This is a genomic window from Streptomyces sp. NPDC040610, assembly GCF_055594065.1.
The window spans coordinates 1322974-1374346 of sequence record NZ_JBVIXA010000002.1; the positions used below are offsets into that span (position 1 = coordinate 1322974).

48 protein-coding genes, 1 rRNA gene, 3 pseudogenes and 1 riboswitch (1 of these 53 cut by a window edge) are annotated in these 51373 nt (G+C 71.7%); of the genes and pseudogenes, 18 read left to right on the plus strand and 34 right to left on the minus strand.

Translation table 11 applies throughout. The features are described from left to right. Window positions 1-1121, plus strand: partial view of an apolipoprotein N-acyltransferase gene (lnt, locus tag ACZ6AA_RS12365; RefSeq protein ID WP_471457884.1) — the 3' portion only. 487 nt of this gene lie to the left of the window's left edge; 1121 of the gene's 1608 nt are visible here — the last part of the coding sequence; the start codon falls outside the window, past its left edge; it ends in the stop codon at window positions 1119-1121. On the opposite strand, the gene ACZ6AA_RS12370 is transcribed toward lnt, so the two are convergent. Continuing rightward, window positions 1045-1950, minus strand: coding sequence for a Gfo/Idh/MocA family protein (locus ACZ6AA_RS12370; RefSeq protein ID WP_471457790.1), 906 nt, complete (start codon window positions 1948-1950; stop codon window positions 1045-1047). The two genes, lnt and ACZ6AA_RS12370, sit on opposite strands and share 77 nt — an antisense overlap. Before the next feature lie 10 nt (window positions 1951-1960). Beyond that, entirely contained in the window at window positions 1961-3199 is a 1239-nt protein-coding gene (locus tag ACZ6AA_RS12375; RefSeq protein WP_471457792.1) for an FAD-dependent monooxygenase, read from the minus strand. A 114-nt stretch (window positions 3200-3313) separates the two neighbouring features. On the opposite strand from ACZ6AA_RS12375, the gene ACZ6AA_RS12380 reads away from it, so the two are divergent. Then, on the plus strand, window positions 3314-3928 hold the full coding sequence (locus ACZ6AA_RS12380) for a TetR/AcrR family transcriptional regulator (RefSeq protein WP_471457794.1): 615 nt from the start codon (window positions 3314-3316) through the stop codon (window positions 3926-3928). 102 nt (window positions 3929-4030) lie between these two features. Next, window positions 4031-4567, plus strand: a complete 537-nt coding sequence (locus ACZ6AA_RS12385) for a hypothetical protein (protein ID WP_471457796.1) — start codon at window positions 4031-4033, stop codon at window positions 4565-4567. Between the two features lie 185 nt (window positions 4568-4752). Here ACZ6AA_RS12385 and ACZ6AA_RS12390 read toward each other — a convergent pair whose 3' ends face one another. The 7 genes from ACZ6AA_RS12390 to ACZ6AA_RS12420 form a co-directional block, all read right to left on the minus strand. Continuing rightward, window positions 4753-5247 carry a hypothetical protein gene (locus tag ACZ6AA_RS12390; protein WP_468459667.1) on the minus strand — a complete coding sequence of 165 codons (495 nt, stop codon included), beginning with the start codon at window positions 5245-5247 and terminating at the stop codon, window positions 4753-4755. A gap of 225 nt (window positions 5248-5472) precedes the next feature. After that, entirely contained in the window at window positions 5473-6156 is a 684-nt protein-coding gene (gene ung, locus ACZ6AA_RS12395; protein WP_468459668.1) for a uracil-DNA glycosylase, read from the minus strand. Window positions 6157-6271: 115 nt separating this feature from the next. After that, on the minus strand, window positions 6272-7858 hold the full coding sequence (locus ACZ6AA_RS12400) for an ABC transporter substrate-binding protein (RefSeq protein WP_468482191.1): 1587 nt from the start codon (window positions 7856-7858) through the stop codon (window positions 6272-6274). Window positions 7859-8030: 172 nt separating this feature from the next. Further along, a complete protein-coding gene (locus tag ACZ6AA_RS12405) occupies window positions 8031-8786 on the minus strand; it encodes an SDR family oxidoreductase (RefSeq protein WP_468462283.1) in 756 nt (251 codons plus the stop codon). Window positions 8787-8832: 46 nt separating this feature from the next. After that, window positions 8833-9594 (minus strand): 3-oxoacyl-ACP reductase FabG, encoded by a 762-nt coding sequence (gene fabG, locus ACZ6AA_RS12410; RefSeq protein ID WP_468462281.1) that lies wholly within the window; start codon window positions 9592-9594, stop codon window positions 8833-8835. A gap of 232 nt (window positions 9595-9826) precedes the next feature. After that, window positions 9827-10180: a DUF3037 domain-containing protein gene (locus tag ACZ6AA_RS12415; RefSeq protein ID WP_468462289.1), complete on the minus strand. Its 354-nt coding sequence runs from the start codon at window positions 10178-10180 to the stop codon at window positions 9827-9829. A gap of 107 nt (window positions 10181-10287) precedes the next feature. After that, entirely contained in the window at window positions 10288-11064 is a 777-nt protein-coding gene (locus tag ACZ6AA_RS12420; protein ID WP_471457799.1) for a HipA family kinase, read from the minus strand. 98 nt (window positions 11065-11162) lie between these two features. Between ACZ6AA_RS12420 and ACZ6AA_RS12425 the strand changes: the two genes are divergently transcribed. Together ACZ6AA_RS12425 and ACZ6AA_RS12430 are read left to right on the plus strand one after the other, a co-directional pair. Next, entirely contained in the window at window positions 11163-13469 is a 2307-nt protein-coding gene (locus ACZ6AA_RS12425) for a S9 family peptidase (protein ID WP_471457800.1), read from the plus strand. Between the two features lie 32 nt (window positions 13470-13501). Further along, the gene (locus ACZ6AA_RS12430) at window positions 13502-14068 is read left to right on the plus strand and encodes a Rieske (2Fe-2S) protein (RefSeq protein WP_468462275.1); all 567 of its coding nucleotides are present in this window, start codon (window positions 13502-13504) and stop codon (window positions 14066-14068) included. Window positions 14069-14114: 46 nt separating this feature from the next. On the opposite strand, the gene ACZ6AA_RS12435 is transcribed toward ACZ6AA_RS12430, so the two are convergent. After that, window positions 14115-14759: a cysteine hydrolase family protein gene (locus ACZ6AA_RS12435; RefSeq protein WP_468482188.1), complete on the minus strand. Its 645-nt coding sequence runs from the start codon at window positions 14757-14759 to the stop codon at window positions 14115-14117. 308 nt (window positions 14760-15067) lie between these two features. On the opposite strand from ACZ6AA_RS12435, the gene ACZ6AA_RS12440 reads away from it, so the two are divergent. After that, a complete protein-coding gene (locus ACZ6AA_RS12440) occupies window positions 15068-15535 on the plus strand; it encodes a pyridoxamine 5'-phosphate oxidase family protein (protein ID WP_468462271.1) in 468 nt (155 codons plus the stop codon). A 116-nt stretch (window positions 15536-15651) separates the two neighbouring features. On the opposite strand, the gene ACZ6AA_RS12445 is transcribed toward ACZ6AA_RS12440, so the two are convergent. Then, on the minus strand, window positions 15652-16554 hold the full coding sequence (locus ACZ6AA_RS12445; RefSeq protein ID WP_468462269.1) for a LysR family transcriptional regulator: 903 nt from the start codon (window positions 16552-16554) through the stop codon (window positions 15652-15654). A 74-nt stretch (window positions 16555-16628) separates the two neighbouring features. On the opposite strand from ACZ6AA_RS12445, the gene ACZ6AA_RS12450 reads away from it, so the two are divergent. After that, entirely contained in the window at window positions 16629-17663 is a 1035-nt protein-coding gene (locus ACZ6AA_RS12450; protein WP_468462267.1) for a DMT family transporter, read from the plus strand. Between the two features lie 127 nt (window positions 17664-17790). Here ACZ6AA_RS12450 and ACZ6AA_RS12455 read toward each other — a convergent pair whose 3' ends face one another. Further along, window positions 17791-19122: an aminotransferase class I/II-fold pyridoxal phosphate-dependent enzyme gene (locus ACZ6AA_RS12455; protein WP_468462265.1), complete on the minus strand. Its 1332-nt coding sequence runs from the start codon at window positions 19120-19122 to the stop codon at window positions 17791-17793. 90 nt (window positions 19123-19212) lie between these two features. On the opposite strand from ACZ6AA_RS12455, the gene ACZ6AA_RS12460 reads away from it, so the two are divergent. Next, window positions 19213-19914, plus strand: coding sequence for a pyridoxamine 5'-phosphate oxidase family protein (locus ACZ6AA_RS12460; protein WP_468462263.1), 702 nt, complete (start codon window positions 19213-19215; stop codon window positions 19912-19914). A 9-nt stretch (window positions 19915-19923) separates the two neighbouring features. Here ACZ6AA_RS12460 and ACZ6AA_RS12465 read toward each other — a convergent pair. The 3 genes and pseudogenes from ACZ6AA_RS12465 to ACZ6AA_RS12475 form a co-directional block, all read right to left on the minus strand. Continuing rightward, a pseudogene (locus ACZ6AA_RS12465) lies at window positions 19924-20298 on the minus strand (NF041680 family putative transposase); the annotation flags it as partial. Between the two features lie 160 nt (window positions 20299-20458). Then, window positions 20459-20803: pseudogene (locus ACZ6AA_RS12470) on the minus strand (hydrolase); the annotation flags it as partial. Window positions 20804-21001: 198 nt separating this feature from the next. Next, window positions 21002-21208 (minus strand): hypothetical protein, encoded by a 207-nt coding sequence (locus ACZ6AA_RS12475; RefSeq protein ID WP_468462261.1) that lies wholly within the window; start codon window positions 21206-21208, stop codon window positions 21002-21004. 515 nt (window positions 21209-21723) lie between these two features. Here ACZ6AA_RS12475 and ACZ6AA_RS12480 point away from each other — a divergent pair. Next, window positions 21724-22122: pseudogene (locus tag ACZ6AA_RS12480) on the plus strand (FMN-binding negative transcriptional regulator); the annotation flags it as partial. Between the two features lie 110 nt (window positions 22123-22232). Here ACZ6AA_RS12480 and ACZ6AA_RS12485 read toward each other — a convergent pair. The 3 genes from ACZ6AA_RS12485 to ACZ6AA_RS12495 all read right to left on the minus strand — a co-directional run bounded on the left by ACZ6AA_RS12485 (window position 22233) and on the right by ACZ6AA_RS12495 (window position 25182). Further along, on the minus strand, window positions 22233-23213 hold the full coding sequence (locus ACZ6AA_RS12485; protein WP_471457804.1) for a DMT family transporter: 981 nt from the start codon (window positions 23211-23213) through the stop codon (window positions 22233-22235). A gap of 263 nt (window positions 23214-23476) precedes the next feature. Further along, window positions 23477-24496 carry an EamA family transporter gene (locus tag ACZ6AA_RS12490; protein WP_468462257.1) on the minus strand — a complete coding sequence of 340 codons (1020 nt, stop codon included), beginning with the start codon at window positions 24494-24496 and terminating at the stop codon, window positions 23477-23479. 143 nt (window positions 24497-24639) lie between these two features. Beyond that, on the minus strand, window positions 24640-25182 hold the full coding sequence (locus ACZ6AA_RS12495) for a peptidase (protein ID WP_468462255.1): 543 nt from the start codon (window positions 25180-25182) through the stop codon (window positions 24640-24642). A gap of 197 nt (window positions 25183-25379) precedes the next feature. On the opposite strand from ACZ6AA_RS12495, the gene ACZ6AA_RS12500 reads away from it, so the two are divergent. Continuing rightward, on the plus strand, window positions 25380-25568 hold the full coding sequence (locus ACZ6AA_RS12500; protein WP_468462253.1) for a hypothetical protein: 189 nt from the start codon (window positions 25380-25382) through the stop codon (window positions 25566-25568). Window positions 25569-25691: 123 nt separating this feature from the next. Here ACZ6AA_RS12500 and ACZ6AA_RS12505 read toward each other — a convergent pair whose 3' ends face one another. Next, window positions 25692-26474: a putative protein N(5)-glutamine methyltransferase gene (locus ACZ6AA_RS12505; protein ID WP_471457807.1), complete on the minus strand. Its 783-nt coding sequence runs from the start codon at window positions 26472-26474 to the stop codon at window positions 25692-25694. Window positions 26475-26629: 155 nt separating this feature from the next. Here ACZ6AA_RS12505 and ACZ6AA_RS12510 point away from each other — a divergent pair, with 155 nt between their 5' ends. Further along, on the plus strand, window positions 26630-27058 hold the full coding sequence (locus tag ACZ6AA_RS12510) for a type II toxin-antitoxin system Rv0910 family toxin (protein WP_468462249.1): 429 nt from the start codon (window positions 26630-26632) through the stop codon (window positions 27056-27058). Between the two features lie 94 nt (window positions 27059-27152). On the opposite strand, the gene ACZ6AA_RS12515 is transcribed toward ACZ6AA_RS12510, so the two are convergent. After that, complete coding sequence (locus tag ACZ6AA_RS12515; protein ID WP_468462248.1) at window positions 27153-27773, minus strand: PadR family transcriptional regulator; 621 nt, start codon at window positions 27771-27773, stop codon at window positions 27153-27155. Window positions 27774-28010: 237 nt separating this feature from the next. Between ACZ6AA_RS12515 and ACZ6AA_RS12520 the strand changes: the two genes are divergently transcribed. The 3 genes from ACZ6AA_RS12520 (at window position 28011) to ACZ6AA_RS12530 (ending at window position 30425) form a co-directional block, all read left to right on the plus strand. Beyond that, window positions 28011-28589 carry a carboxymuconolactone decarboxylase family protein gene (locus ACZ6AA_RS12520; RefSeq protein ID WP_468462246.1) on the plus strand — a complete coding sequence of 193 codons (579 nt, stop codon included), beginning with the start codon at window positions 28011-28013 and terminating at the stop codon, window positions 28587-28589. After that, window positions 28589-29455: an RNA polymerase sigma factor SigJ gene (gene sigJ, locus ACZ6AA_RS12525; RefSeq protein WP_471457811.1), complete on the plus strand. Its 867-nt coding sequence runs from the start codon at window positions 28589-28591 to the stop codon at window positions 29453-29455. The genes ACZ6AA_RS12520 and sigJ overlap by 1 nt, the downstream gene beginning before the upstream one ends. A gap of 142 nt (window positions 29456-29597) precedes the next feature. After that, window positions 29598-30425 (plus strand): PhzF family phenazine biosynthesis protein, encoded by an 828-nt coding sequence (locus ACZ6AA_RS12530; protein ID WP_471457813.1) that lies wholly within the window; start codon window positions 29598-29600, stop codon window positions 30423-30425. A 59-nt stretch (window positions 30426-30484) separates the two neighbouring features. On the opposite strand, the gene ACZ6AA_RS12535 is transcribed toward ACZ6AA_RS12530, so the two are convergent. After that, a complete protein-coding gene (locus ACZ6AA_RS12535; protein WP_468462240.1) occupies window positions 30485-31285 on the minus strand; it encodes a CPBP family intramembrane glutamic endopeptidase in 801 nt (266 codons plus the stop codon). A gap of 203 nt (window positions 31286-31488) precedes the next feature. Here ACZ6AA_RS12535 and ACZ6AA_RS12540 point away from each other — a divergent pair, with 203 nt between their 5' ends. Beyond that, window positions 31489-33261: a substrate-binding domain-containing protein gene (locus ACZ6AA_RS12540; protein ID WP_468482184.1), complete on the plus strand. Its 1773-nt coding sequence runs from the start codon at window positions 31489-31491 to the stop codon at window positions 33259-33261. 64 nt (window positions 33262-33325) lie between these two features. On the opposite strand, the gene ACZ6AA_RS12545 is transcribed toward ACZ6AA_RS12540, so the two are convergent. Beyond that, window positions 33326-34846, minus strand: coding sequence for a glutamate-cysteine ligase family protein (locus tag ACZ6AA_RS12545; RefSeq protein ID WP_468462236.1), 1521 nt, complete (start codon window positions 34844-34846; stop codon window positions 33326-33328). 483 nt (window positions 34847-35329) lie between these two features. On the opposite strand from ACZ6AA_RS12545, the gene ACZ6AA_RS12550 reads away from it, so the two are divergent. Further along, a complete protein-coding gene (locus ACZ6AA_RS12550) occupies window positions 35330-35914 on the plus strand; it encodes a hypothetical protein (RefSeq protein WP_471457817.1) in 585 nt (194 codons plus the stop codon). Window positions 35915-36271: 357 nt separating this feature from the next. After that, complete coding sequence (locus tag ACZ6AA_RS12555; RefSeq protein ID WP_190120131.1) at window positions 36272-36478, plus strand: DUF5999 family protein; 207 nt, start codon at window positions 36272-36274, stop codon at window positions 36476-36478. A 95-nt stretch (window positions 36479-36573) separates the two neighbouring features. On the opposite strand, the gene gcvP is transcribed toward ACZ6AA_RS12555, so the two are convergent. Then, window positions 36574-39462: an aminomethyl-transferring glycine dehydrogenase gene (gcvP, locus tag ACZ6AA_RS12560; RefSeq protein ID WP_468462232.1), complete on the minus strand. Its 2889-nt coding sequence runs from the start codon at window positions 39460-39462 to the stop codon at window positions 36574-36576. A 188-nt stretch (window positions 39463-39650) separates the two neighbouring features. Beyond that, window positions 39651-39748: riboswitch (glycine riboswitch) on the minus strand. Between the two features lie 185 nt (window positions 39749-39933). Here gcvP and ACZ6AA_RS12565 point away from each other — a divergent pair. Then, complete coding sequence (locus ACZ6AA_RS12565; RefSeq protein ID WP_030358584.1) at window positions 39934-40296, plus strand: PRC-barrel domain-containing protein; 363 nt, start codon at window positions 39934-39936, stop codon at window positions 40294-40296. 318 nt (window positions 40297-40614) lie between these two features. Here ACZ6AA_RS12565 and ACZ6AA_RS12570 read toward each other — a convergent pair whose 3' ends face one another. From ACZ6AA_RS12570 to rrf, 11 genes are all read right to left on the minus strand, one after another. Continuing rightward, a complete protein-coding gene (locus tag ACZ6AA_RS12570) occupies window positions 40615-42360 on the minus strand; it encodes a DNA polymerase IV (RefSeq protein WP_471457820.1) in 1746 nt (581 codons plus the stop codon). Window positions 42361-42452: 92 nt separating this feature from the next. Continuing rightward, complete coding sequence (locus tag ACZ6AA_RS12575) at window positions 42453-43085, minus strand: MerR family transcriptional regulator (RefSeq protein ID WP_468462228.1); 633 nt, start codon at window positions 43083-43085, stop codon at window positions 42453-42455. Window positions 43086-43332: 247 nt separating this feature from the next. Next, window positions 43333-43806, minus strand: coding sequence for a bifunctional nuclease family protein (locus ACZ6AA_RS12580; RefSeq protein ID WP_005475662.1), 474 nt, complete (start codon window positions 43804-43806; stop codon window positions 43333-43335). Window positions 43807-43859: 53 nt separating this feature from the next. Beyond that, window positions 43860-44603: a transcriptional regulator FtsR gene (gene ftsR / locus ACZ6AA_RS12585; RefSeq protein ID WP_468462226.1), complete on the minus strand. Its 744-nt coding sequence runs from the start codon at window positions 44601-44603 to the stop codon at window positions 43860-43862. 43 nt (window positions 44604-44646) lie between these two features. Then, on the minus strand, window positions 44647-45531 hold the full coding sequence (locus ACZ6AA_RS12590) for an FHA domain-containing protein (protein WP_468462224.1): 885 nt from the start codon (window positions 45529-45531) through the stop codon (window positions 44647-44649). Window positions 45532-45670: 139 nt separating this feature from the next. Continuing rightward, on the minus strand, window positions 45671-46504 hold the full coding sequence (locus ACZ6AA_RS12595; protein ID WP_471457887.1) for a DUF881 domain-containing protein: 834 nt from the start codon (window positions 46502-46504) through the stop codon (window positions 45671-45673). A 65-nt stretch (window positions 46505-46569) separates the two neighbouring features. Further along, window positions 46570-46902, minus strand: coding sequence for a small basic family protein (locus tag ACZ6AA_RS12600; protein WP_003988855.1), 333 nt, complete (start codon window positions 46900-46902; stop codon window positions 46570-46572). Continuing rightward, on the minus strand, window positions 46899-47798 hold the full coding sequence (locus ACZ6AA_RS12605) for a DUF881 domain-containing protein (protein ID WP_468462222.1): 900 nt from the start codon (window positions 47796-47798) through the stop codon (window positions 46899-46901). Before ACZ6AA_RS12605 ends, ACZ6AA_RS12600 begins: the two co-directional genes overlap by 4 nt. 89 nt (window positions 47799-47887) lie before the next feature. Continuing rightward, complete coding sequence (locus ACZ6AA_RS12610; RefSeq protein ID WP_468462220.1) at window positions 47888-50383, minus strand: sugar phosphate nucleotidyltransferase; 2496 nt, start codon at window positions 50381-50383, stop codon at window positions 47888-47890. A 112-nt stretch (window positions 50384-50495) separates the two neighbouring features. Further along, window positions 50496-51104 (minus strand): CDP-alcohol phosphatidyltransferase family protein, encoded by a 609-nt coding sequence (locus ACZ6AA_RS12615; RefSeq protein WP_087883245.1) that lies wholly within the window; start codon window positions 51102-51104, stop codon window positions 50496-50498. A gap of 175 nt (window positions 51105-51279) precedes the next feature. Next, window positions 51280-51373: ribosomal RNA gene (gene rrf, locus ACZ6AA_RS12620) — 5S ribosomal RNA — on the minus strand; the annotation flags it as partial.

Below are 51373 nucleotides of genomic sequence, written 5' to 3' on the forward strand. Positions count from 1 at the left end.
GACTCGCGTCGGTCGGCGGGGTCTGGCTGGTCAGCGCCCTGGTCGTGGCCGTGAACACCGGGGTCGCCGTGCTCGTCGCCCATCGCGGCGCCCGCGTCCCCGCCGTCGCCGGTCTCGTCGCCGTCGGCGCGGCCACCACGGCGGCCTGGACCTGGTCCCCGCGCCCCGAGCCCGCGGGCCACATCCGCGTCGCCGTCGTCCAGCCCGGCGTCATGAACGGCATCGACAGCGGCGACCAGCGGTTCGCCCGCGAGGAGCACCTGACCCGCTCCCTGGCGGGCCGCGATCTGGACCTCGTGGTGTGGGGCGAGAGCAGCGTGGGCCACGACCTGACCGAGCGGCCCGATCTGGCCGGGCGGATCACCGCACTGTCCCGGCAGGTCGGCGCCGACATCCTGGTGAACGTCGACGCGCGCCGCTCGGACCGGCCGGGCATCTTCAAGAGCTCGGTGCTCGTCGGCCCCCAGGGGCCGACGGGTGATCGCTACGACAAGATGCGTCTGGTCCCCTTCGGCGAGTACGTGCCCGCCCGCTCCCTGCTCGGCTGGGCGACCTCCGTCGGCAAGGCCGCGGGCGAGGACCGCAGGCGCGGGGACCGGCCCGTCGTCATGACCATCGGCCAAGGTCGAGGTCAAGGCCAGGGACAGGGGCTGCGGATCGGGCCGCTGGTGTGCTTCGAGTCGGCGTTCCCCGACATGAGCCGCCACCTCACGCGCGAGGGCGCGCAGGTGCTGCTCGCCCAGTCCGCCACGTCGTCGTTCCAGCACAGCTGGGCGCCCGAGCAGCACGCGTCGCTCGCGGCGGTGCGGGCCGCCGAGACCGGCCGCCCCATGGTGCACGCCACCCTCACCGGCGTCTCGGCCGTCTACGGCCCGAGCGGCGAACGCGTCGGCGCGCCGCTCGGCACATCGGCGTCGAGCACCGCGGAGTACGAAGTTCCGCTGGCCACCGGCACCACCCCGTACGTGCGGTTCGGCGACTGGCCGGTGCACGCGGCCCTCGTCGTGCTCGCGCTGCTGTGCGCGGCGGAGGGCGCGCGGGCGCTCAGGAGGCCTGATCCTGAACGGCCCGCACCACCCGCTCGCACAGCTCATGGCTCGCCAGCGCGTCCCGCGCGCTGAGCACCTTGCCCGCGCGCACGGAGTCCAGGAAGGCGAGCACGACCTGCTCGATGCCGCGCTGCCGCGCCACCGGCACCCAGTCGCCGCGCCGCCGCACGGTGGGCTGGCCCTTGTGGTCGACGACATCGGCGAGGTTCAGGACCTGCCGCTTGGTGTCCTGGCCCGAGACCTCCAGGATTTCCTCCGTGGACCCGCTCAGCCGGTTCATCACGCCGATCGCGGTGAACCCGGCGCCCCCGAGCTGCAGCACGACGTGTTCGAGCAGGCCGTTCTCGACCCGGCCGCGCACGCTCACGTCGTCGATCTGGCCGGGCGCGAGGAAGCGCAGGGTGTCGACGACGTGGATGAAGTCGTCGAGGACCATGGTGCGCGGGTCCTCCGGCAGTCCCACGCGGTTCTTCTGCATCAGGATGAGCTCGCGCGGGTGCTCGACGCACTGGGCGTAGCCGGGGGCGTAGCGGCGGTTGAAGCCGACAGCGAGGCTCACGTTCCGCTCCTCGGCCAGGTCCACGAGGCGCTCGGACTCGGCGAGTTCGTACGCGATGGGCTTGTCCACGTACGTCGCCACCCCGGCTTCGAGGAGGCGGCCGACGATCTCGGGGTGGACGGCGGTGGGCGCGTGCACGAAGGCCGCGTCCAGGCCCTGGGCGAGCAGGGAGTCCAGGTCGGTGTGGCGGCGCTCCCCCGGCACGTGGTGGACGGCGGCGACGCGCTCCAGGGTGGCGGGGGTGCGGGTCTGGAGGTGCAGTTCGACGCCGGGCCGGGCGGCGAGCACCGGGAGGTACGCCTTCTGCGCGATGTCGCCGAGTCCGATGCAGCCGACCTTCACCACTGTCTCCCTATCGTCGTGCCGGTTCACGCTCCTGCGCCCCCGAGCCTGTTCCCGCAGCATACGGGGGCTGGGGCGGCCGCCAGTCGGCGATGGAGGCGAAGCCCCGCATGACCATGTCCGGGCCGAGCCCGGCCGCCGTCCGCACCAGGGCGTCGCGCACCGCCCGCAAGGGGCCACTGGTGACGTGGTTGAGGCGGGCGGTGCGGGCTGCCCGGCGCACGATCGCCGTGGTCCGTGGCACGCGCACCGCGCTGTACGCAGCGAGGCCCGCGAAGAGGTCGGCGTGCGGTGCCGCGTGGTGGGCGAGCACGACGGCGTCCTCGATGGCCTGGTTGCCGCCCTGGCCGAGGGTGGGCGCCATGGCGTGCGCGGCGTCGCCGAGGAGGACGGCCCGGCCGCGGTGGTGAGCGGGCAGCGGGTCGATCAGGTGGCGCACGTCGTTGCGCAGGACGTCCTCGGGGCGGGCGGCGGCGATGATCCCGGGGATCGGGTCGTGCCAGTGCGCGAAGCGCCGCTCCAGTTCGGCCTTCTCGTTGTCGGGGGCGCGCCCGCCCTCGGGGACGAGCGCGGTGGCGTACGCGTACACCCGCCCGTCCTTGAGCGGCTGGGTGCCCCAGACTCCGCCGCGCCCCCAGGTCTCGTGCGGCGCGAAGGGGCGTTCGGGCGCGGGCACGATGAGCCGCCAGGCCGTGAAGCCGGTGTACGCGGGCGCGGGGTGCGCGGGGAACAGGGCCCCGCGGACGGCGGAGTTGATGCCGTCGGCGCCGACGACGAGGTCGGCCTCGATGTCGCCGTCGGGGGTCGTGACGACGGCCCTGCGGCCGGGGCCCCCGCGGTCGGTGAGGCGGGCGTCGACGTCGGTGCGCAGGCAGTGCGCAGGCAGTACGGCGACGAGCAGGTCGACCAGTGTCGCGCGGTGCAGCAGCACCAGCGTGCCACCGAACTCCCGCGTCGTCGCGGCCGCGCTGGTCCGCACGATCCAACGCCCGTCCTGCGCGCGCACCCCGCCCACGCCTTGCCACGCCGCCAGGTCGCGCACCCGGTCGCCGAGGCCGAGCACGTCCAGGGCGCGCTGGGCGTTGGGCGCGAGGCCGATGCCGGAACCGACGGGCTCCAGGGACACGGCGCGCTCCAGGACCGTGACCCGCCAACCGGCCTTGTCCAGGCCGATGGCGGCGGTCAGACCGCCGATCCCACCGCCTATGACGACGGCGTGGGGCTGGGGAGATTTCGCTGTTCCGGGCATGATCTCTCCTTGTCGCGCGCATACTTGGCAAAGGCAGCACCGCTGGCAACTACAGATGTAGTGCCGACACTCAGACGCTACTACATCTGTAGTGAGAACGGTAGGCTGGGCCACATGCCTGTACGTGCCACGGGGACAGCCCGCACCGAACTCATCGCCGACACCGCCCTCTCCCTGCTCGCCGAGCGCGGCATGCGCGGCCTCACCCACCGGGCCGTCGACGAGGCGGCGGGGCTCCCTCCGGGGTCGACGTCGAACCACGCCCGCACCCGGCTCGCCCTCCTGGAGGCCGCGGTCCGCCGACAGGCCGAGCGCGAGAACGACGTCCTCACCCCGAGCGAGCTGCCGGACCCGGCGGGCGACCGCGACACCCTGATCTCCGGCCTGGCCGTGGCCCTGCACCGCTTCCTCACCGGCGACGCCCACCGCGGCCTGCTCCTGTCCCGCTACGAACTCGCCCTGGAGGCGACCCGGCGCCCCGAACTGCGGTCGTACTACGACTCGGCGGGCGCCCAGTTCCGGGAGCCGCTGCGCGAACTGATGGTCGCCGCGGGCTCCAAGGAGCCGGAGCGGCACACGCTGTCCCTGGTGGCGTGGTGCGACGGCATGATGTTCTCGTGCGTCGCGGGTTCGTACCACGCGACGGCTCCGACGGTGGACGAACTGCGGGACGGCTTCGGGGAGTTGCTGCGGGGGCTGCTTGACGGGAAGGGGCGTGGAGGGGCGTAGGGCGGGAGCCGTCGCCCGGCGGCGCGCGCCGGTGTCACCCGTGCGGGGCATGCGGACGCGTTCGGCGCCCGGGGACACGCCGGGGGCAGCAGAGTGGCGCGGGTGCAGCGATCGACGACCGCCTCGGTGACCACTTCGGTGCTCCTTGTGTCCACGTCCGTGGCCGTGCTGGCGCTCTCCGGGTGCATGGGGGTGGAGCGGGCGGGCGGCCGGGGCGCGGTGTCGGCGGGCCCGGCGACGCCCCCGCGGGCTCCGTCGAGTCGGCTGCCGCGGGCGGTGCAGGACCCGGCGCGAGACGCGCTGGAGCGCGGCGGCCCGGCGGACTTGCCGTCGCGCACCGCGCCCCCGCGCACGAAGGCCACGCCGTCCGACCGACCCTCGACCACGTCGCCCTCGCCCACCGAAGGCACCGCCGCTCGCGAGCGTGACGAGCACCGCGGACGCCTGGACCCGCCCCCGCGCCGCCATGACAGCCGCCCTCAGGGCCCCGATCGCGACGGCGAGGAGACACCCCGCCGCTCCGACGCGCCGCCGGGCATCCGCGCCGAGGTCGACCTGTGCGCGCTCGGCCGCACGCACGGGGGCTGGGAGCCGGACAGTCCGCAGGCAGCCATCTGCCGGGCGGCGTACGGGCGTTGACCGGGGTCGACCCTCGGCGGAGCGGGCCCGATCCTCCGTGCTGCCCGGCCTGGGCCTCGGGCGACCCGGCCGCCTCGGCTGGCCCGGCTGGCCCGGCTGGCCCGGCTGGCCCGGCTGGCCCGGCTGGCCCGGCTGGCCCGGCTGGCCCGGCTGGCCCCAGGGAGCCAACCACCCCGGCGGAGCCCCTACTCCTCCACCGCCCCCTCCCCCACCTGCGCCTCAAGGCGGTCCAGTGCCGCCCTGATGCCGTCCCCGTAACCGTCGTCGCCGAGCGCGCCCACCGCGCCGCGGGCCAGGCGCAGATGGCTGCGGGCCGCCTCGGGGCGGGCGAGCTTCACATAGTCCGCGGCCAGGTTGAGGTGCAGCGAGGGGTAGAACCCGCGCACCGCGAGGGACTGGTGGTGGGCGCCGACGCGTTCGTCCGTCAGCTCCTGGGCCGCCGACAACGCCCTGAGGTCCCAGGCGAGTTCGTCCGCCGGGTCGTCCTGGGTGTCGGCCATGTAGTGCGCGAGGGTGCAGCGGTGCAGGGCGTCGCCCTCCTCGCCGATCTCCGACCAGAGCACGAGGAAGCGTGTCCGCGCCTCCTCGCGGTCGCCCGCGTGCTGGAGCATGACCGCCTGCCCGATCCGGGTCATCATGGCGTCTTCGTCGTCCGTCGTCTGTTCCTGCCGCTCCGCCACCGCGTCGCCCTCCGCGTCCGCCGGACGTGCCGCGGGCCGGGCGGGGCCCCGCGGCAGGTCCGACGTCAGTCCGTCGTCAGCTGTCAGTCGATCCGTCGGTCGTTCGTCAGCCGTGGGGCCGTCGGCCGGTGTCCGGCCACCGGCCCCACGAGTCGGTTCCGACGCTAGCGGCCACCACTGACAATCGCGGTCAGGCGCGGTGCGACGCGGGGCGCTCCCGCCTGCTCAGCCCAGGTCGGGGATGCGCCAGTCGATGGACTCGTGCCCCTGGGCCGCCACCGCCTCGTCGATCTGCGTGAAGGGCCGGGAGCCGAAGAACTTCTTCGCGGACAGCGGCGAGGGGTGCGCGCCCTTGACGACGACGTGCCGCTCGGTGTCGATGAGGGGCAGCTTCTTCTGGGCGTAGTTGCCCCACAGGACGAAGACCGCCGGGTCCGGCCGCTCGGCCACCGCGCGGATCACCGCGTCGGTGAACTTCTCCCAGCCCTTGCCCTTGTGGGAGTTGGCCTCGCCGGAGCGGACCGTCAGGACCGCGTTCAGGAGCAGCACGCCCTGCTGGGCCCACGGCATCAGATAGCCGTTGTCCGGCACGGGGAGGCCGATGTCCTCCTTCATCTCCTTGTAGATGTTCCGGAGCGAGGGCGGGGTCCTCACTCCGGGGCGGACCGAGAAGCACAGGCCGTGGCCCTGGCCCTCGCCGTGGTACGGGTCCTGGCCGAGGACGAGGACCTTCACCCCGTCGAAGGGCGTCGCGTCCAGCGCGGCGAACACCTCGTCGCGCGGCGGGAAGACCGGGCCCTTCGCACGCTCCTCCTCGACGAACTCGGTGAGCTCCTTGAAGTAGGGCTTCTGCAGTTCCTCGCCGAGGACTCCGCGCCAGGACGCGGGCAGCATGGCGATGTCGGTCACGTCAACAACCTCCGGGGTGCGTTCACTTCTGCACCACAGAACCTACCGGCGGCCACTGACAATCCACCGCCCCCGGCCCCGCCGCGCGGCCCCGTGCCCGCGGGGAAACCGCCGCCTACCAGCTCGTCTTCCGCCCGAGTTCCCACATCATCATGATCGCCGAGGGATCGAGGGCCCGCTCGGCGCCCGAGATCTCCTCGCTCGCCATGACGTACTGCTTGCCCTGCCACACCGGCAGCAGCCGCACATCGTCGACGAGGATCCGCTGGGCGCGCTCGAACTGGTCCACGACATTGCTCCGGTCGGCCTCGCGGCGCGAGCGCGGCAGCAGTTCCTCGGTGAGTTCCCGCGACGGGTAGGGCATGTTGTGGACGTTGCGCTCGCCCACGAAGGGCGCGATGAAGTTGTCCGCGTCCGGGAAGTCCGGGAACCAGCCGCGCCCGAAGACCGGGTACTCACCGCGCTTGTAGGCCGCGTCGAACTCCTTCCACGGCCGCCCCTTGACCGTGATCTCGAACAGGCCCGAGGCCTCCAGCTGCCGCTTGATCTCGGCAAACTCCGGCTCGGTCGCCGAGCCGTAGCGGTCGGTGGTGTACCAGAGCGTGAGCGGTACGCGCTCGGTGATGCCCGCCGCCGCCAGGATCCGCCGTGCCTTGGCCACGCTCGGGTCGCCGTAGGCGTCGAAGAAGCTCGTGCCGTGCCCGGTGACACCGCGCGGGACCATCGAGTACAGCGGCTCCACGGTGTCCTTGTAGATCTTGTGGGCGATCGCGCCGCGGTCGATCACCTGGGCGAACGCCTTGCGCACGGCGGGCTTGCGCGCCCATCGGTCCTTCGGGTTGAACACCAGGTAGCGGATCTCGGTGCCGGCGCCCTCGACGAGCCGGATGTCGCTGGACTTGTCCGGGCCCTGCTGCGCCACGATGTCCCGCGCCGCGAGACCGCGGAAGGTGACGTCGACGTCCTTGTCACGCAGTGCCTCGACCATGGAGTCGGAGTCGCGGAAGTAGCGGATGGTCACGGCGTCGTTCTTGCGGTCGGCGGCGCCTTCGTAGTGGCTGTTCTTGGTGAGTTCGGCCCGGTCACCAGTCTGGTAGGACTCGAGAGTGTATGGCCCGGAGCCGTTGATCTCGTCGCCCTCGCGTATTTTGTCGGCCGGGTACTCGCGGGGGTCGACGATCGACATGGCGGGGGTGGCGAGGACGAAGGGGAACGTGGCGTCGGGCTTGCGCAGCCGGAAGACCACGGTCCGGTCCCCCTTGGTCTGCACGGTCCGCAGCGCGCCCAGAAGTCCGGCCGGACCGCCCTTGACGTCGATGCGCCGCATCCGGTCGATGGAGAACTTCACGGCCCGCGCGTCCAGCTCGTGGCCGTCGGAGAACTTCAGCCCCGCGCGCAACGTACACGTGTAGACCATGCTGCTGCCGTCGGTGAACCGGCAGCGCTCCGCCGCGTCGGGCTGGGGCTCGGTGGCGCCGGAGGGGAAGCTCAGGAGCGTCTGGAAGATGTTCCGGTACAGCTCCCACGAGCCGTCGTAGGCCGCGGCCGGATCGAGGGTGCTCGGCGCGCTCGTCGTACCGACGGTGATCGTGTCGCCGCCGTCCGAGCCCTCGGAGGACAGCACACCGCAGCCGGCGACGAGGGACAGGGACGCGAGCAGGGTGACCGGCCGCCGACAACGCGGGGGAACTCTTCTGAACACGTGCACGCTCCTCGGTCTGCCGTGCCATGGATCGGCAGACCATACCGCAGTGCCCCGCCGTGCCAACCAGGCTCACCGACGGGGCACTTCATGCGGGAGAACATCACGTACGCACGGAAATCCAGGCCTTCTTCACGGTTCCTCCGGTTCCGGCGGCCGATGTCCGGTTCCGTCAGCCGACGCCCGCGTTGAGGAACATGCCGCCGTCGACCTGGAGCGTCTGACCGGTGATCCAGTCGGACTGCTCGGAGGTCAGGAACGCCGCCGCGCCGCCGATGTCGGACGGCACTCCGAGCCGGCCGAGCGGGTAGGCCGCCGCGGCCTCCTCCTCGCGGCCCTCGTACAGCGCCTGCGCGAACTTGGTCTTGACCACGGCCGGGGCGATGGCGTTGACCCGCACCTTCGGCGCGAACTCGTGCGCCAGCTGCAGGGTCAGATTGACCATGGCGGCCTTGCTGATGCCGTACGCCCCGATGAACGGGGAGGGCGCGACACCCGCGATGGAGGCGATGTTGACAATCGCGCCGCCGTGCTCGCTCTGCCAGGCCTTCCAGGTGAGCTGGGCGAAGCCGAGCGCGGAGATCACGTTGGTCTCGAAGACCTTGCGGGCCACGTTCAGGTCCATGTCGGCCATCGCCCCGAACACCGGGTTCGTACCGGCGTTGTTGATGAGGAAGTCGACGCGACCGAACGCCTCCATGGCGCGCTCGACAGCGACCGCCTGGTGTGCCTCGTCGTGGGCCTTGCCCGGGACGCCGATGACGCGGTCGGCGCCGAGCTTCTCCACGGCCTCCTTGAGCGCGTCCTCGTTGCGCCCGGTGATGCACACCCGGTCGCCGCGCGCGACCAGCGCCTCCGCGATGCCGTAGCCGATGCCGCGGCTCGCTCCGGTGACGAGCGCCGCCTTGCCGCTGTCCTGCACTGCCATCTGTCCTGTTCCTTTGCGCTTGGTCCGGTGCTTGTCGGGCGTGCCGCTAGTCGAGCGGTCCACCGGCCACATACATGACCTGCCCGGACACAAATCCAGCCGCGTCACCGGTGAAGAAGGCGATGGCGTTGGCGATGTCCTCCGGCCTGCCGACGCGCTGCACCGGGATCTGGGTGGCGGCCGCGGCCTGGAAGTCCTCGAAGCCCATGCCGACGCGCTCGGCGGTGGCCTTGGTCATCTCGGTGACGATGAAGCCGGGCGCCACGGAGTTGGCGGTGACGCCGAACTTGCCGAGCTCCTTGGCGAGCGTCTTGGTGAGGCCCTGCATGCCCGCCTTGGCGGCCGCGTAGTTGGCCTGGCCGCGGTTGCCGAGCGCGGAGGAGCTGGAGAGGTTGACGATCCGGCCGAAGCCTGCGTCCACCATGTGCGCCTGACAGGCGCGGGACATCAGGAACGCGCCGCGCAGATGCACGTTCATGACCGTGTCCCAGTCGCTCGCGCTCATCTTGAACAGCAGGTTGTCGCGCAGCACGCCCGCGTTGTTGACCAGGATCGTGGGCGCGCCGAGCTCCGCCGCGATCCGGGTGACGGCGGCCTCGACCTGGGCCTCGTCGGCCACGTCGCAGCCCACGGCGATCGCCTTGCCACCGGCGGCGGTGATCTGCTCGACGGTGTCCTTGCAGGCGGCCTCGTCGAGGTCGATCACGGCGACGGCGCGGCCCTCGGCGGCGAGCCGGACGGCGGTCGCCGCGCCGATGCCTCGCGCTGCTCCGGTCACGACCGCGACGCGCTGCTCAGTGGTGGACATGCTGGCTCTCCTCGCCCTTGGGGTGCGGCTCTCATGCCGTGCGGATCTTCTGGAGGTGCGGTGCCGCGGCACTCCCAAGTGAGCGACCGCTTAGTACCTTCAGCAGACGAGACGCTAGAAGCCCTGACACCCGGTGTCAACGGCCCCCCGGCCACTGTGACTCATTACGTCTCCCGCGGGCCCGGAACCGGCCGGACGGCCCCAGGGCCTGTCCGACGGGCCGAACGGGCCCCTAGCGCACCAGCAGCTCCACCAGGCGCTCCACCTCGGCCTCGGGGTCCGCGGTCAGGCCCGTGTGCACCGGCCCCGGCTGGACGACGGTGGAGCGCGGCGCGATCAGCCAGCGGAAGCGCCGCCCGGCGTCGTCGCCAGCCGCCTGCCCGGCCGCGGCGCCGCCCGCGCAGACGCCCTCGACGGCCGACAGCGCCGCGCGCACGCCCGCCGCGTCGGCCCCGGGGTCCAGGGCGCGCAGCTTCGCCTCGTCCAGATGCGTGCGGGCGGCCACGTAGGACTTGGCACGGCAGTAGAGCACGACGCCCGCGTTGAACTGCTCGCCGCGCTCCACGCGGGGCACGACGCGCAGCAGCGCGTACTCGAAGACGTCCCGCGCGGGGGCGCTGTTCGGCTCGGCCGTGCCGGTCGGCTCAGTCGTGCCGGTCGGCTCAGTCGTGTCGGTCGGCTCAGTCGGTTCGCTCACTTCGCGGCGCCTTCCAGGGTGATGCGTTCGTGGATGCTCTGCGCGCGCGGGAGCAGCGTCTCGGCGTACGCGCGCCGCACCTCGTCCGGTGTGTCGAAGCCCGGCTCGTCGGCCAGCCACGCGTCGGGCACGTCGGCGGTCACCTCGGCGAGCAGGTCCGCGGTGACCCGGGGGGCCAGGTCGGCGGCGGCCGCGGCGAGGTCGGGGGCGTACCGGGCGAGGACGTGGTCCGCGGCGTCGTACGGCTTGGCGGCCGCGGTCGGGGCCGTCGGCCAGTTGTGGTGCCAGATCATGCTCGCGCCGTGGTCGATGAGCCAGACGTCGCCGTGCCACACCAGCAGGTTCGGGTTGCGCCAGGAGCGGTCCACGTTGTTGATCAGTGCGTCGAACCAGATGACGCGCCCGGCCTCCAGCGGGTCCACCTCGAAGGCCAGCGGGTCGAAGCCGAGGGCACCCGGCAGGTAGTCCATGCCCAGGTTCAGCCCGCCGCTCGACTTCAGGAGCTGCTGCACCTCCTGGTCCGGTTCGCCGAGGCCGAGGACCGGGTCGAGCCGGATCGCCGCGAGTCCCGGCACGCGCAGCCCGAGGTGGTGGGCGAGGCGCCCGCAGATCACCTCGGCGACGAGCGTCTTGCGGCCCTGGCCCGCGCCCGTGAACTTCATGACGTACGTCTCGTAGGCGCCGCGGCCGTCGTCGGTCTCGACGAGTCCGGGCAGCGATCCGCCCTCACGCAGCGGCGTGACGTACCGGACGGCGGTGACTTCGGTGAGCATCGCCCCAGGTTACTGCCGAGGTCCGACACTCCGGCCGCTCCCCTGGAGCCCTCGCCCGCCCCCTGCCGAAACGCCTCCATGGTGCCTACAGTCACCCCATGAACTCCCCTGGCCTCCCGTCCCAGTTCGCCCGCACGCACCGCTTCGCGTTCGGGGTGCCGCGCGGCTTCACCGTGTCGCGGGACGGCGCCCGTGTGCTGTTCGTGCGCTCGACGGCGGGCGACGACCCGGTCAGCAGGCTGTGGCTGTACGAAGTCGGGGCCGATGCGGGGAAAAAGGCAGGGGCAGGGGCAGGGGCAGGGGCCTCGGCGGGCGAACGCGCCGAGGGCGGGCCCGGTGGCGAGCGGATGCTCGCGGATCCGCTCGCGCTGGGCGCCGCCGGGCCGGTGCCCGAGGCCGAACGCGTGCGCAGGGAACGCGCGCGGGAGGCCTCCCAAGGAGTGGTGTCCTTCGCCACCGACGACTACGCGCGCGTGGTCGCCTTCGCGGTGTCGGGCGCCCTGTGGACGGTCCGCACGGACGGCGGCGCGCCGCGCCGGATCGGTACCCCGGGCCCCGTCGTCGACCCGCGCCCCTCGCCCGACGGCTCGCTCATCGCGTACGTCACCGGGGGCGCCCTGCGCGTGGTCGGCGCCGACGGCACCGGCGACCGGGCCCTGGCCGAGCCCGAGGGCGACGAGGTGACGTACGGGCTCGCCGATCACGTCGCCGCCGAATCCATGGACAGGCACCGGGCGTTCTGGTGGTCGCCGGACAGCGATGCCCTGCTGGTCGCGCGCGTGAACACCGCGCGCGTGCAGCGCTGGTGGCTCTCCGACCCGGCGCACCCGGAGCGGCCGCCACGCTCGGTGCCGTACCCGGCGGCGGGCACCGACAACGCGGAGACGACCCTGCACGTCCTGCGGACGGACGGCTCGCGCGTCGCCGTCCGCACGCCGTCGGAGGCGTCGGAGGCGTCGGAGGCGTCGGAGGCAGCGAACGCGTCAGAGGCCGCGGATCGAACCTCGGTGCACTCGCACGGCTCCGAGCACGCCTCGGAGCGCTCAGGGGACGACAACGCGCCCGCCTGGACGGACACCGCCTTCGACTACGTCCTGCGGGCCTCCTGGGACGCGCACGGCCCCCTCGTCACCCTCCAGACCCGCGACCAGCGCACGGCGTGCGTCCTGGAGGTCGACCCGGAGAGCGGCGCGTGCCGCCAGGTCGACCAGCGGCACGAGAGCCCGTGGCTGGACCTCGTCCCGGGCACCCCGGCCCGCCTCGCGAACGGCACGCCCGTGCTGCACCGGCTCGTCGACCCCGACACGGCGGGCCTGCGCGTGGGCAGCGTGGAGACGCCGCCGGGACTGCATGTGCGCGCCGTGCTCGCCATCGTGGGCGAGCGGGTGTGGCTGACGGCGTCGGACGAGCCCACGGAGGCGCACGTCTGGTCGTGGTCGGTGGCCGGTGCGGCGGACGGTCCGGTCCGCACCACCGCCCCGGTGTGCCTCAGCCGGGGCCCGGGCGTGCACACGGCGGCGGTCGGCGGGGACACCGTCGTCCTCGACAGCCGGACACCGGACGGACACACGGTGACCGTGCTGCGCGACGGGCGGCCCGCGGGGCGGATAGCCGTGCTCTCCGAAGAGCCCGTCGTGAAGCCGAACCCCCGTCATCTCGCCCTCGGGGAACGTGCGGTGCGCGGCATGCTGTTCCTGCCGTCGTGGCACGAGGAGGGCTCCGGGAAACTGCCGGTCCTGCTGTGTCCGTACTCGGGCCCCTCCGTCCAACTCGTGACGCACGCGCGCGCGTGGTGGACGGTCGTCGCCCAGTGGTTCGCCGAGCAGGGCTTCGCGGTGCTGACCGCGGACGGGCGGGGCACGCCGGGGCGCGGGCGGGGCTGGGAACACGAGGTGTACGGCGATCAGTTGACGCCCGTCCTCGACGACCAGGTGGACGCGGTGCGGGCCGCGGCCGAGCTGTTCCCCGACCTCGACCTGGAGCGGGTGGGCATCCGGGGCTGGTCCTTCGGCGGCTATCTCGCGGCGGGCGCCGTGCTGCACCGGCCGGACGTCTTCCACGCGGCGGTGGCCGGAGCCGCGCCCTCGGACCTGCGGCTGTACGACACGCACTGGAAGGAGCGCTTCCTGGGGCACCCGGACGTACAACCCGCGCACTACGAACGTTGCTCCCTGGTGGCGCACGCGCACCGCCTGTCGCGTCCGCTGATGCTGGTCCACGGCCTGTCCGACGACAACGTCCTGCCGGTGCACACGCTGCGCCTGTCGTCGGCGCTGCTCGCGGCGGGGCGGCCGCACACGGTCCTGCCGCTGCCCGGGGCGAGCCATCTGGTGGCCCAGGAGGACGCTGCGGCCAATCTGCTGAATCTGGAGCTCGACTTCCTGAAAAAGTCCTTGAACGTCTGAACAACCCGGCGCCGCCGTCCGTACCATCCGGCATGACTGCTTCCAGGGAAGACAGGGCCGACACCGCCGAGCCGCTCCTGCCGACGGCGGACAGCCCCACCACCCCCCTCTCCGCACGCCCCTCGGGCCTCTGCCTGAGCACCTCCTCGCACTCCGCCGGATCCCCGAGCCCCACCCGTCGCGCCGTCGTCGCCGCGGCGGGTGCCGCGGGCCTGGCCGCCGCGCTCGCCGCCTGCGGCTCGGACGACGGCAAGGACTCGTCGGAGCCCGCCGGTGAGGCCTCCGAGAAGGACGAGGGCGGCGGTGGCGGCGGTGCCGTGCTCGCCAAGACGGCGGACATCCCCGTGGGCGGCGGCAAGATCTTCAAGGACGAGAACGTCGTGGTCACCCAGCCGAAGAAGGGCGAGTTCAAGGCCTTCTCGAACCGCTGCACGCACAAGGGGTGCCCGGTGACGAGCGTCGAGGGCGGCACCATCAACTGCCCCTGTCACGGCAGCAAGTTCGACATCACCGACGGCAGCGTGAAGCAGAACCCGGCGCCGAAGCCGCTGCCCGCGACGAAGATCACCGTCGAGGGCGACTCGATCAAGCTGGCCTGACGCGGAAGCTCTCCGAGGTCGGCGAGGGCCGCGTCGCGCCGGGTGCTCACCCGGAGCGGCGCGGCCCCTGCCATGCGCCGAGGATCTCCTCCGTCGTGGTGACGGTGGCGACCAGGGCGAGGGTGTTCTTGACGACGGCGGGGGTGTACTCGGCGGGGACGCCCGCGATGGCGTCGGCGGGCACCACGGCGGTGTAGCCGAGGTTCACCGCGTCGAAGACGGCGTTCGGTATCGCCACGTTGGCCGAGACGCCGGTCACGACCAGGGTGCGGCAGCCCAGATTGCGCAGGAGCGCGTCGACGTCGGTGCCCGCGATCGGCGACAGGCCGTGCAGGCGGCGTACGACGAAGTCCTCCTCGGCGACCTCGATCGGCGGCGCGATCCGCACGGCCGTAGTGCCGGACAGCTGCTGCACGGGAAGCCGTTCGGCGGCGCGGAAGAGCCGCGCGTTGCGGTTGGCGCCGCGTCCGTCGGGGCGGCGCTCGGCGACGGCGTGCAGGACCTGGACGCCGCCGAGGTGCGCGGCGTGCACCAGGCGGGCGACGTTGCCGAGCGCGCCGGACGAGCGGGCCTCCTTGGCGAGTTCGGGCAGCGCGCTGTCGGTGCCGACGACGCCCTGTTGGCACTCGACGGTCATCAGGACGGTGCTCGCGGGGTCGACGATCTCCTTGAGCTGTGCGTACGACGGCATGCTTCCCCCTGTCGCGGACCACGGGCCGACCGGTGCCGCGCGCCTGCCGGGCAGCGGTGCCCCGCGGGCGGAGATCGCGGTGCGCGGGAGGCTAACCGGCATTGCGTCACGAAGGAAGACGCCCCATGCTTCTCTGACGCTCAGTCAGTCATGCGGTCGGCGCCCGGTCCGGCGGTCGCGCGGTGTGCGGTCTGCCCACCCGGTCGGGCGGTCGCGCGGTGTGCGGTCTGCTGCCCGGTCCGGCAGTCGCGCCGTCCGCTGTCGGTCTGAGCGACGAGACGGGCTCTTCGGCAACGGGAGGACGACGCATGGCCACCACACAGCGGCGCGGTCGCCGGATCATGATGACGCCGGGCGAGGTGGACGCCTTCCTCGCCGCCGAACGCACCTGCCGGGTCGCGACGGTGTCCGCCGACGGCGCCCCGCACGTCAGCGCGCTGTGGTTCGCGTGGGACGGCACATCCCTGTGGCTGTACTCGATCACGCGCAGCAAGCGCTGGGCCGAGCTGCGCCGCGACCCGCGCGTCGCCGTCGTGGTCGACGCCGGTGAGCAGTACGGGGAGTTGCGCGGCGTGGAGTTGACCGGCACCGCGGAGTTCGTCGGCGAGGTGCCGCGCACCGGGGAGCCGTGCCCGGAACTCGACCTGCCGGAGCGGCTGTTCGCCCGGAAGAACTTCGGCCTGGAGGAGATGGTGCACGACGGCCGGCACGCGTGGCTGCGGCTCAGGCCGGACGCGATCGCCTCCTGGGACTTCCGGAAGCTGGCGCAGCTCTAGGACCTGTGCGGTGGGTCGGCCTCAGTCCGACCCCAGGCCACCCCGGCCGCCCCTCGCCCAGCCCCACCACCCCTGGTTCAGCCCAACCACCCCTCGCCCAAGGGGCCGACACCCCCTCACCCCAGCCCCGCCCCCGCCACCCGCAGCGCCTCCACGGCCGCCCGGATCGAGGGCCGCCGGTCGGCGTCCGCGCGCCACACCACGTACACATGCCTCCGCACCCGGTGCCGCACCGGGACCGTGCGCACGCCCGCGGGCATCGGGTCGCGGCCGAGCCGCGGCGCCACGCAGACCCCGAGCCCCGCCGCGACCAGCGCGAGCTGGGTGTGGTGCTCCTCCGCGCGGTGCCCGATGCGCGGCTCGAAGCCCTTCGCGCGCAGCGTGAACATCAGCCACTCGTGGCAGAACTCGCCCTCCGCCCACGTGATCCACTCGTCGTCCGCGAAGTCCTCCAGGTCCACCTCGGGGCGGTCGGCCATCGGGTGGGCGACCGGCATCGCGACGTCCGCCGGGTCGTCGATGAGCGGTGCCTTCATCAGGCCATCGGGCACCGGAAGCGGCTTGTTGTACCAGTCGAGGACCACCGCCAGGTCCAGGTCGCCGCGCACCACGCCGTTCACCCCCTGCTGCGGCTCCAGCTCCTGGGCGCTGACGCGCAGCCCGGGGTGGCGCACGCGCAGGGACGAAAGGGCGGCCGGCAGGAGCCCGCGCATCGCCGTCGGGAACGCGGAGATCCGCAGCTCGCCGACCGCCTGGCCGCGCTGCCGCTCCAGGTCGGACTGGGCCAGCTCGACCTGGGAGAGGATGCGCGCGGCGTGCTCGGCGAGCAGCCGTCCGGCGTCGGTGAGGCGCACGCCCCGGCCGTTCTTGGCGAGCAGTTGCTGGCCCACCTCCCGCTCCAGCTTGGTCATCTGCTGGGACACGGCGGACGTGGTGACATGCAGGCCCGCCGCGGCGCCGCTCACCGATCCGTGCCGGGCGAGGGCGTCGAGGGTCCGCAGGCGCTCCAGGTTCAACATGTAAGCGATGCTACGCGATACAGGGCAATAAATCTCGCTTGTACTAAGACGTCGGATGCCCCATGGTGGCGTGCATGAGCACCTCCGCGGCCCCTTCCGCGCCGATGTCCGTCCCCGAGCCGACCCTCGCGTCGGACCCACGCACCACTCCCGGCACACACGCCGCGTCCACCACACCCGGGGAGCCCGCCAGGCCCACGGAGCCCGTCGGGCGCCGCACCCTGGACTGGCGCGTCCGCTTCGCCTTCCTGTCCCTGATCTGGGGCTTCAGCTTCCTCCTGATCAAGGTCGGCACGGAGGGGTACGCGCCGTTCCAGGTCACCTTCGGGCGGCTGTTCTTCGGCACGGCGGTGGTCGCCGCCGTCCTGGTCGTCAAGCGCGAGCGGCTGCCGCGCTCCCCGCGCACCTGGGCCCATCTGTCGGTGGCGGCCCTGCTGCTCAACGCCCTGCCGTTCTCCCTCTTCGCCTACGCCGAGCTGACGATCCCCTCGACGCTCGCGGGCATCTGCAACGCGACGTCACCGCTGTGGGGCATGGTCCTCTCGCTCGCCGCGCTCTCCGAGGACCGCCCGACGCGGCGCCGGGTCGCGGGGCTCGCGCTCGGCTTCGTCGGCGTGCTCACGGTGCTCGGCGCCTGGCAGGGCTTCAGCGACCTGGAGCCGCGCGGCACGGCGATGGCACTGCTCGCCTCGCTGAGCTATCCGATCGGCTGGATCTACGTCCGTCGCACACTGGCGGGCTCCGGCCACTCGAACCTCGCCCTGACGGGCACGCAGTTGCTCCTGGCCACCCTCGAACTGGCCGTCGTGACGCCCCTGTTCACGTCCATGCCGAACCACCTCCCGGTGGTGCCGCTGCTCGCGATCGTCGCCCTGGGCGCGCTCGGCACGGGCATCGCGCTGCTGATCCAGTACGGCATCGTCGCCGAGGTCGGCCCGACGATGGCCCAGATGGTCACGTACTTCATCCCCGTCATCGCGACGGCGGCGGGCGTCGCGGTGCTCGGCGAGTCGCTGACCTGGACGACGCCCGTCGGAGCCGTTGTCATCCTGGCGGGCGCGGCACTCACCCAGTCGAGACCGCGGGCCCGCGCAGCCCAGGGGACGTAAGGCGCACCGGGGGACGCGGAGCACCCACGGGGCACGGCGGGCCCAGCACCGCCCGAGCCGCCCCCAAGGGCATGGCGCGCCCTCCACTCGCCCATCGCCCCCAGCCACGCCTCCGCCCCCTTCTCCCTCAGCCATACCTCCACGCAGGCACCGGCCCGACAGCCGCCGCGACCGCGTCCGCCACCGCGACGATGTCGTCGCCGGACAGCGGGGACACGGTGATCCGCACCCCGGGGGGCGAATCGAGGCGGTACCGCGCGCCGGGCGAGACCGCCCAGCCCGCGTGCAGCAGGCTCGCGACCACGCCGGTCTCGTCCGGGACCGGCACCCACACGTTCATCCCGCTGCGGCCGCGGGCCGCGACCCCGCGCGCGGCGAGCGCGTCGATCAGCGCGTCGCGTCTGCGCCCGTACGCCGCCGACACCTCCCGCGCGTCCACCGCCCCGCCGTCCCAGAGGCACAGGACGGCCCGCTGGAGCACCTTGCTGACCCACCCGGGGCCCAGGCTGATCCGCCCCTGCACCCGGTCGACCGTCTCCGCGTCCCCGGTGAGCACGGCGAGCCGCAGGTCCGGGCCGTAGGCCTTGGCGGTGGAGCGGACGAAGGCCCACGCGCGCGTGGCTCCCGACAGCGTGTGCAGCGGCAGGTCGACGATGCCGTGGCCGTGGTCGTCCTCGACGACGAGCGTGTCCGGGTGCGCGGCGAGGACCGCACGCACGGCACGCGCGCGTGCCGCGCTGATGGCCGCCCCCGTCGGGTTCTGGGCGCGGCCGGTGACCAACAGGGCCCGGGCACCGGACCGGAGCGCCCGCTCCACGTCGTCGGACAGCGGCCCGTCGTCGTCCACCCGGACCGGGACCGGCCGGAGCCCGAGCCCCGACACGAGGTCGAGCACGCTCCCCCAGCCCGGGTCCTCGACGGCCACCGCGTCGCCCATCCTGAGGCGCACGGCGAGCACCCGCTCGATGGCGTCCAGCGCCCCGGACGTGAGGGCGACCGGCCCGTCCGGCACCCCGTCCGCGTCGAGGTCCGCTCGCGCGCGGCGCTGGAACTCCGGCAGCACCGGCGCCTCCCCGTACAACGCGGGGGCCCGGTCCGACTGCGCCGCGGCCGCCGCGAACGCCCCGGCGAGGGGCGGCAGCAGGGCCGCGTCGGGGTTTCCGCTGGACACGTCGCGCACGCCGGGCGGCACGTCGAGGCGGACGTAGTCGCGGGCCGTCGTGGCGGGCTTGCTGCGGACGCGGCTGCCGCGCCGACCGGCCGTCTCGATCACGCCGCGCTCGCGCAGCGTGCGGTACGCGGCCGCGACCGTATTGGGATTGACGCCCAGCTGAACCGCCAACTCCCGCATCGGGGGCAGCGATTGCCCCGGCTCCAGCACACCGCCGCTCACCGCGCGCTCGACGCTCGACGCGATCTCAGCTGCGCCGCGCCCCTCGATCGGATACTCTCCTAGCACAAAGAACATTATGCACTAGTACAAAAACGTCGGCAAGGCGCGCCAAGACGACCCCGAACCGCAGGACCCCGCGAAGTGATGGAGAAGGCCATGGAGACGACGACGCAGCCGGCCACGCCGGACAGCGCCCCCTACACCCCGACCGACCGCACCGTCCCCACGCGGTCCCGCGATCGCGCGGCGTACGACCGCGAGCTGGTGCACGCGATACTCGACGAGGCGTACGTCTGCCACCTCGGCTTCGTGCGCGACGGCGCCCCCGTGGTGCTTCCGACGCTGTACGGCCGGGTCGGAGAGCGTCTCTACGTGCACGGCTCGACGGGGTCGCGGCCCCTGCGGATGGCGGGCGCCACGCCGGACAGCGAGGCGGACCCGGGCCTTCCGGTGTGCCTGACGGTCACCCATGTCGACGGTCTCGTCCTGGCCCGCTCGGCCTTCCACCACTCCATCAACTACCGCTCCGTGGTGGTGCACGGCATCGCGCGGCAGGTCACGGACCCCGAGGAGAAGCGCACCGCCCTGGACTCCCTCGTCGACCACGTGGTGCCGGGCCGCGCCGCCGACTCCCGCCCCGCCAACGCCAAGGAGCTGGCCGCGACCGCCGTGCTGTACCTGGACCTGGACGAGGTGTCGGCGAAGATGCGCACGGGCGCCCCGAGCGACGAGCCGGAGGACATGGACCTGCCCTACTGGTCCGGTGTCGTCCCGCTGCGCAAGGGCTACGACCCCCTCATCCCGTCGGACGACCTCGCCCCCGGCATCGCCGTGCCCGACTACCTGCTCAAGTTCTGACCTTGATCCTTAAGGTCTCGTCCGGTCGCGTTCGTAGAGGATGCCGGGGCGCTTGACGGCTTTGCCCACGTCTTGGTGAGCGGCGGGGTGGCGGCCCTTGGAGCCGGGTGGGCGTCCGGGGCCCGCCCGGCTGGGTTTGGGCACCGTGGCGGGGCAGGGCAAGTGCGGGCGCAGGTACCGGAACCCGCGCCGGACGCGGGTCGGCGTGAGGACCGTGCCAGGACGGGTGGTCTTCTCCCAGGGCTTGCGCACGTCGGTGGTCAGTGGGACTGCGAGGCGGAGTCGGGCGTGCGCGACGATGACGATCCACGTCCAACGGTCCGCAGCCTGCGGGTCGCGCAGGCGGGGCCGAACCCACCCAAGGGACTGCCTGAACAGGCGGAACGCCCGAAAGAAACGGTGCACTCGTCCAGACGGCCACACCACCTCACCCGCCCCGCCTCCCGCTCCGGGATGCACGCCATGAGCATGGTCAAGAGTCCTGAGAACCACTTCCGACCTGGTCCTGAACCTGGCGGCAATCATCGCCGTGCAGGCGGCCCGGTCAGCCGCACATCGCCACGCGATACAGGATCGCCAGCGCGTCGTCGATGGGATGGGGTTGCGGCGTGCCGGAGGAACCAAGTCGGTTCCACCACTGCAGGTTCACCGCGACCGCCATCTGTCGCTTGCCGTCGGCCCGGGTCATGGCCAGCGTCCCACCGCCCCAGACTGTGCCGCCACGGCCCCAGAAGGTGCCCTGACCGGGACCTTCCATCGGGTGCAGGCCGAGGCCGTAGTCGATCACCTTTCCCTCTTGGGAGACGACCGGGACCGTTCGCCGCATCTGCGCCAGCGACGATGGGCTGACGATCTCCCCGGCCAGCAGCCTGCGGTAGAAGCGGTTGAGGCCCTCCTGGATCTCACGCTGGAGGTCGCGCCCGCACAGGTAGCGGGCGACGAAGGCCGGGAGGGGGTACGGGTACGGCTGCGGGCGCGTCGTGCGGGCGCCGGCCGGTGAGCAGGCGGGGTAGCCCGTGCCGATGTGGCGTGCGTGGGTGAGGCCCGGTGCCCGGGGTTGCCGGGCAGTGACACCGGGCCGCCCTGCCTACTTCTTCTCGTCGTCCATGTCGTCCATCCAGCTGCCAGGGTCGCCCTGGGGCAGATGATTGATGCCGATCGGCCCGTAGGTGCCCTTCTTCGGCTTGCCCTCGCTCTCTCTGGCGATCCTGGCTGCTTCCTCGCGGGCCTTGAGTTCCGCGGCGGAGGGCAACCGGTCGAGCTCTTCGCGCATCTTTTCGTAGGCGTCACCCATGATCGGTTCTCCTGAGCGGTGGGGGGTGTGGGGATTCCCACCCGGCCAGTGTCACCCCGCACCCTGGCTTGCGCACGGCAGCTCGCACAGGGGCGGAGCCTGACGTGGTGAAGTGGCGTTTGCCGCGGTCGGTAAAGATCTCCAGCGCGATGTCCCCCAGCGCGAACTGGCGCCCTGACATCACTCGGACCCAGTTCCACCGACCGGTCCACCAGAGCCTCGAACCGCTCGCACGGCACACTGCCGATCATCTCGGACACGGCGCCCTCCCCAGCAGGCGGGCCGGAGAGCCGACGCTCCACCGGCCGGCTGAAGGAACTCCGGCCCGCGCCTACTCGCAGAGTCCGCCGACCACCCCAAGGTCACCACGAACAACCGGAAAACCATCACTTCGCACACGAACCACCCCAATCACGCCCGAACACGAGTCCACGCCTGACGCACCCCTGACCGACTCCGACAATCGCTACCGAGCGTCACAGATCAGGGGATCAAGCACAGCCAGTGACATGGTGCTGCTCGTCCACCCCTGGGACGCACCGGCCTCCGACACCGAGTGGCAACGCTGGCTGGCCCAGCACGACTTCGGGCAGCTCGCCGTGAACGGCCTGCCCGGCGAACCGCCGCACATCCAGCCGACGCACTTCGTGTACGACGCCGACTCCGGCCCGCGCGGCCGCGTCCTGCTCCACCTGGCGCGCCCGAACCCGCTGCGGGCCGCCCTGGAGGCGAACCCGGACGTCGTCCTGAGCGTCGTCGACGACTACGTCTTCGTGCCGGGCCCCTGGCGCGCCGCCCCGGACGCCCCGGCCGAACACGGCGTGCCGACCAGCTTCTGCTCCGCCGTCCGGCTGCACTGCACGGCCCGGATCGTGGACGACCCCGCCGAGAAGGCCGAGCTCCTGAACCGCCAGGCGGCCCGCGCGACGCGGCCGCGCCGGCCCACCAGTTGGGCGGCGCACGGCGCAGTAGTCGGCGGGCGGGCGCGGGCCGACAGGCGGCGCGCCCCGCCCCCGCTACGCCGTCACGCCCCTTCCTCGCGCCCTCGCACGGCCCCCCGTGCCTCCGCACCCGCGAGCCCCGTGACCGCCGCGAGCATCAGCAGCGTGCCCGCGACGGTCGCCGTGTTGAGTTCCTCGCCGAGCAGCGCGACGGCGATGGCGGCCGCGCTCACCGGCTCCAGGAGCATGATCACGGAGACGGTCGCGGAGCGGACGACAGCGGCCCCGGCAAAGTACAGCGCGTACGCGAGGGCCGTCGGCACGGCGGCGATGTAGAGCAAGCAGGCGACTACGCGCGCGGGTTCGGCCGTGTGCGGCACGAGTCCCTCGGCGGCGGCGAGCGGCAGCAGACACACCGACACGACGGCGAAGGCCCACAACGTCGTGTCCCCGGAGGAGTCGGCCCCGCCGTCGCGCCCCCACCACCGGGTCAGCAGCGTCATCACGGCGTACCCGGCCGCCGACACCAACGCGAAGGCGACACCCCAGGGGCGTACGGCCGCGTCCCCGCCACCGACGAACAGCACGGCGAGTCCGGCAAGCGCGCCGCCCACCGCGCAGCTGCCGCCGAGCCCGAGCCGCTCCCCCAGGGTGAGACGGGCGCCGAGTGCGATGAGGACGGGCCCCGCGCCGAGCGTGACGACCGTGCCGACGGCGAGCCCGGTGGCCTCCACGGCGGCGAAGTAGGCGGTCTGGAAGACGGCGAGGGCCACACCGATGGCGGTGACCCGCAGCGCCCGGCGGCGGCGCGGCAGACCGACCACGGAGCGCGCGGCCCGGCGCGGCCGCGCGAGCCGTGCGCCGAGCAGCAGCAGGAACCCTCCGGCGCAGCGCCAGAAGGAGAGGGCGACGGGCCCCATGTCGCTGTCCGAGAAGATCAGCGACGCGGCGGCTCCGGCGGTGCCCCAGGCGGCACCTGCGATGCCCAGATACAGGAGGCCGCGCCGGACGGAAAGACCGGACGCGGCAGTTGACTCGGTCGACGCGCTGGACGCGTTCGACATGCTTGACACGCTCGACACGTGGAATTCTCCGCAGAGGTTCAGGAGGAAGACCGCGTCACGGGCGCACCGGAGCGCAGGCACCCGTACAGAGCTGTGGGTGCGTGGACACGCTCGGGAGAAAGGCCCGGCGACGCAGGTCCTGGACTGGCGTCTGCGGGCAGCACCGTCCACCCGGCCGACGGCCGGGCGTGATCCGTGAAAGGCCCGCGCGCTAGGCGGCGGGAGGCGGAAGGACGAGCGCTCGTGCGTGCATGATCGCCACCCTAGGCGGCGCTGCCGCTCGTCGACAACTCCTCTTCGGAGTCCGAGACGCGGACCACGGAACTCACCGGTTTCGCGGGGGTCGCCGACTGGGCGATGAACGCGCCCACCAGGACGATGGCGCCCCCGGTGAGCTGCGGCGCCGAGAGCTGCTCGCCGAGCATGACCCAGGCGAGCACGGTCGCTATGACCGCCTCCAGGCACGCCACGACGCCCGCGACCTGCGGCGAGAGCCTGCGTACGGACACGACCCCGGTGACGTACGCGACGACGGTGGCGATCAGCACGATCCAGCCGATGAGGGCCCAGGCGGGCACCGCCGAGCCGTCCATGTCGGCGCTCCCGGCGAGCACCTGCCAGTCCATGCCCCAGGGGCGCGCGATGACGGTGAGCACGGCCGTGCCGACGAGCAGCCCGTACGCGATGACGCCGAGCGGGTCCGGTGCCTTGTCGCCCGCGTCGCTGCCCTGGTCGGACAGGACGAAGTAGCCGACCTGGCAGCAGGCGGCGCCGAGCGCGAGCAGCAGTCCGACGGTGTCGAAGCTCAGGCCCGACCACACCTCGACGACGCAGGCGAGTCCGCCCACGGCAAGGATCACGCCGAACGCGGCAGCCTTGGTGACGGGCCTGCGCTGCACGAACCGCACCCAGCCGAGGACGAGGGCGGGCGCCAGGTATTCGACGAGCAGGGCCACGCCGACGGGGATGCGGGAGATCGAGGCGAAGTAGCAGGCCTGCACGCCGGCGACGGCGAGTAGCCCGAAGCCCGCGAGCAGCGCGGGCCGTTGCCGCACCAGCGCGCGGTGGCGCCAGGCGATCGGCAGCATCACCAGGGCGGCGCCCGCCACCCGCAGCCACACCACGTGCAGCGGGTCGAGGCCCGCCTCGATCAGCGGCTTGGCCGCGACACCCGAGCCGCCGAACGCGAACGCCGAGAGGAGCGCGAGGCCGAGACCGAGCCCCCGCCCGTGTTCGGCACGCCCCTGCGGGTTCCCCTGCGACTTCTCCTCAGACCCAAGCACCGGCACATGATGACAGGCGACGTCATGACCGTCACCCTCTTTGACCACTGTCTCAACGGGCGGACAGCGGACGCCCGCAGGGGCTACGAGCGCCTCGGGTGTCCGGGCGCTCCAGCCCCGTCCGGCGCTTGGCGGCCATCAGCTCACCAGCCGGACTCGCACCCCGTCTCGCACCCGTTCTCGATCCGCAGCAGCAGCGCGTCCGCGTCCACGCCCGCGCGGCGCAGCACCTCCACGGCCCGGCACTCGGTGTCGGCGGCGAGGGCGGCGAGCAGGTCGACGCCCTCGGCCTGTGGTTCGCCGCGCAGGGTGGCGCGGTCGGACGCGGCCTCCATGGCGCCTGCGGCCGCGGGCGAGAGAACCGTTTCTTTGGCGGCTGCCACCAACGGCACGGCTCCGGAGTCCTCGACGGTGCCCTGCCACTGCAATCCGTAGCCGATGCTGCGCTGGACGAGATAGCCGAGCAGCCGGGCGACCTGCGGCCCGCCGTCGAAGACGGACCGTACCCGCGGCTCCTGCTCCAGGAGCGAGTGCAGCAGATGCGCGGTGTCGACCTGCCGGTCCCCGTCGCGCACGGCCCGTCGGCGCGCACCGGCCATCACCGAGGCCAGCGCCACGCTCAGGCCGGATTCGATGTCTGCACGGTTCGGGCCGGGTTCGGCGCCCTGGGGAGTACGGCTTTGCACACCCCCACCCCATCAGTCTCCGGGAGCCACGGCATCGGCGGCGGGAAGCATTTCCCCGTCCGACACAGGTTGGGGATGGCCGAATGGGTTGTCCTCCTTACGGATGACATCTGGCCGTTTTCCCAGGTGGGGCGCGCGCCGCCTTGCTTCACGCCGGGTGCGCAACCGACGCGCACCGGCGCTCGTCTGTCAGAGGCATGGAGAGCAGGTGCTGGATGGTCGCCCTCCTGGCCATCGACGGCAGACAGTACGTGTACCGGGTGTACGCCCCCGCGGACGCGGTGCCCGCCGACTTGTTCTGGGACGCCTGGCACTGCCACGACGAGGGCCCCTTCCCGCGGGCCCTGGACCTCTTCGACGCGGCGGTGATACGGCGCGTGGGCTGAGAGGGGCGCGGCGGCCGAGAGGGGCGCAGCGGTGGCAACCCGTGCGGGGCGAGAGCGGCTACGGGCGCCCGCCCGGCCACCCCCGCGCCCCACCATGCACGCCCACGCCCTCACCACCCACGCCTACACCCGCTCCCCCACCACCACCGTCGCGTACAGCTCCTCGTCCGTGACCACCCGCGGCACCAGCCCCGCCGCCCCGACGGCCTCGACCGCCGACGGCACCTGGCGCTCGCTCGTCTCGAACAGCAGCCGTCCGCCCGGCGCCAGCCACCGCCGCGCGTCCGCGGTCACCCGCCGCAGCACGTCGAGCCCGTCCACGCCCCCGTCGAGGGCCACCCGCGCCTCGTGCTCGCGCGCCTCGGCGGGCAGCAGGGCGACCTCGTCCGTCGGGACGTACGGGACGTTCGCGAGCAGGACGTCGACCCGGCCCCGGAGCCGGCCGGGCAGCGCTTCGTAGAGGTCGCCCTCATGGACGTGCCCTTGGGCGGCGGCGACGTTGCGGCGGGCGCAGGCCACGGCGGCCGGGTCGATGTCGGCGGCGTGCAGTTCGACGTGTCCGAGGGCGGCGGCGAGCGCGGCGCCGAGCGCGCCCGATCCGCAGCACAGGTCGACGACCACGGCGCCGGGCCCTGCGAGCGAGGCCGCCTCGCGGACCAGGAACTCGGTGCGGCGGCGCGGCACGAAGACGCCCGGGTCGACGGCGACCCGCAGCCCGGCGAACTCGGCCCACCCGACGACGTGTTCCAGCGGAAGGCCGCTCACCCGCCGCGCCACCATGGCGTCCAGCCGGCCCGGGCCGTCGTCGGCGGCGGCGGCGAGCAGCAGGTCCGCCTCGTCCTCGGCGAACACACAGCCCGCGGCACGCAGCCGCGCCACTACGGCGGAGTGGGCTGACCAGGGCATTGAGGTCCTTCCTACGGTCCGGGCAAAGAACCCAACCCTACCCGGACGGCCAGATCTGACGACCCATCAGTATTGAATGTTCCGGGGCCTGGGGATACGTTCCGCGACACCGTGGCTGCGCCCGGCGCAGCACCCGACGAGAAGGGGTGGTCGCATTGGCCGAAGTCAGCGCGGAGGCACGCATCGAGGCACCGGCGGAGAAGGTCTGGGCGCAGCTCACGGACTTCACGTCGTACGCGCAGTGGAACTCCACGCACACCAGCTTTCCGAAGGGCGGCCCCGAGACCCTCGAAAAGGGCGGCACCTTCACGGAGAACATGAAGCTGATGGGTTTTCCGGCCGAGGTCGCCTGGACGATCGTGGAGGTGGAGCCGGCCCGCGTCTTCGCGATCAAGGGCAAGGGCCCGATGGGCGTCGACGTCAGCACCCGCTACACGCTCGAAGCCGACGGCGAGGCGACGACGATCCGCGCCAACGGCGAGTTCTCGGGCGCCGCGGTGAGCCTGATGGCGGGCAAGCTCAAGGACTCGGCGACGGCGGCCATGAACGAGTCGCTCCGCAAGCTGGGCGCACTGGTGACCTGACCTTCGCGCGCCGGGGGCACGACGAAGGCAAGGCGCCCCGCGCATGCCGCGCGGGGCGCCTCACCAGCGGTGCGGGCGGCGAGCCCGCTCCGCGTCAGTCCTCATCGGCGAGGATCAGGTACAGCTTCTTGCGGGCGTCGGTGATGACCGTGAGCGCCTTCTCGCGCTGCTCCTTGGAGCCGGTCTTCCAGACCTGGCCGAACGCCTCCATCAGGCCGAAACCGGCCTGCCGGATCTCGGTGAGCGCCTCGAAGTCGACCCCGCGCCCGGCCTCTTCCCAGGGGGCGTCCGGGCCCTCGTCCGCCGCTTCGCGGCCGGAGTCGGTGAGCGCGAACAGCTTCTTGCCGCCCTCGCTCTCGCTGGCGATCAGGCCCTCGTCCTCCAGGAGCTGGAGGGTCGGGTAGACCGAGCCGGGGCTGGGCTTCCACGCCCCGCCGCTGCGCTCGGCGATCTCCTGGATCATCTCGTAACCGTGCATCGGCCGGTCCTTCAGGAGGGCCAGGATCGAGGCGCGCACATCACCGCGCCGCGCCCTGCCCCGGGGCCCGCCCCTGCCCCCGCGTCCGCCGCCCCAAGGGCCGCCGAACCCGGGACCGAAAGGCCCGAAGGCGGCACGCCGCCCCTCAAAACCGCCCCGGTCCTCACGACCGGGTCCGTACGGGCCGCGCCCGCGCCCATGGCCGCCGTGCATGTGCTCAAAACCGTGGGATCGCATATCGATCATCCCTTTCGTCTCATCGTCGCCCGCCTCATGACGAGCCTTCCGCGACATCGTGATCAGTGACATCGCTGATCAGTCGCGATGCTTCAACGATATATCGGAACTGTTCGGTCGGCAACCCCTTGTCACATCCGTGGGTCCGGTTGTCACATCCGTGGGTCCGGCGGTGTCTTCATGTCGAGCAGGCCACGAGGCCAACAGGCCAGCAGGCCACCGGACAGGGAGAACCTCATGACACCGCGCATTCCGAAGGCAGAGCTCCCCGCCGAGCTGAGCGAAAGCATGATCAAGCAGCTCGGGGCCGTGGCCGAGCCCGTCGAGGTGGTGTGGCACAACCCCCAGGTCGCCACGTCCAACTTGGAGTTCTCGGCCAGGCTGGCCGAGTGGGACGCCGCCGACGCGAGCCTCAAGTCGTTCGCGCACATGGCGGTCGCGGCACAGGTCGGCTGCAACTGGTGCCTCGACGTCGGCTACTTCCAGGCACAGAACCAGAACCTGGACCTCACCAAGGCCAGCCAGGTGCCGCGCTGGCGGGAGTCGGAGGTGTTCACGCCGCTGGAGCGGGACGTCCTGGAGTACGCCGAGGCCATGTCGAGCACGCCGCCGACCGTCACCGACGAGCTCTACGCGGGCCTCCTCGACCGACTCGGCGCGGCGGCGATGGTCGAGCTGACCGCGTACATCGCCTTCGTGAACATGGCGACCAGGAACAACAACGCGAACGGGATCTCGTCGCAGGGCTTCTCCGACGCCTGCGGGATTCCGCTGGCCGCGCGCGCCCAGAGCTCCGGCGCGGCGCTGTCGTCGTGATGGCCGAGGATCCGTTCGTCGCCCATCGCAGCCTGCTGTTCACCGTCGCCTACGAGATGCTCGGGTCGGCGGCCGACGCGGAGGACGTGCTCCAGGAGTCCTGGCTGCGCTGGGCCGACGTCGACCACGCGCAGGTGCGCGACCCGCGGGGCTACCTCGTCAGAACCGTCACGCGGCAAGCGCTCAACCGCCTGCGGACCCTGTCGCGCAGCCGCGAGGACTACGTGGGCGAGTGGCTGCCGGAACCGCTGCTCACCAGCCCCGATGTCGCCGACGACGTCGAACTCGCCGAGAGCGTCTCGATCGCGATGCTGACGGTGCTCGAAACGCTCGGACCCACCGAGCGTGCGGTGTTCGTGCTCCGCGAGGTCTTCGAGATGCCGTACGACGAGATCGCCGGGGCCATCGGCAAGTCCGCGGTCGCGGTGCGTCAGATCGGACGGCGGGCCCGCGCGCACGTGGCTGCCCGGCGCCCGCGGGCGCGGGTGAGCCGGTCGGAGCAGCAGGCCGTGATGGATCGGTTCCTGCTCGCCCTGCGCACCGGGCGGTTGCAGGAGCTGATGGAGGTCATGGCGCCGGATGTGGTCATGATCGCCGACGGCGGCGGGCTCGCGGCGGCCGCGCTGGCTCCGCTCCACGGGGCCGAGCTGGTGGCGACGGTGCTCGCGCGCGCGAACGAGCTGTCGGCCGCGTTCGAAACGACCACCGTGTGGCTCAACGGCGCACCCGCGGGCCGGTTCGAGATCGACGGCGGGCCGACCGCGGTGAGCCTCGTGGTGGAGAACGGCCGAATCACCCGGGTCTACCTGATGCGCAATCCGCAGAAGCTGACGCGCCTCGACGAACTGGCCGAACTCACGCGGTAGGCCCGATGCCACAGTGGCATCGCGGGGGTTCCGGGTGGTGCACCGCCCGGAACACTCGCCCTCGCACAGCGGCCCGAGTTCAGGTCCAGTCAAGGCGAATTGGCCTTGGCAGTCCGTGCGATTGGCCTTCTAACGTCGTCCCATGACGACAGCACCGAGCACGCGGATCCGTATCGTCGACGCCTTCGCCGACCGCCCGTTCACCGGCAACCCCGCCGGGGTCGTACTCCTCGACGCGTTCAAGGACGACACCTGGCACCAGCACGTGGCCATGGAGGTCAATCACGCGGAGACGGCCTTCGCCCACCCCCTGCCCCCGGGCGGCGAGGCGGACTGGGCGCTGCGCTGGTTCACACCCGCGACCGAAGTCGACCTGTGCGGCCATGCCACGCTGGCCACGGCCCACGTCCTGCACACCACGGGCGCCGCCACCGGCCCCGTGCGCTTCGCCACCCGCGCCGGCGTGCTCCGCGCCACCGTCCATGCCGACGGCACCCTCACCCTCGACTTCCCGACGGCCCCGCTCACCCCGGCCGAGCTGCCGGAGGCCGCGGTCGAGGCCCTGGGCGCGCGCCCGCTCGCCGCGTACGACACGGGCCCGCACCTCGGCGACCTGCTGGTCGAGCTGGCCGACGAGAAGGCGGTCCGCGCGCTCGCTCCGGACCACCGGAGCCTCGCCCGGCACTCCGAGCGCGGCGTGATCGCGACCGCGCCCGCCGAGGATCCCGGCCGGGGGTACGACTACGTCTCGCGCGGCTTCTTCCCGCGCGTCGGCATCGACGAGGACCCGGTGACGGGCAGCGCGCACACCGCGCTCGCCCCGTTCTGGAGCGAGCGCCTGGGCCGCACCGACCTGACCGGCCTGCAGGCCTCCCCCCGCTCCGGCCTCGTCCGCACCGCGGTGCGCGGCGATCGCACCCTCCTGACCGGCCGCGCGGTGACGGTCATCGAGGGCGATCTGCTGGCGTGACGGCGGCTCATGGGCGCGACGGCGGCGGCTCGCGGGCGTGGCGCGCGCCGCCGCCCGTCTCACGCCGTCGGCAGCCACCCCACCTTCCCCGCGAGCAGCGCGTAGCCCACGAACGCCCCGATGTCGAGGAGGGAGTGGGCCATGACGAGCGGCCCGACCCGGCCCCACCGCCGGTACAGGTACACGAACACCACGCCCATCGCCATGTTCCCGATGAACCCGCCGATGCCCTGGTACAGGTGGTACGAGCCGCGCAGCACCGAACTCCCGATCAGCGCCTTCGTCGGGCTCCAGCCCAACTGGTCCAGCCTGCGCAGCAGATACCCGACGACGATCACCTCCTCGAGGACGGAGTTCTGCAGCGCGGACAGCACGAGCACGGGGTACTTCCACCACACGTCGGGCAGGTCCTCGGGCACCACCGTGAGGTTGAAGCCGAACCCGCGGGCGGCCAGATAGAACGCGATGCCGGTGGACCCGATGACGGCGGCCACCGCCGCACCCCGCCCGAGGTCCGGCCAGGGGCGGCTCCGGTCGAAGCCGATGGCCCGCAGCCCCGAGCCCTCGCGCAGCAGGAAGTGCGCGACCAGGGCCACCGGCACCAGGGCGGTCGTGATGCCGAACAGCTGCCAGGCGAGATCGAGCCACGGACGCCCCGGCGCGGCCGACGAGTTGAGGGTCGCCGCCTGATCCTTCAGACCGCCCGGCTTTGTGACCGAGCCGATAAAGCTGATCAGCGCGGACACTCCGCTCGCGCCCAGTGAGAGCGCCAGGACGAGCACCGTCTCGTCCCGCAGAAACCGCCGCGAGGGCCCCGCCTCAGGAATAGAACCGGCCATTGGCCCCGGCTCCGCTTGCACTCCTGCCTCCAGTTGAGTAATCCCGCCTCATCCCCGTCCCCGTGCCGCTAGGGTCTCGAAAGAACTTACGAACCACGTACGCGACAGGCCGAGGGGGACGGACGCCCACCGTGGCGCGCCGTCCCCCTCATCCTCGTTCATCCTTGTCTGTTGCTTTTCATCGCTTCGTCGCAGCTTCATCGCACGGGGAGGGGAGCACCGCCATGGGACGTCACAGCTTGCCCGATGGGCGCGGGACGGCGGCAGCCGACCCACGTCCACGGGGTCGCGGCCGCACCGTCGCCCTGGTCACGGCCCTCGTCCTGGTCGTCGTGGCGGGCGCCGCGGTGGCGGTCCGCGCCGGGTTCCTGCCGCTCGGCGGCTCCTGCCGCGACGACGCGGTGCGCCTCGACGTCGTCGCCGCGCCCGCCGTGACGCCCGCCCTCAAGGACGCCGCCGACCACGTGCGCGACAAGGACATCACCTCGGACGGCCATTGCATGGACATCCGCGTCGCCGCACGCGAGCCGTACAAAGTCGCCGACGAACTCCGCCGCGACAGCGCGAAGGCGGACTACGACGTGTGGGTGCCGGACTCCGGCGTGTGGGTGCAGCGCGCCGGGACCGGCGGCAGCCAGGAGCGGGTGTCCCCCGCGGGGAACATCGCCTCCTCGCCGATCGGCGTCGGCATGCTGGAGTCCGCCGCGGAGGATCTGGGATGGCCCCGGCAGACGTACACCTGGAACCGGCTGGCGGGTGCGTCGGCGCGCGAGGACGCGCCGCGGCTCGGCACGGCGGATCCGGCACGCAGCGCCAGCGGGCTGCTCGCGCTGACCAGACTCGGCGCCTCCGCGCGGGCGTCCGGCGCGAAGGACGCCGACACCCGGGCCGCGGCCACGGCCAAGGCCCTGGCGTCCCGCACGTCCGACAGCGACAGCAGGCTCCTGGACACCCTGGCCCGCGACTCCTCCGGCGCCGAGCGCGGCAACCCGCGCCGCAACGAGGCGCTGATCCTCTCCGAGCAGGCGTCGTTCGCGCACAACGCGTCCGCCGACGAGGAGCACGAGCTGCGCCTCTTCTACCCCAAGGACGGCTCACCGGCCCTCGACTACCCGTACACGCTGATCCGCGAGAACGACCTCTCCACCGACCAGAGCCGGGCGGCCCTGCGCTTCATGACGTTCTTCGGCGAGCAGGCGGGCCGGCGCATCCTCACGGAGCACGGCTTCCGCTCGGACGGGGAGCGGCCGTCGGCCGAGCTGGTCACGGCGGCGGGCGGCCGCACCCCGCAGCCGTACGCGCGCGAGCCGGGCGGGGCTCCCTCCGACAAGGAGGTGCAGGAGGCCCTCGGCATGTGGACCATCACGGTGCAGAGCGCGCGGTTCATCACCGTCGTCGACGCGTCGGACTCGATGCGCCAGCTCGTGCCGGGGCGCGGCGAGTCCCGCATGGACGTCACGAAGGCCGCCCTGCTCCAGGCGCTCGCGGGTTTCACGGACGACGACGAGATCGGCCTGTGGGAGTTCGCAGCCCGCCTCGACGGCGCGCGCGACTACCGCGAGCTGGTGCCCACCGGACGCCTCGGCGACCGTAAGGGCGACGGCACCCAGCGCGACCGCCTCACCAAGGCGTTCGGCGCGCTGCGGCCCGTACCCGGCGGGGCCACCGGGCTCTACGACACGACGCTGGCCGCGTACGAGAAGGCTCGCGCGGGCTACGCGCCCGGCAAGTTCAACACGCTCGTCCTGCTCACCGACGGCGTCAACCAGGACCCGGGCAGCATCTCGCGCGCCGGCCTCGTCTCCCGCCTGCGCGCCCTCGCCGACCCGGAGAAGCCGCTGCCGATCATCGCCATCGCGGTCGGCCCGGACGCCGACGAGCGGGAGGCCGACCAGATCGCCCGGGCCACGGGCGGCTCGGGCCACGAGGTCGACGACCCCGCCGAGATCCACTCGGTGATCCTGAAGGCGATCGTGCAGGCGGGCACACAGCAGTGAATCGTGCAGGCGGGCGCACGGCAGTGAGACGCGCCCCCGGCCGATGGCGCGGCCGACGCGCCCCCTAGCCCAGCGGCAACGCCGGTTCCGGCAACCCCACCGGCCACGTGTGCACCGGCTCGCCCGTGTGCATCAGCTCGCAGTAGCGCCGCGTGGTGGCCGCGAGCGCCGCGTCGCGCTCCAGGCCGCGCTCCAGGGCCCGGTGGTAGGTGGCGGACTGCCAGGAGGCCCCGTTGACCCGCCTGCGACATCGCTCCTCGATCACGCCGAGGTACAGGTCGCGGTCGGCGGGCTCCACACCCCACGCGTCGAGCCCGGCGGCGGCGAGGGGCAGCAACTCGTCGCGTACGAGATCGACGGCGGCCACCCGCGCCGTACCGCCGTACCGCCCCCGGCGCGGCCACTCCAGATGCGCCTCGATGCCGTAGCGGCAGGCGGTGTCGAAGTTGCGGGCCGCCGCCTCGAACGGCAGCCGCGACCACACCGGCCGTGTCTCCTCGGCGAGCGCCCGCACCACGCCGTAGTAGAAGGCGGCATTGGCGATCACGTCCGTCACCGTGGGCCCCGCGGGCAGCACCCGGTTCTCCACGCGCAGGTGCGGTACGCCGTCGGCGATGCCGTACACCGGACGGTTCCAGCGGTACACCGTGCCGTTGTGCAGGGCGAGTTCCGCCAGCTGCGGCACCCCTCCGGCGTCGAGCACGCGCAGCGGGTCCTCCTCCTCGCACAGCGGGATCAGCGCCGGGAAGTAGCGCAGGTTCTCCTCGAAGAGCTCGTACGCGCTCGAGACCCAGCGCTCGCCGAACCAGGTGCGCGGCCGCACCCCCTGCGCCTGGAGCTCGGGCGGCCGGGTGTCCGTGGACTGCAGGAACAGCGGTGGCCTCGACTCGCTCCACAGCTCGCGGCCGAACAGGAACGGCGCGTTGGCACCCACCGCGACCTGCGCGGCGGCGACGGACTGCGCCGCGTTCCACACGTCGGCGAACTTCCCCGGCGTGACCTGGAGGTGCAGCTGCACCGACGTGCAGGCCGCCTCCGGCGCGATCGACGCGGACGTACACGTCAGGCGCTCCACGCCCTCGATGTCGAGCGCGAAGCTCTCGCCGCGCGCCGCCACGATCTGATCGTTGAGCAGCACATAGCGGTCCACGTCGGAGAGGTTCGCGGAGACCAGGTCCTGGCGCGACAGCGTCGGCAGAATGCCGATCATCACGATGCCCGCGTCCACCTCGTTCGCTTTCCGGTGGGCATAGGCGAGGCCGGTGCGCAGCTCTTCGGCGAGCCGGTCGAGAACACGGCCGCCCAACCGGTGCGGGGCAATGTTCACTTCCAGATTGAACATTCCGAGCTCGGTCTGGAAATCGCGACTCGCGATGCGCTCGAGAACTTCCGCATTCATCATTCTCGGCATGCCGTCGGGCCCCGCCAGATTCAGCTCTATCTCCAGGCCCATCAGATTCTTGGGCCGGTCGAACCGCCCCTCCTCGAGGAGCCGGGCCAGCGCCGCGAGGCACTGCCGGAGCTTGATCCGGTACTGGTGACGATCGGACAGGTCGAACGTTCCTGCCACGACCTTCTCGCCCATCGAAGCGTCCCTCCTCGGAGCGGCCGCCGGCGACCCGGCCGCTGTGTACGGGGGATGATGCCCAGCCGATGTGATCCATAACGCCCCGTGCGGGACCATGGACAAGTACCCTTGAGCGAGTTGCCGCGCGGCACATTCACCAGGCATGACGAAGCGCGCAGTTTCCGATCCTCATGTTGTGGTGAAGAAAACCAACGAGAATCGGCCGACCGCGGCCGCGGAGAATACCGAGGTCATCGCTCGGGAAGCGATCCGGAATCGGGAGGAAAGCCCCAGCAGGGCGACCGGATTGTGACTTGCCCGCGATATTCGGGACGGTTAGACGAAACACTCCCTGAACACCCGTCGTATAAACTCCGCGGTTGAGGCAGAGAGTTGGCGCTCGCGGTCCCCCTGCCCCCGCCCCTCTGACCCAGAGCTGACAGCGCCGTCCGCACCTGCCCCCGCTCCACTGTGCCTGTCGAATGAGAGAGGCGACCCACCATGCCCCTGTCTGTCCCCCCGGCTCCCGCGCCCGCCCTGCGCAGCGTCCTCGCGGCCCTCGGTTCCCCGACCGCCGTCCGCGGAGCCCGCACGCCGGTCCTGCGCGCCACCCAGGGCCCCACGAGCGCGGAACTGCCGCTGCCGGTCCACGAGCTGGTCCACGTCACGGCGACGGGCACGTCCCCGACCAAGCTCACCGGATGGCGCTTCCTGATCCGGTGCGGCGAGCGCGCGGTCGCCGCGGCCGACACGATGCTCACACCGGACGGCTGGGCCTTCTCGCACTTCTGCGAAGGCCCGTACATCGCCTCCGCCGAACTGGCCCTGCGGCACGCCGAGACCATGCCGAAGCCCTACCAGCCCCGGCTGCTCTCCGTGCCCGAGCTGTACATGCTCACCCTGTGGCTGCACTCCGACTGCACGGACGACGGCGCCAGCGGCCCGCTCGCCCCCACGGACCTCCTGGTGCCCCTCGCCCCGGCACCCCCCGGCATCGCGGCCCACCGCCCGCACCGCGCCGCCGACCTGCTCCCGGTGCTCACCCACCGCCTGACCCCGGCCCCGCTCCTGGGCTCACCCGCCTGACACCGCCACCCCTGAGCTCTGCCGTGCCCCGCCGCCCGCCCGGGCCGCGGGGCACGGCTGCGTACGACCCCGTCGCTGCGGGTCAGAGCCCCGTCACCCGCTGTCCGCCCCGCCCAACCGGACTAGCCCACTTCGGCTATCACGAACCACCCGAAGAGACAGGGGAGTTGGGCTGAACCGTCCGGGCGGGTGATACGTCATTAAGCAGTAGGAACCGCTGCAGCAAAATCCCTGCGGAATCACGCCCGTAGGGCAACACTGGACCGGACCGACAAAAAACGGGGGGCGGCGATGAACACCGCATCGAGCCGCAAGACAGACGTCACGACCATCACCACGCAGCGAAAGAACCCTTCCATGTGCCAGCACCAGCCACCGTGCCCGACAGCCGAATCCGCCGACCGGGAAGCCGCGTTCCTCGTGGCACACCACCCGGAGCAGGGATGGAGTCTGCTGTGCAACGGCGTCCTGCTCTTCGAGGACACCGGTGAGCTGCTGCCGAACGGGGAGATCATCGCCCCGCATCGACCGCTGGCCACCAGCCAGGTGATGACGGCCGCCTGAGCCGTCCACCACGCACACAAGGGCCGGCCCGGACATCCTGTCCGAACCGGCCCTGACTCATGTGCGCCCGCGGATCCGCCTACGGCGCCGCGGTATCAGTCCTCGTACGCATCCAGCGGCGGGCAGGAGCAGACCAGGTTCCGGTCGCCGTACGCCTGGTCGATACGGCGCACCGGCGGCCAGTACTTGTCCGCTGCCACCACTCCGGCCGGGAAGACGGCCTCCTCGCGGCTGTAGCCGTGCTCCCAGTCGCCGCCGAGCGCGGCCGCGGTGTGCGGGGCGTTGCGCAGCGGGTTGTCGTCGGCGTTCCACTCGCCGCTCGCGACCTTCTCGATCTCGCCGCGAATGGCGATCATCGCCTCGCAGAACCGGTCGAGCTCGTCCAGGTCCTCGCTCTCCGTCGGCTCGATCATCAGCGTGCCGGCGACCGGGAACGACATGGTCGGCGCGTGGAAGCCGTAGTCGATGAGCCGCTTGGCGATGTCGTCGACGCTGACGCCCGTGGACTTGCTCAGCGGACGCAGGTCGATGATGCACTCGTGCGCGACGAGCCCGCCGGGGCCGGTGTAGAGCACCGGGAAGTGCGGCTCGAGGCGCTTGGCGATGTAGTTCGCGGAGAGCACGGCGACCTGCGTGGCGCGCTTGAGTCCCTCACCGCCCATGAGGCGTACGTACGCCCAGGAGATCGGCAGGATCCCGGCGGAGCCCCACGGCGCGGCCGAGACGGGCCCGACGCCCGTCTCGGGGCCGGCGGCGGGCTGCAGCGGGTGGTTGGGCAGGTACGGGGCGAGGTGCCCGCGCACGGCCACCGGGCCGACGCCGGGGCCGCCGCCGCCGTGCGGGATGCAGAACGTCTTGTGCAGGTTCAGGTGCGAGACGTCGCCGCCGAAGTGGCCGGGCTTGGCGAGGCCCACCAGGGCGTTGAGGTTGGCGCCGTCGACGTACACCTGGCCGCCCGCGTCGTGCACCTGCGCGCAGATGTCGGCGACGTGCTCCTCGAAGACACCGTGCGTGGACGGGTAGGTGATCATCAGGACGGCGAGCTGGTCGCGGTGCTGCTCGATCTTGGCCCGCAGGTCCTCGACGTCGATCTCGCCGTCGTCCGCGGTCTTCACCACGACGACCTTCATCCCGGCCATCACGGCGCTGGCGGCGTTGGTGCCGTGCGCGGAGGACGGGATCAGGCAGACGGTCCGCTGGTCGTCGCCGTTGGCACGGTGGTAGCCGCGGACCGCGAGCAGTCCGGCGAGCTCGCCCTGCGAACCGGCGTTGGGCTGCAGTGACACCTTGTCGTACCCGGTGACCTCGGCGAGCCGCTCCTCGAGCTCCCTGATCAGCGTCAGATAGCCCTGGGCCTGCTGGGCGGGCGCGAAGGGGTGCAGCTGGCCGAACTCCGGCCAGGTGACCGGCTCCATCTCCGTGGTGGCGTTGAGCTTCATGGTGCAGGAGCCCAGCGGGATCATGCCGCGGTCGAGCGCGTAGTCCCGGTCGGCGAGGCGGCGCAGGTAGCGCAGCATCGCGGTCTCGGAGCGGTACTGGTGGAACACCGGGTGCGCCATGAAGTCGTCGGAGCGCTGCAGACCGGCGGGCAGCGTGTCGGCGACGGAGGCGTCCAGCGCCTCGACGTCGGCCTCGACACCGAACGCGGTCCAGATCGCGGCGAGCTGCGTGCGCGTCGTGGTCTCGTCGCACGCGAACGACACCTGGTCGGCGTCCACGAGGTGGATGTTCACGCCGCCCTCGCGGGCCGCGGTCACGATGTCGGCGGCCTTGCCCGGCACGCGGACGGTCAGCGTGTCGAAGTACGCCTCGTGCACGACCTCGACGCCCCCGGCCTTGAGGCCCGCGGCGAGGATCGTCGCGTACCGGTGGGTGCGCCGCGCGATCGCCTTGAGCCCCTCGGGGCCGTGGTAGACGGCGTACATCCCGGCCATGACGGCGAGCAGCACCTGGGCGGTACAGATGTTGCTGGTCGCCTTCTCGCGGCGGATGTGCTGCTCACGGGTCTGCAGCGCGAGCCGGTAGGCCTTGTTGCCGTCGGCGTCGACGGACACGCCCACGAGGCGTCCGGGCAGGCTGCGGGCGAACTTCTCGCGCACCGCCATGTAGCCGGCGTGCGGGCCGCCGAAGCCCATCGGGACGCCGAAGCGCTGGGTGGTGCCGACGGCGATGTCCGCGCCGAGCTCACCGGGCGAGGTGAGCAGCGTGAGCGCCAGCAGGTCGGCGGCCACAGAAACGATTGCGCCCAGGTCGTGGGCCTGGTCGATGAGCGCCTTGATGTCCCGTACGGCACCGGAGGCGCCCGGGTACTGGAGCAGCACGCCGACCACGCCGCGCTCGGCGACGTCGGCCGGGATGCCGTCCGTCAGGTCCGCGACGACGACCTCGACACCGGTCGGCTCGGCGCGGGTCTGGATCACGGCGACGGTCTGCGGCAGCACGTCGGCGTCGACGAGGAAGACGCCGTTCTTGACCTTGCCCAGGCGCCGGGAGAGCGCCATGGCCTCGGCGGCGGCGGTGCCCTCGTCGAGCAGCGAGGCACCGGAGGTGGGCAGTCCGGTCAGGTCGGCGACGACGGTCTGGAAGTTGAGGAGCGCCTCCAGACGGCCCTGCGAGATCTCCGGCTGGTACGGCGTGTACGCCGTGTACCAAGCCGGGTTCTCCATCACGTTCCGCAGGATCACCGGCGGCGTGAACGTGCCGTAGTAGCCGAGCCCGATCATCGAGTCGAGGACCTGGTTGCGGTCGGCGAGGGAGCGCAGCTCGGCCAGGACCTCGGCCTCGGTCCGCGCGCCGGGCAGCTCGAGGGCGTCGGCGTTCTTGATCACATCCGGCACCGCGGCGGCCGTCAGCTCGTCGAGGGAGCCGTACCCGACCTGGGCGAGCATCTTGGCGCGGGCTTCTGCATCGGGTCCGATGTGCCGCTGTTCGAAGGGGATTCCCTGCTCCAGCTGCGAGAGCGGAGTACGAGGAGTGGCGGTCATTGCGGAGGCCTCCTGGTCTGACACGACCTGCGAGGGGCACCACGGCGCGGGTACCCGGACGGCCTCCCCCTCTGTCATCTCAACCTGAGAGCTTCACAGCACCGCCCGAGGGCAGCGCTGCTTTCACCGTCGGTGAGGAAGGGTTCCGAACGTGCCCGCCCGACGCCCGCCCTGCTTTCCAGAGTGACCTCGTCCGTGCGGTACATGGGCCTGAGAGATTCCGGGGAGGAGTTGCTCCTTCGGCGCCTCCGGTGCTGCCACCGAAGAGCTCTCCCGCACGGGGTCAACAGCCACTCGCCAGCCTACCAGCGAGGACCGCGGCCGATCCCTCGAGTGGCCGCCCGCCTCGATGTGCTCTTTCGTAGTGATGACGAGCGAATTCTGGACGAGTACGTACTAGCACGTACGAGCAGGTACGAGTACGCACAAGCAGGTACGAGCACGAACGACTCGCGACCAGTTGGAGGGCCCGTGCAGACCGATATCGATCCGCGCAACCTGATCGGCCGCAAGGCGTTCGACCGCGACGGGGCCAAGATCGGCACAGTCGACGAGGTCTATCTCGACGATGCCACCGGTGCGCCGGAGTGGGCCGCCATACGGACGGGGCTGTTCAGCAGGGACGCCTTCGTCCCCCTGGAGCCCAGCGAGCTGGTCGACGACGGCACCCTCCGGGTCCCTTTCGAACGCGCCCTGATCAAGGACGCCCCGGACTTCGGCGTCGGCCGCCATCTGTCCCCGGAACAGGAACTCCAGCTCTACCGCCACTACGGCCTGGACCTGGCGCCACCGCCGCCCCCGCCGGACGCGGACTTCGGCCAGACGTCCGCGTAACCGACGGCGTCGAATTCCCGCCGCCGCCCCGACCCGGCCCACGTACCCCCATCCGACCCGGGCGTCCCGCACCGCCTCACGCGGCCCGCCCTGGTTCACGAGGCTCATCCCGGCTCGCACAGCCCAACCCAGCTCACGCGGCCCGCCCCGGCTCACGCATCCTGCCCCGGCCCACACGGCCCAACCCGGCCCCACGCGGCTCACCCCAGCTCGCCGTGGGCCCGCCATAGCTCTCTATGGCCCTCTGTGGCCCGCTGCTGGCCAGTCACGGCCGCCTCTCCCGGTGGCGTCGTCAGGGCCCCGCAGAGCCCTCGGTCCTCACAGCGCCTCCGATACCGCTGGCGTCCCGCCCGCCCCCGGCCCCTCCCCGCTTCCAGCCACCCCAGGCTCCCCCGTAGCCCCAGCGCCCCCAGCAGAACCCCCCTCGGCGGCCTCCCCCACCTCCCCGTCCTCAGCCACCAACGGCAACGGATCCGACAGCTCCAGCTCCGGATCATCCGTCCGGAACGTCCGCACCCGCCCCGGCGCCGACCCCGGCGTCTCGAACCGCACCGTCACCCGCCCCAAACCACTCCCCTGCACCCACCCCGCCCCATGCACCGCATGCCGCACGTCATGCCCGGCCGACCACCTGCGCTCAGCCAACGCCACAGACTCCCCACCACCGCTGTCACCACCACCAGCCACTCCACCACCAAGCCCGCCACCGCTGGCGGCCCCGCCACCGCCAGACCCCCCACCACCAGGCCCAACACCCCCAATCACCGCATCACGAGCCCCCACACCACCAGATTCACCCGCTCCCGCAGCCTCACCCCGCCCGTCCTCAGCCAGCACCTCACCGCCACCCCACTCCCCCACCCCAAGCTCCACCCCGTCCCGAACCCCCACACGCGCACCCACACTCACGCCCACCACACCCTGAACGTCCGCCCCAGCCACACCGGCCCCCACACTCGTCTCCGCCTCCGCCTCCGCAGCATCGACCTGCGCCTGAGCCTGAGCGAACAAATCCTCCTGCGTGTAGTCCGCAAGCCCGCTCACCCCCACCCCCAGCAACCGCACCCCACCCGTCGTGTCCACGGACTCGAGGAGCCGTGCGGCCGCCTCCCGCACCACCCCGGGGTCGTCCGTGGGGCCGCGCAGCGTCTCGGAGCGCGTCAGGGTCGAGAAGTCGAAGCGCCGCACCTTCAGCACGATGGTCCGCCCGGAGTGCCCCGCGTCCCGCAGCCGCCGCACGCACCGGTCGGCAAGGCGCGCCACCTCCATCCGGACCCGTACCCGGTCGTGGATGTCCACGTCGTACGTGTCCTCGACGCTGACCGACTTGGTGTCCCGCTCGGCCACCACGGGCCGCTCGTCCCGCGCCAGCGCCATCGCGTACAGCGACCCGCCGTGGGCCTTCCCCAGGAGCCGTACGAGCTCGTCCTCCCCGGCCTCGGCCAGCTCCCCGACGGTGGTGATCCCGGCCCGTCGCAGGTGGTCGCCGGTGGCGGGCCCCACCCCTGGCAGCGTCCGCACGGTCATGGGCGCGAGCAGTTCCCGCTCCGTGCCCGGCGATATCAGCACAAGCCCGTCCGGCTTGGCCTGCTCGGAGGCGATCTTCGCCAGCATCTTGGACACGGCGAGCCCCACGGACCCGGTCAGCCCCGTGACCCGCAGGATGTCCGCCCGCAACCGCTCCCCCACGGCCCGCGCGGCCGCCTCGTCCGCCGCGACGCCGCCCGCCTCCAGGTCCACGAAGGCCTCATCCAGGCTCAGCGGCTCCACCAACGGCGACAGCTCCCGCAGGAGCCGCATCACCTGGTCGCTGATCTCCCGGTAGAACGAGAACCGGGGCACGAGGTACGCGGCGTTCGGCGCGAGCCGCCGCGCCTGCCCCATGGGCATCGCCGAGTGCACCCCGAACCGACGCGCCTCGTAGGAGGCGGTGGCGACCACACCGCGCGGGCCGAGCCCGCCGACGACGACAGCCTTGCCCCGCAGGCTCGGTTTGGCAGCCTGCTCGGCGGACGCGTAGAAGGCGTCCATGTCGAGATGCAGAATCGTCGGCGCGGTCCTCACATCTCCGATGCTGCCCCAAGCCACTGACAATGCCCCTGAGCCACCAGGCACAACCGCCCCGCCAGGACCACTGCCGGCCGCCGCCGACCGCCTCACACGGCCCGGTTGCGCCGCCTCGCGAGCTCGTCCCCGGGGTGGTGCCCCATCAGGGTCTCCCCGGTGTCGATGCGCTCCCCGTGGAGCTGCGACAGCGCGGCCTCCACATCGCGCCACACGACGCCCACGGCGATCCCGAAGACGCCCTGCCCGCCCTGGAGCAGATCGTGCACCTCGTTGGGCGAGGTGCATTCGTAGACCGTCGCCCCGTCGCTCATCAGCGTCGTGCGCTCCAGGTCCCGGAATCCGCTGTCACGCAGATGCTGGACCGTGGTGCGGATGTTCTGCAGCGACACCCCGGTGTCGAGGAACCGCTTCACGATCTTCAGAACGACCACGTCACGGAAGCTGTAGAGCCGCTGGGTCCCGGAGCCACCGGCGGCGCGCACACTGGGCTCGACGAGCCCGGTCCGCGCCCAGTAGTCCAACTGGCGGTATGTGATGCCCGCGGCGGCGCACGCCGTGGGCCCCCGATATCCGACCCGGTCCTGCTCGGGACTCTCCCCCTGACCTTCCGGTCCGGAGGTGCCACCGTGCACTGCCACCGGGCGCTTCGGAGAGTGATCGGCCGAGCTGCTGTGATGCGGGTACGGACCGCCCACCGCTGTGCCGTCGCCGCTGCTTCTCACGCCGACCTCCGTCCTTGACCTGCCTCCTCGACGGTAGGCAGTCACCAGGGGCTCGTCAACGAACGCCACACTCGGCACGCCGGGTGATAATCACCCTGCGAGTGGTTTCCCCTCCCACGCTGCGGGGAAAGGCTAGCCGAATGATCCGGGGACGGCCTCCCGGAGAGGTCCTACGGGCTGACGAACAACGGCGCGCCACCGGCCACCGACGGCCGACCGAGGCACCGGATTCGCCGCCGAGCGCCGCTCACTGGCTGTTGGTGCCGAAGTCCTCGGGCGAGATCTGATCGAGGAACTCGCGGAACTTCTCCACCTCGTCCTCCTGCTCGTCCGGAATGGCGATCCCGGCGTCGTCGAGCACCCCGTCACTGCCGAAGATCGGCGTCCCGGTGCGCAGCGCGAGCGCTATGGCGTCGGAGGGCCGCGCGCTCACCTCGACTCCACTGGCGAAGACCAGCTCGGCGTAGAACACGCCTTCCCGCAGGTCGGTGATGCGCACTTCGGTGAGCTCCTGGCCGACAGCCTCCAGCACGTCCTTGAACAGGTCGTGCGTCAGCGGCCGTGCGGGCGCCATGCCCTGCTGTGCGAAGGCGATGGCGGTCGCCTCCCCTGGTCCGATCCAGATGGGGAGGTACCGGTCGCCTCCCACTTCACGCAGGAGCACGATCGGCTGGTTGGAGGGCATTTCGACCCGGACACCTACGACGTCGAGCTCGTTCACACAGCAACCCTAGGACGTGCCCGGCAGGTTTGGGTAGTCGGGCACCGATCGGGTCAGCGCACCCGGACGCCGAGCGCACTGTGCACGAGCGCCGCGTGCAGCCTGCCAGTGAGCCCCGCGAGCTCCTTCGTACGGGCTTCCGCATGGGCCCTGGTCTGCGGATTGCGGTGCCTGCGCAGCGGCGCGACGACCTGGTCGACGAGGCCCGCCTCCCGGTCCGCGGCCGCTTTCATGGCCCGCAGATGGCGGGGTTCGATACCGAATCGCCCGAGTTCGACGACCAGCGCGGCCACCGTCACGGCGTCCGCGTCGTAACTGCCGTCGGGCAGGGGCGTGACCAGGCCGTACGTCTCCCACTCGGCGAGCTGGTGCTCGTCGGCCTCGGCGGCGGCAAGCAGGGTGTCCCGGCCCAGCCGTGCCGCCGTGCGCTCCTCGTCGGCCTCCGGGAGTTCGCTGTCGGCGGACTCGGGCGACTGCCCGGGCGCGGGAACGGTGGGGACCTCACCGCGCTCCGTGGCGTCCAGCTGCTCGCGGATCACCTTGAGCGGCAGGTAGTGGTCGCGCTGCATCCGCAGGACGTACCCGAGCCGCTCGACGTCCTCCGGGCTGAACTTGCGGTAGCCGGACGGCGTGCGCTGCGGCTCGATGAGCCCTTCGGACTCCAAGAACCTGATCTTGGAGATGGTGACCTCGGGAAATTCGTCACGCAGCGCGTTCAGCACGGTGCCGATGCTCATCAGCCGACGGTCCGCGGCGGCGGTGCCGTTTCCGGCACCGCCCCTCGTTGTGTGCAGCATGGACCTTCCCTGGGGGTCCCCCCAGACGGAGTCTGGGGGAGGGTCAGATGCCCCGCTGGCTCGCGTAGAAGACCAGCCGGTACTTGCCGATCTGCACCTCGTCGCCGTTGGACAGCGCGACGGAGTCGATCCGCTCCCGGTTCACATACGTGCCGTTGAGGCTGCCCACGTCGGCGACGGTGAAGGAGCCGTCCGCGAGGCGACGGAACTCCACGTGGCGGCGCGACACGGTCACGTCGTCCAGGAAGATGTCGCTCTGCGGGTGGCGTCCCGCCGTCGTCAGCTCACCGTCGAGGAGGAAGCGGCTGCCCGAGTTCGGACCGCGTCGCACCACGAGCAGCGCCGAGCCGAGCGGCAGCGCGTCCACGGCCGCCTGGGCCTCGGGCGACAGCGCCGGAGACGGCGTCTGCCCCGTGACCTCGGCGTCGTAGGCCTCGAGTCCGGAGATGGAGATCGTCGAAGTGGTCTCGGACGGACGCTCGGCGACCGCTCCGGCCCGCAGCGGCGCACCGCAGTTGGAACAGAACCGGCTCGCCTGCGCGTTGCGGTTCCCGCACCTCGTACACACCAGGGCCGACATGGACGGATCCTCCTGCCGCGGCTGCCCCCCAGGGGCATTGGACGCGTACGGGTCAGGGGTAAACCCTCCACCCGTACTTGAGGTTGACGGTTCCCCGAAACCTATGCGGCCGGAACTGGCAGGGTCAACAGACGACGCGCCCTGTCCGCCCGAATTGTCTCCGCCGACCTGGTCCCGGAACAGCGGGCGCTCGCCCACCTGCGTCTCCGGCACGTCTCCAGCGCGCGGCGCACGATGACGGGCGTCTTCACGTGCGCTCTTGCCGAACAACTTCGCAAACAACTTCACGGGCGATTCCCCTTGACCGAAACAGACCCGCCCGTGGGGCAGGACGAACCCTGATTGCACACACCGTCATACCGCGGCACCACGGACATCCTCACAACGTCCGGAGCCGCCAAACAGTTTCCACCACGCACCCCATCTGCGGTGCGCCGACCCCCCGCAACCTCATGCCCTGGACCAATGGCCCCCATGCGCCCCCGGCTCACTGGGAGGACGACCGAGCGTAGTCAGGCCGCTTCGCCGGTCGCAAGGCATCCACGACGATCTTCTCCGTACGTGCGACAGTCACCGTGGCCTGCTCCTTCTCCAGAGTCTGCACCACCCCGCCAGGGATGTTCAGCGCCGGCTCCAGGTCCTGCGGCTTGCCGATGACCTTGAAGCGGTAGGGCGCGGAGACCTTCCGGCCGTCCACCCGCACACCACCGCCCGTCGCGTCCGACAGATGCGTACTGGCGACCACCCTGACGTCATTGACCTGGATGGCCTCCGCACCGGCGGCGCGCAACTCCTGGATGGCGTCGAGCAGCATGTCAGCCTCAACCGTCCCCTTCTTGTCGTCGATCGTCAGCGTGATGCCGGGACCCTGCGCGGCCACGGTGCCCGCCAGAATGCCGAGCTGTCGTTCTCTCTCGGCGGTCTGTTTGCGGGCCTCCTCGGCCTGGTCCGAGCTGTTCTCGAGACCGGTGCGCTGTTCCTCCAGTCTCCGCTTCTCATCTTCCAGACGCTGAGTTCGGTCATCCAGTTCATCGAGAATACGTACGAGATCTTCCTGACGTGCCCCGCGCAGCGCACTGCTGTCGTTCGTGGACCGCACCTGGATGGCGAGCCCGAGGCCGAGGACGAACAGCAGCAGGGCCACGATGAGTTGCGCCCGCGTCAGGCGCGGCGGCCAGATCCCCTGTACGAGCCTCTGACGCCCGGTCAGGGACGGCCCGCCGCTCTGCTCGCCAGGCGGCCTGTCAGCGGCCGTGCGGGGCGTCACCGGGACCTCGGCGGGCAGTTCCCTGCGCCTGCCGTCCTGAGCCGGGCCGCCCATGTTCTCGGGGTTCTCGGGATTCTTGGGGTTCTCGGGGTCCATGGGATTCATGGGACTCATCGGCGTCACGCCCTGAAGACGTGCCGACGGATCGCCGCGGCGTTGGAGAAGATGCGGATACCGAGGACCACGACGACACCGGTGGACAGCTGCGCGCCCACCCCCAGCTTGTCGCCCAGGAAGACGATCAGCGCGGCCACCACCACGTTCGACAGGAACGACACCACGAAGACCTTGTCGTCGAAGATGCCGTCGAGCATCGCGCGCAGACCGCCGAACACCGCGTCGAGCGCGGCCACCACGGCGATCGGAAGATACGGCTCGACGACCGCCGGAACCTCGGGCCGAACCAACAATCCGGCCACGACTCCCACGACGAGGCCCAGTACGGCGATCACGATGTGCCCTTTCCTGCCTTCGGCTCTGCTGTTCGTACGGTCACACTGGGCGCGGCCGGAAGCCGGACGTCGTCCACCGCGGAAATGCTGGTCCGGACGCCGAAGTTCTCCTGCAGACCGTGCAGATACTGGCCGTCGACGCTGTTCTGGAACCTCGTGCTCAGCCGCTGCCCGTCACCCACCGCGAGCACCGTATACGGCGGCACCAGCGGCTTGTTGTCGACCAGTATCGCGTCACCGGCCGCCCTGATCGCCGACAGCGCGGTCAGCCGCTGATCGTTGATCGCGATGGCCTCGGCGCCCGACTCCCACAGGCCGTTGACGACCCGCTGCATATCGCGGTCCCGCACCCGGCCGTTGTCGGAGAATCCGGAGCTCTCCCGCGGACCGCCGCCGCCCTGATCGGCTTCCTTCTTGTCGTCGACCACGAGCTTCACACCGGGTCCGTGCACTTCCGTCGCGCCGGACAGCAGCGACACCAACTCGGCCCGGCCGCCGCCGTGCTTCTCCAGCGCGGCACGCTGACGCGCGCTCACATCGCCGCGCAGGTCGTCGACCTCGTCCTCGAGCTTGTCCGCGTCCGCGGTCGCCGACTCGACCCGTTCGATCAGCTCGGAGCGCTCCTTGGCCAGCTCCGGCGCCGCTATCCGCGCCTGCGCCGCACCCACGGTCACCACAAGCGCGGCGAGCACCAGACCCACCGCGAGACCCAGCTTGGCCCGCAGCGTCTTGGGGACTCCACCTGTGCCGGTTTCCCTCTTGCGTGCGGCGGCCTCCGCGTACCCCTCGTCCAGGCTGTGGTCCATGACGGTGGTGAGCAGCGACATGGAGGCGTCCGGGCGCCGAGGGCGCGAGACGGTGCTCCGAACGGGGGGCTGCTGCGGCATGCCGCACATCGTCGCACGTCGCGGGCACTACCTCCGAACGGCCCCACCGGCGTGCCGGACAGCGCCACTTACGGGTGCTGTCCGGCACATATGCGCCATCAGTGCCCGGCGCTGTCCACCACCGCGGCCCACTCGTCGAGCAGCGCCTGGGCGGACGCGTCGTCGGGCCCCTCGGCCCACAGGTGCGTGACGGCCTCCGCCGGGTCGGGCAGGACGAGCACCCAGCGTCCGTCGGCCTCCACGACCCGTACGCCGTCCGTCGTGTCCACGGACCGCTCGCCCGCGGCCTCCACGACATGCCGCATCACCAGGCCCTTGACGGCCCAGGGAGTGGCGAGGTCACGCCTCAGGACGTGCGCGCGCGGGATCCTGGCGTCGATCTGGCTGAGCGTGAGCTGCGTACGCGCCACAAGCCCGATGAGCCGCACGAACGCCGCTGTGCCGTCGAAGACGCTGCTGAACTCGGGCACGATGAACCCACCGCGCCCGTCCCCGCCGAAGACTGTCGAATCGCCGCGCCCGACCCGGGTCAGATCGTCCGGTGACGTCGTCGTCCACTCCACCTGGGTGCCGTGGTACGCCGCGACCTGCTCGGCGATACGTGTCGTGGTCACCGGCAACGCGACCCGCCCACTGCGCCGCTCCGCGGCCACCAGGTCCAGCATCACCAGCAGAGCCCGGTCGTCCTCGACGATCCGCCCCTTCTCGTCGACGAGCGAGAGCCGCTCCCCCACGGGGTCGAAGCGCACCCCGAAGGCCGCGCGCGCCGACGCCACGATCTCGCCGAGCCGCATCAGACCGGACCGGCGCGCGTCGGCGGACTCGGTGGGCCGCGACTCGTCGAGCCCCGGGTTGATCGTCAGCGCGTCGACGCCGAGCTTCCCGAGGAGGCTGGGCAGGACGAGCCCTGCGCTGCCGTTGGACGCGTCCACGACGACCTTGAGCTCCGACTCGGCGATGCCCGTCGTGTCGACATTGCGCAGCAGCGACCCGGTGTAGGAGTCGAAGACACTGGCGGGGAAGTGCAGGTCCCCGATCTCGCCGGGGAACGCACGCCGGTACTCCTGGCGCGCGTACACACGGTCCAGCTTGCGCTGGCTGGCCTGCGAGAGGTCCGCCCCGCGCCCGTCGAAGAACATGATGTCGACGGAGTCCGGCACCCCCGTCGTCGTACGGATCATGATGCCGCCGGCACTGCCACGCGCCGTCTGCTGCCGCGCGACCGGCAGAGGCACGTTCTCCAGGTCGCGTACGTCGATGGCACTGGCCTGGAGTGCGGAGATCACGGCCCGCTTCAGGGCCCGCGCGCCTCGGGAGTGGTCACGCGCCGTGGTGACGGTGGAGCCCTTCTTGAGCGTCGTCGCGTACGCTCCGGCGAGCCGCACGGCGAGTTCCGGAGTGATCTCCACGTTCAGGATGCCGGAGACGCCGCGGGCTCCGAAGAGATGCGCCTGTCCGCGGGACTCCCAGATGACGGAGGTGTTGACGAACGCTCCGGCCTCGATTGTCTTGAACGGATAGACCCGCACATTGCCCTGGATGATCGATTCTTCGCCGACAAGGCATTCGTCGCCGATGACGGCGCCGTCCTCGATACGGGCGGCCCGCATGATGTCGGTGTTCTTCCCGACGACGCAGCCTCTCAGATTGCTGTGCTGCCCGATGTAGACGTTGTCGTGCACGACCGCCTTGTGCAGGAACGCTCCGCTCTTCACCACGACGTTCGAGCCGACGACTGTGTGCTCACGGATCTCGGCGTCCGCTTCGATCTTCGCGTAGTCACCGACGTACAGCGGACCGCGGAGTACGGCGTCGGGATGCACTTCGGCGCCTTCGGCGACCCATACGCCGGGCGAGATCTCGAAGCCGTCGAGTTCCACGTCGACCTTGCCTTCAAGGACGTCCGCCTGGGCCTTCACATAGCTCTCGTGGGTGCCGACGTCCTCCCAGTAGCCCTCGGCGATGTAGCCGTAGACGGGCTTGCCTTCCTTCATGAGCTGCGGGAAGACGTCACCCGACCAGTCGACCGGCACATCCGCCTCGACGTAGTCGAAGACCTCGGGCTCCATCACGTAGATGCCCGTGTTCACCGTGTCGGAGAAGACCTGCCCCCAGGTCGGCTTCTCCAGGAAGCGCTCGACCTTGCCTTCTTCGTCGACGATGGTGATGCCGAATTCCAGCGGATTGGGGACGCGTGTCAGGCAGACTGTGACAAGTGCGCCTTTCTCCTTGTGGAAGCGGATCAGATCGGTGAGGTCGAAGTCGGTCAGAGCGTCACCGGAGATGACGACAAAGGCATCGTCCTTCAGCGCTTCTTCAGCGTTCTTCACGCTGCCGGCAGTGCCGAGTGGCTTCTCCTCATTGGCATAGGTGAGCTCCATCCCGAGCTCTTCACCGTCGCCGAAGTAATTCTTGACGAGCGACGCCAGGAACTGGACTGTCACTACGGTCTCGGTGAGCCCATGCTTCTTCAGCAGGCGCAGCACATGCTCCATGATCGGCCGGTTGGCCACCGGCAGGAGCGGCTTGGGCATGCTCGAGGTCATGGGGCGCAGGCGGGTGCCTTCGCCTCCGGCCATCACGACGGCCTTCATGTCGGAAACGTCCTCCTTGATAGACGACGATCTAGCCGACTCAGCCTGCCAGGATTGGCCCGTTCACTCAGGTACGAGCCTTCCGGCCGCCCCACCCGTCATTTTGACGGGCTCAATCGGCCATGGCATCCGTCTTGACAAGTCGGCGGACCTGAACCACGTAGAGGATCCCTGCCCACCAGTACAGGGTTGTACCCCATCCGGCGAACGCCCATCCGAAAATAGCAGCGAGTGTATGGATCCAGCCACTTCCGTCACTGAGCAGCAGCAGCGGAAAGGCGTACATCAGGTTGAAGGTCGCGGCCTTGCCGAGGAAGTTCACCTGCGGCGGCGGATAGCCGTGCCGTCGGAGGATCCAGACCATCACCAGCAGAACCAGTTCGCGCAGCAGTAGCAGCGCGGTCACCCACAGCGGAAGAATCTCGCGCCAGGTGAGGCCGACAAGCGTCGAGAGGATATACAGCCGATCGGCTGCCGGGTCGAGGAGCCGGCCCAGGTTGCTGATCTGGTTCCATCGCCGCGCCAGTTTGCCGTCGAGATAGTCGCTGACGCCGCTCAGCGCGAGCACCAGCAGCGCCCAGCCGTCACTGTTCGGCCCGCCGAACTCCGGCCTGAGGATCAGCCACAGGAAGAGGGGCACACCTACGAGACGCGCCATGCTGAGGATGTTCGGGATGGTGAGGACCCGGTCCGTCTGGACGCGAGTCTCCTGGACCTCCACCCGGGGGCCTCCTGTGGGGAACGAGCCAATGATGCCCCCTGACCTTACCGTCAGTTGTCAGACGGCCGTGCAGAGGGGGTGGCGCGGCTCCAGGAAAGCCCGGAAAAGGTTCCAGAAAACAAAAAAGCCGTGGTCCCAGGACATATGTCCTGGGACCACGGCTTTATCAAATCAAGTTCGGCGGCGTCCTACTCTCCCACAGGGTCCCCCCTGCAGTACCATCGGCGCTGTAAGGCTTAGCTTCCGGGTTCGGAATGTAACCGGGCGTT

Excerpts from the sequence above, each read along its gene's own strand:
- ACZ6AA_RS12375 (WP_471457792.1), bottom strand. The coding sequence starts at position 3,199 with ATGCCCGGAACAGCGAAATCTCCCCAGCCCCACGCCGTCGTCATAGGC.
- ACZ6AA_RS12380 (WP_471457794.1), top strand. The coding sequence starts at position 3,314 with ATGCCTGTACGTGCCACGGGGACAGCCCGCACCGAACTCATCGCCGAC.
- ACZ6AA_RS12405 (WP_468462283.1), bottom strand. The coding sequence starts at position 8,786 with ATGGCAGTGCAGGACAGCGGCAAGGCGGCGCTCGTCACCGGAGCGAGC.
- fabG (WP_468462281.1), bottom strand. The coding sequence starts at position 9,594 with ATGTCCACCACTGAGCAGCGCGTCGCGGTCGTGACCGGAGCAGCGCGA.
- ACZ6AA_RS12420 (WP_471457799.1), bottom strand. The coding sequence starts at position 11,064 with ATGCTCACCGAAGTCACCGCCGTCCGGTACGTCACGCCGCTGCGTGAG.
- ACZ6AA_RS12425 (WP_471457800.1), top strand. The coding sequence starts at position 11,163 with ATGAACTCCCCTGGCCTCCCGTCCCAGTTCGCCCGCACGCACCGCTTC.
- ACZ6AA_RS12430 (WP_468462275.1), top strand. The coding sequence starts at position 13,502 with ATGACTGCTTCCAGGGAAGACAGGGCCGACACCGCCGAGCCGCTCCTG.
- ACZ6AA_RS12435 (WP_468482188.1), bottom strand. The coding sequence starts at position 14,759 with ATGCCGTCGTACGCACAGCTCAAGGAGATCGTCGACCCCGCGAGCACC.
- ACZ6AA_RS12440 (WP_468462271.1), top strand. The coding sequence starts at position 15,068 with ATGGCCACCACACAGCGGCGCGGTCGCCGGATCATGATGACGCCGGGC.
- ACZ6AA_RS12445 (WP_468462269.1), bottom strand. The coding sequence starts at position 16,554 with ATGTTGAACCTGGAGCGCCTGCGGACCCTCGACGCCCTCGCCCGGCAC.
- ACZ6AA_RS12450 (WP_468462267.1), top strand. The coding sequence starts at position 16,629 with ATGAGCACCTCCGCGGCCCCTTCCGCGCCGATGTCCGTCCCCGAGCCG.
- ACZ6AA_RS12460 (WP_468462263.1), top strand. The coding sequence starts at position 19,213 with ATGGAGACGACGACGCAGCCGGCCACGCCGGACAGCGCCCCCTACACC.
- ACZ6AA_RS12475 (WP_468462261.1), bottom strand. The coding sequence starts at position 21,208 with ATGGGTGACGCCTACGAAAAGATGCGCGAAGAGCTCGACCGGTTGCCC.
- ACZ6AA_RS12485 (WP_471457804.1), bottom strand. The coding sequence starts at position 23,213 with ATGTCGAACGCGTCCAGCGCGTCGACCGAGTCAACTGCCGCGTCCGGT.
- ACZ6AA_RS12500 (WP_468462253.1), top strand. The coding sequence starts at position 25,380 with ATGGAGAGCAGGTGCTGGATGGTCGCCCTCCTGGCCATCGACGGCAGA.
- ACZ6AA_RS12505 (WP_471457807.1), bottom strand. The coding sequence starts at position 26,474 with ATGCCCTGGTCAGCCCACTCCGCCGTAGTGGCGCGGCTGCGTGCCGCG.
- ACZ6AA_RS12515 (WP_468462248.1), bottom strand. The coding sequence starts at position 27,773 with ATGCGATCCCACGGTTTTGAGCACATGCACGGCGGCCATGGGCGCGGG.
- ACZ6AA_RS12520 (WP_468462246.1), top strand. The coding sequence starts at position 28,011 with ATGACACCGCGCATTCCGAAGGCAGAGCTCCCCGCCGAGCTGAGCGAA.
- sigJ (WP_471457811.1), top strand. The coding sequence starts at position 28,589 with ATGGCCGAGGATCCGTTCGTCGCCCATCGCAGCCTGCTGTTCACCGTC.
- ACZ6AA_RS12530 (WP_471457813.1), top strand. The coding sequence starts at position 29,598 with ATGACGACAGCACCGAGCACGCGGATCCGTATCGTCGACGCCTTCGCC.
- ACZ6AA_RS12540 (WP_468482184.1), top strand. The coding sequence starts at position 31,489 with ATGGGACGTCACAGCTTGCCCGATGGGCGCGGGACGGCGGCAGCCGAC.
- ACZ6AA_RS12545 (WP_468462236.1), bottom strand. The coding sequence starts at position 34,846 with ATGGGCGAGAAGGTCGTGGCAGGAACGTTCGACCTGTCCGATCGTCAC.
- ACZ6AA_RS12550 (WP_471457817.1), top strand. The coding sequence starts at position 35,330 with ATGCCCCTGTCTGTCCCCCCGGCTCCCGCGCCCGCCCTGCGCAGCGTC.
- ACZ6AA_RS12555 (WP_190120131.1), top strand. The coding sequence starts at position 36,272 with ATGTGCCAGCACCAGCCACCGTGCCCGACAGCCGAATCCGCCGACCGG.
- gcvP (WP_468462232.1), bottom strand. The coding sequence starts at position 39,462 with ATGACCGCCACTCCTCGTACTCCGCTCTCGCAGCTGGAGCAGGGAATC.
- ftsR (WP_468462226.1), bottom strand. The coding sequence starts at position 44,603 with ATGCTGCACACAACGAGGGGCGGTGCCGGAAACGGCACCGCCGCCGCG.
- ACZ6AA_RS12595 (WP_471457887.1), bottom strand. The coding sequence starts at position 46,504 with ATGGGCGGCCCGGCTCAGGACGGCAGGCGCAGGGAACTGCCCGCCGAG.
- ACZ6AA_RS12605 (WP_468462222.1), bottom strand. The coding sequence starts at position 47,798 with ATGTGCGGCATGCCGCAGCAGCCCCCCGTTCGGAGCACCGTCTCGCGC.
- ACZ6AA_RS12610 (WP_468462220.1), bottom strand. The coding sequence starts at position 50,383 with ATGAAGGCCGTCGTGATGGCCGGAGGCGAAGGCACCCGCCTGCGCCCC.